The organism is Maridesulfovibrio sp. (assembly GCF_963677005.1).
Taxonomy (GTDB): Bacteria; Desulfobacterota; Desulfovibrionia; order Desulfovibrionales; family Desulfovibrionaceae; genus Maridesulfovibrio.
The window spans coordinates 627501-685171 of sequence record NZ_OY781616.1 but is presented as its reverse complement, the minus strand read 5'-3'; the positions used below and the strand labels follow the sequence as shown (position 1 = coordinate 685171).

At 50.6% G+C, this 57671-nt stretch carries 44 protein-coding genes, 2 rRNA genes and 1 riboswitch (2 of these 47 cut by a window edge); of the genes, 20 read left to right on the top strand and 26 right to left on the bottom strand.

All coding sequences use genetic code 11. From position 1 onward, the window contains the following. A protein-coding gene (locus ACKU4E_RS03105) for an OmpP1/FadL family transporter (protein ID WP_320169626.1) crosses the window boundary here: on the top strand, nucleotides 1-440 show its end. The gene continues 844 nt to the left of window position 1, outside the view; the window shows 440 of its 1284 coding nt (coding positions 845-1284); the start codon falls outside the window, past its left edge; its stop codon occupies nucleotides 438-440. A gap of 136 nt (nucleotides 441-576) precedes the next feature. Here the strand turns inward: ACKU4E_RS03105 and ACKU4E_RS03100 are convergent, their stop codons facing one another. Then, nucleotides 577-2115, bottom strand: coding sequence for a DUF4139 domain-containing protein (locus ACKU4E_RS03100; RefSeq protein WP_320169625.1), 1539 nt, complete (start codon nucleotides 2113-2115; stop codon nucleotides 577-579). Between the two features lie 312 nt (nucleotides 2116-2427). Between ACKU4E_RS03100 and galE the strand changes: the two genes are divergently transcribed. The 9 genes from galE to ACKU4E_RS03055 all read left to right on the top strand — a co-directional run bounded on the left by galE (nucleotide 2428) and on the right by ACKU4E_RS03055 (nucleotide 9380). Continuing rightward, nucleotides 2428-3420, top strand: a complete 993-nt coding sequence (galE, locus tag ACKU4E_RS03095; protein WP_320169624.1) for a UDP-glucose 4-epimerase GalE — start codon at nucleotides 2428-2430, stop codon at nucleotides 3418-3420. Between the two features lie 54 nt (nucleotides 3421-3474). After that, on the top strand, nucleotides 3475-4434 hold the full coding sequence (locus ACKU4E_RS03090) for a hypothetical protein (protein WP_320169623.1): 960 nt from the start codon (nucleotides 3475-3477) through the stop codon (nucleotides 4432-4434). 162 nt (nucleotides 4435-4596) lie between these two features. Continuing rightward, nucleotides 4597-5265 (top strand): phosphate signaling complex protein PhoU, encoded by a 669-nt coding sequence (phoU, locus tag ACKU4E_RS03085; RefSeq protein ID WP_320169622.1) that lies wholly within the window; start codon nucleotides 4597-4599, stop codon nucleotides 5263-5265. 193 nt (nucleotides 5266-5458) lie between these two features. After that, nucleotides 5459-5561: riboswitch (TPP riboswitch) on the top strand. A gap of 65 nt (nucleotides 5562-5626) precedes the next feature. Then, entirely contained in the window at nucleotides 5627-5827 is a 201-nt protein-coding gene (thiS, locus tag ACKU4E_RS03080; protein ID WP_320169621.1) for a sulfur carrier protein ThiS, read from the top strand. A gap of 4 nt (nucleotides 5828-5831) precedes the next feature. Continuing rightward, nucleotides 5832-6608 (top strand): thiazole synthase, encoded by a 777-nt coding sequence (locus ACKU4E_RS03075; RefSeq protein ID WP_320169620.1) that lies wholly within the window; start codon nucleotides 5832-5834, stop codon nucleotides 6606-6608. Nucleotides 6609-6612: 4 nt separating this feature from the next. Continuing rightward, the gene (gene thiH, locus ACKU4E_RS03070) at nucleotides 6613-7731 is read left to right on the top strand and encodes a 2-iminoacetate synthase ThiH (protein WP_320169619.1); all 1119 of its coding nucleotides are present in this window, start codon (nucleotides 6613-6615) and stop codon (nucleotides 7729-7731) included. Beyond that, the gene (thiF, locus tag ACKU4E_RS03065) at nucleotides 7728-8360 is read left to right on the top strand and encodes a sulfur carrier protein ThiS adenylyltransferase ThiF (protein WP_320169618.1); all 633 of its coding nucleotides are present in this window, start codon (nucleotides 7728-7730) and stop codon (nucleotides 8358-8360) included. The genes thiH and thiF overlap by 4 nt, the downstream gene beginning before the upstream one ends. After that, entirely contained in the window at nucleotides 8357-9007 is a 651-nt protein-coding gene (gene thiE, locus ACKU4E_RS03060; protein WP_320169617.1) for a thiamine phosphate synthase, read from the top strand. Before thiF ends, thiE begins: the two co-directional genes overlap by 4 nt. Nucleotides 9008-9047: 40 nt before the next feature. Next, on the top strand, nucleotides 9048-9380 hold the full coding sequence (locus tag ACKU4E_RS03055; RefSeq protein WP_320169616.1) for a hypothetical protein: 333 nt from the start codon (nucleotides 9048-9050) through the stop codon (nucleotides 9378-9380). Nucleotides 9381-9438: 58 nt separating this feature from the next. On the opposite strand, the gene ACKU4E_RS03050 is transcribed toward ACKU4E_RS03055, so the two are convergent. The 5 genes from ACKU4E_RS03050 to ACKU4E_RS03030 form a co-directional block, all read right to left on the bottom strand. Further along, nucleotides 9439-10356, bottom strand: coding sequence for a formate dehydrogenase accessory protein FdhE (locus tag ACKU4E_RS03050; protein WP_320169615.1), 918 nt, complete (start codon nucleotides 10354-10356; stop codon nucleotides 9439-9441). Nucleotides 10357-10505: 149 nt separating this feature from the next. Next, a complete protein-coding gene (locus ACKU4E_RS03045) occupies nucleotides 10506-11240 on the bottom strand; it encodes a 4Fe-4S dicluster domain-containing protein (RefSeq protein ID WP_320169614.1) in 735 nt (244 codons plus the stop codon). 48 nt (nucleotides 11241-11288) lie between these two features. After that, entirely contained in the window at nucleotides 11289-14327 is a 3039-nt protein-coding gene (gene fdnG, locus ACKU4E_RS03040) for a formate dehydrogenase-N subunit alpha (protein ID WP_320169613.1), read from the bottom strand. A 205-nt stretch (nucleotides 14328-14532) separates the two neighbouring features. Further along, nucleotides 14533-14952, bottom strand: coding sequence for a LysR family transcriptional regulator (locus ACKU4E_RS03035; RefSeq protein ID WP_320169612.1), 420 nt, complete (start codon nucleotides 14950-14952; stop codon nucleotides 14533-14535). Between the two features lie 9 nt (nucleotides 14953-14961). Next, on the bottom strand, nucleotides 14962-16650 hold the full coding sequence (locus ACKU4E_RS03030; RefSeq protein ID WP_320169611.1) for an FmdE family protein: 1689 nt from the start codon (nucleotides 16648-16650) through the stop codon (nucleotides 14962-14964). Between the two features lie 325 nt (nucleotides 16651-16975). Between ACKU4E_RS03030 and ACKU4E_RS03025 the strand changes: the two genes are divergently transcribed. Beyond that, nucleotides 16976-18112: a double-cubane-cluster-containing anaerobic reductase gene (locus ACKU4E_RS03025; protein ID WP_320169610.1), complete on the top strand. Its 1137-nt coding sequence runs from the start codon at nucleotides 16976-16978 to the stop codon at nucleotides 18110-18112. An 88-nt stretch (nucleotides 18113-18200) separates the two neighbouring features. On the opposite strand, the gene corA is transcribed toward ACKU4E_RS03025, so the two are convergent. The 4 genes from corA to ACKU4E_RS03005 all read right to left on the bottom strand — a co-directional run bounded on the left by corA (nucleotide 18201) and on the right by ACKU4E_RS03005 (nucleotide 25386). Then, nucleotides 18201-19265 carry a magnesium/cobalt transporter CorA gene (gene corA / locus ACKU4E_RS03020; protein WP_320169609.1) on the bottom strand — a complete coding sequence of 355 codons (1065 nt, stop codon included), beginning with the start codon at nucleotides 19263-19265 and terminating at the stop codon, nucleotides 18201-18203. Nucleotides 19266-19358: 93 nt separating this feature from the next. Next, nucleotides 19359-21665 carry a mechanosensitive ion channel domain-containing protein gene (locus ACKU4E_RS03015; protein WP_320169608.1) on the bottom strand — a complete coding sequence of 769 codons (2307 nt, stop codon included), beginning with the start codon at nucleotides 21663-21665 and terminating at the stop codon, nucleotides 19359-19361. Nucleotides 21666-21839: 174 nt separating this feature from the next. After that, nucleotides 21840-22937, bottom strand: a complete 1098-nt coding sequence (locus ACKU4E_RS03010) for a dual specificity protein phosphatase (protein ID WP_320169607.1) — start codon at nucleotides 22935-22937, stop codon at nucleotides 21840-21842. After that, nucleotides 22903-25386 (bottom strand): PEP/pyruvate-binding domain-containing protein, encoded by a 2484-nt coding sequence (locus ACKU4E_RS03005; RefSeq protein ID WP_320169606.1) that lies wholly within the window; start codon nucleotides 25384-25386, stop codon nucleotides 22903-22905. Before ACKU4E_RS03005 ends, ACKU4E_RS03010 begins: the two co-directional genes overlap by 35 nt. A 146-nt stretch (nucleotides 25387-25532) precedes the next feature. Here ACKU4E_RS03005 and ACKU4E_RS03000 point away from each other — a divergent pair, with 146 nt between their 5' ends. The 3 genes from ACKU4E_RS03000 to ACKU4E_RS02990 all read left to right on the top strand — a co-directional run bounded on the left by ACKU4E_RS03000 (nucleotide 25533) and on the right by ACKU4E_RS02990 (nucleotide 29762). After that, nucleotides 25533-27782: an ATP-binding protein gene (locus ACKU4E_RS03000; protein WP_320169605.1), complete on the top strand. Its 2250-nt coding sequence runs from the start codon at nucleotides 25533-25535 to the stop codon at nucleotides 27780-27782. Between the two features lie 134 nt (nucleotides 27783-27916). Then, on the top strand, nucleotides 27917-28324 hold the full coding sequence (locus ACKU4E_RS02995; protein WP_320169604.1) for a desulfoferrodoxin family protein: 408 nt from the start codon (nucleotides 27917-27919) through the stop codon (nucleotides 28322-28324). A 58-nt stretch (nucleotides 28325-28382) separates the two neighbouring features. Then, nucleotides 28383-29762 (top strand): rhodanese-like domain-containing protein, encoded by a 1380-nt coding sequence (locus ACKU4E_RS02990; protein ID WP_320169603.1) that lies wholly within the window; start codon nucleotides 28383-28385, stop codon nucleotides 29760-29762. A gap of 71 nt (nucleotides 29763-29833) precedes the next feature. Here the strand turns inward: ACKU4E_RS02990 and ACKU4E_RS02985 are convergent, their stop codons facing one another. The 12 genes from ACKU4E_RS02985 to ACKU4E_RS02930 form a co-directional block, all read right to left on the bottom strand. Next, nucleotides 29834-30901 carry an HDOD domain-containing protein gene (locus ACKU4E_RS02985; RefSeq protein WP_320169602.1) on the bottom strand — a complete coding sequence of 356 codons (1068 nt, stop codon included), beginning with the start codon at nucleotides 30899-30901 and terminating at the stop codon, nucleotides 29834-29836. Between the two features lie 188 nt (nucleotides 30902-31089). Then, nucleotides 31090-32154 carry an HDOD domain-containing protein gene (locus tag ACKU4E_RS02980; RefSeq protein WP_320169601.1) on the bottom strand — a complete coding sequence of 355 codons (1065 nt, stop codon included), beginning with the start codon at nucleotides 32152-32154 and terminating at the stop codon, nucleotides 31090-31092. 173 nt (nucleotides 32155-32327) lie between these two features. Beyond that, entirely contained in the window at nucleotides 32328-33293 is a 966-nt protein-coding gene (locus ACKU4E_RS02975) for an NAD-dependent epimerase/dehydratase family protein (RefSeq protein ID WP_320169600.1), read from the bottom strand. A gap of 23 nt (nucleotides 33294-33316) precedes the next feature. Beyond that, entirely contained in the window at nucleotides 33317-34687 is a 1371-nt protein-coding gene (gene pelG / locus ACKU4E_RS02970) for an exopolysaccharide Pel transporter PelG (RefSeq protein WP_320169599.1), read from the bottom strand. Between the two features lie 3 nt (nucleotides 34688-34690). Further along, nucleotides 34691-36208 (bottom strand): GT4 family glycosyltransferase PelF, encoded by a 1518-nt coding sequence (gene pelF / locus ACKU4E_RS02965; RefSeq protein ID WP_320169598.1) that lies wholly within the window; start codon nucleotides 36206-36208, stop codon nucleotides 34691-34693. After that, nucleotides 36205-37320 (bottom strand): HEAT repeat domain-containing protein, encoded by a 1116-nt coding sequence (locus ACKU4E_RS02960; protein WP_320169597.1) that lies wholly within the window; start codon nucleotides 37318-37320, stop codon nucleotides 36205-36207. The genes pelF and ACKU4E_RS02960 overlap by 4 nt, the downstream gene beginning before the upstream one ends. After that, nucleotides 37301-38710, bottom strand: a complete 1410-nt coding sequence (locus tag ACKU4E_RS02955; RefSeq protein WP_320169596.1) for a GAF domain-containing protein — start codon at nucleotides 38708-38710, stop codon at nucleotides 37301-37303. Before ACKU4E_RS02955 ends, ACKU4E_RS02960 begins: the two co-directional genes overlap by 20 nt. Nucleotides 38711-38766: 56 nt before the next feature. Next, on the bottom strand, nucleotides 38767-40644 hold the full coding sequence (locus ACKU4E_RS02950; RefSeq protein WP_320169595.1) for an SPOR domain-containing protein: 1878 nt from the start codon (nucleotides 40642-40644) through the stop codon (nucleotides 38767-38769). A 5-nt stretch (nucleotides 40645-40649) separates the two neighbouring features. Continuing rightward, entirely contained in the window at nucleotides 40650-43475 is a 2826-nt protein-coding gene (locus ACKU4E_RS02945) for a tetratricopeptide repeat protein (protein WP_320169594.1), read from the bottom strand. Beyond that, nucleotides 43472-45559 carry a polysaccharide deacetylase gene (locus ACKU4E_RS02940; protein ID WP_320169593.1) on the bottom strand — a complete coding sequence of 696 codons (2088 nt, stop codon included), beginning with the start codon at nucleotides 45557-45559 and terminating at the stop codon, nucleotides 43472-43474. Before ACKU4E_RS02940 ends, ACKU4E_RS02945 begins: the two co-directional genes overlap by 4 nt. After that, a complete protein-coding gene (locus ACKU4E_RS02935; protein WP_320169592.1) occupies nucleotides 45543-46367 on the bottom strand; it encodes an endo alpha-1,4 polygalactosaminidase in 825 nt (274 codons plus the stop codon). The genes ACKU4E_RS02940 and ACKU4E_RS02935 overlap by 17 nt, the downstream gene beginning before the upstream one ends. A 14-nt stretch (nucleotides 46368-46381) precedes the next feature. After that, nucleotides 46382-46942: a GNA1162 family protein gene (locus ACKU4E_RS02930; protein ID WP_320169591.1), complete on the bottom strand. Its 561-nt coding sequence runs from the start codon at nucleotides 46940-46942 to the stop codon at nucleotides 46382-46384. 284 nt (nucleotides 46943-47226) lie between these two features. Here ACKU4E_RS02930 and ACKU4E_RS02925 point away from each other — a divergent pair, with 284 nt between their 5' ends. Next, nucleotides 47227-48186: an MJ1477/TM1410 family putative glycoside hydrolase gene (locus ACKU4E_RS02925; RefSeq protein WP_320169590.1), complete on the top strand. Its 960-nt coding sequence runs from the start codon at nucleotides 47227-47229 to the stop codon at nucleotides 48184-48186. Between the two features lie 117 nt (nucleotides 48187-48303). On the opposite strand, the gene ACKU4E_RS02920 is transcribed toward ACKU4E_RS02925, so the two are convergent. Beyond that, nucleotides 48304-49662 carry a sulfite exporter TauE/SafE family protein gene (locus tag ACKU4E_RS02920; RefSeq protein WP_320169589.1) on the bottom strand — a complete coding sequence of 453 codons (1359 nt, stop codon included), beginning with the start codon at nucleotides 49660-49662 and terminating at the stop codon, nucleotides 48304-48306. A gap of 238 nt (nucleotides 49663-49900) precedes the next feature. On the opposite strand from ACKU4E_RS02920, the gene ACKU4E_RS02915 reads away from it, so the two are divergent. From ACKU4E_RS02915 to ACKU4E_RS02895, 5 genes are all read left to right on the top strand, one after another. Then, nucleotides 49901-50530, top strand: a complete 630-nt coding sequence (locus tag ACKU4E_RS02915; protein ID WP_320169588.1) for a TetR/AcrR family transcriptional regulator — start codon at nucleotides 49901-49903, stop codon at nucleotides 50528-50530. 37 nt (nucleotides 50531-50567) lie between these two features. Then, on the top strand, nucleotides 50568-51578 hold the full coding sequence (locus ACKU4E_RS02910; protein WP_320169587.1) for a TRAP transporter substrate-binding protein: 1011 nt from the start codon (nucleotides 50568-50570) through the stop codon (nucleotides 51576-51578). Nucleotides 51579-51699: 121 nt separating this feature from the next. Then, nucleotides 51700-52188, top strand: a complete 489-nt coding sequence (locus ACKU4E_RS02905; protein ID WP_320169586.1) for a TRAP transporter small permease — start codon at nucleotides 51700-51702, stop codon at nucleotides 52186-52188. A gap of 1 nt (nucleotide 52189) precedes the next feature. Further along, entirely contained in the window at nucleotides 52190-53503 is a 1314-nt protein-coding gene (locus tag ACKU4E_RS02900) for a TRAP transporter large permease (RefSeq protein ID WP_320169585.1), read from the top strand. A 94-nt stretch (nucleotides 53504-53597) separates the two neighbouring features. Beyond that, complete coding sequence (locus ACKU4E_RS02895) at nucleotides 53598-54035, top strand: PaaI family thioesterase (protein WP_320169584.1); 438 nt, start codon at nucleotides 53598-53600, stop codon at nucleotides 54033-54035. Between the two features lie 213 nt (nucleotides 54036-54248). Here ACKU4E_RS02895 and ACKU4E_RS02890 read toward each other — a convergent pair whose 3' ends face one another. The 3 genes from ACKU4E_RS02890 to ACKU4E_RS02880 form a co-directional block, all read right to left on the bottom strand. Then, on the bottom strand, nucleotides 54249-55190 hold the full coding sequence (locus ACKU4E_RS02890) for a hypothetical protein (protein WP_320169583.1): 942 nt from the start codon (nucleotides 55188-55190) through the stop codon (nucleotides 54249-54251). Nucleotides 55191-55356: 166 nt separating this feature from the next. Then, a 5S ribosomal RNA gene (gene rrf / locus ACKU4E_RS02885) occupies nucleotides 55357-55471 on the bottom strand. A 204-nt stretch (nucleotides 55472-55675) separates the two neighbouring features. Then, nucleotides 55676-57671 (bottom strand): 23S ribosomal RNA (locus tag ACKU4E_RS02880); it runs 938 nt beyond the window's last position.

Sequence of the window (57671 nt, the reverse complement as noted above, 5' to 3'; positions counted from 1 at the left end):
TGGACAACCTCAGTGTAGAATTCGACGCCATCTGGTCCCAGTGGAGTGACTACAGCGACCTTACCTATGAGTTCGACAGCACCAACGCAATCGGTAGAAATACAGTAGTTGTGCAGAAAAACTGGCAGGACGTCTGGAGATTCCAGTTCGGTGTCGAATACAAGCCGATTGAAAGCCTCGCTCTGCAGGCCGGTTACGTTTATGACCAGAGCCCTATCCGCAAAGGGTATGAAGACTATATGCTGCCGACAAATGATCGCCAGATCGTCTCAGGCGGTCTCGGCTGGACCTATGAAAATTTCAGCATTGATGCATCCTACATGTACCTGTGGATGAAAAAACGTACTATAGACGCCAGACCGACATCCGGAGTACTGTACACCACCACTAAGGATTCAATCACCCATATTGTTTCCCTGAGCATGGGTTTCAATTTCTAATAAACTGTCTTTACCATAAAGACCTGCGAAAACAAAAAAGGCTGGAACGTATGTACTTTCAAGTACACTTTGTTCCAGCCTTTCTTATTTCATTATTTCTGATCTCTTCGCGCACTATATGTGCGCTTTATACTGCCTACTGTCCTGAGCCGAGATTCAATTTCATATCGTCAGGGGCCTTCATCTGCACAGAATATTCAATATCGGCCTTGCCTCCGGCGGGAACGTCCACCTGCCATTCAAAATTATTGTCCTCAACCTTGGCAGTGGGGTTGGTGGAAGACTCCAGTTTGATACGCTTGTCGCCGGAAATGGGCGCAGCTTCCTGCACTGTGATTTTAACCGGATTCCTGCGGCTGTTTTCAAGCTGAATAGCGTACTTCCAATTGTATGTCTGTTTTGAGCCGAACAGGCCTTTTTCGCCGGACTGCTTTTCCAGAGTCTTGCGCTCAGCCTTGAGCATGGGATCGGAGCCGAAAAACATCTCTTTTTCTTTTCCGGCAAAGACAAAATGCTGTTTTCCGATCATGGCGCCTTCCATAAAAACAATGGCTTCGCCTTGAGGATAATCCTTGGCTTCTTCAAGAACGGACTTTGCCGAAACAAAGACATCGGGACTGAGCGAAGGGCGGGCCATAAACGAAAATTCGGACTTCCAGGTCTCCGATTCAACAGCAAACTTCCGCGTAGATCCGGCCGGAATTGTTTTCTTGCCAAGTTGCCACAACGAGTATGTAGCCTTTATTTCCCGCACATTCGCTGCCGCTTTGGCCTCAACCATCCTCGGAGCCATTGCCACTGCCATCTGTTCTTCGGCCGCATCAAAGGCAAACCGGGCTTCGGGCTCTTTTCTTGGCGCAATCACCCAGCGGGACAATGAGGGAGGAGAGATGCGTGAACGCTTCTTTACCGTTGCAAGGGCCACTTCGCAATTTTTGAAATCCATGCCACTGCCCTGCCGGATTTCCGCCTCGAATGAAAACCTGACCTCTTTGGGATCAGGAAAAGCATCAATCTTGTACTTGGGAGTCCAACCGCAATTGCCGAGCATATAACCGATCCTGAATTCGGCGCTTTTGACCCCGCCGGCAGCGACAGAAACACGAACCAGCCAGATTTTCCGTCCTGGTCCGCTCATTTCAGCCAGTTTGCGTTCAAGCTCTTTTATCAGTTCTCCGGTCTCCCTGATCTTCACATCAAGACCGGCGGCCTTTTCGTACAAGGAAGTTAGATTCCCGACCACCATACCGGATATTTTTTCCAGTTCGGAAGTCCTGATTTCCTTGCCGGCCCCCTGCTCATTCCAGAATGAAATGCCTCCGTCAACGGCCTTTTTTTCGGCCAGAATAGTGGCCAGCTTGAATTTCAACTGATCGATTTTCCGGCCGGTATCCTGAGCGTCCGGAGAGAGTGAAAGACGGCTTGATGTCCACGAGACATCATTAACGGCAACTCCGTCAGTCCTTGAGGCAACAATAAAGGTATCAGGACTCGCCTGCCCTGTTAAAGTAAACAGAACGTACTCACCGTTCTCATCACTTTTGACCTGAGCTCTGGTCACACAGGAGTACTCAGCCCCGGAAGGATAGAAGACCACTCTCTCAGCAGCAGCAAAAGCTGCATAATTGCCTGCCAGGACAAGCATAACCGTTAATAAAAATATTTTTTTGATCAAAGTATATACCTCATTCAACTAAAGGTTGCGAAACCACGGCCTAACAAAACATTAATAACACACTATGATTACCGGGAATAGAACAGTCTGCCTGAATCCATGACTTTCGATCCAGGAAAACCGGATTCATGATCACGGGTAGCTACAGCGCCAAAACACCGCCACCGACCAGCCAAGCCCGTTCTACGGCCGGCATTCTGTGCCGCCATTCATTTACCGGCACAGGACACACTGCTTTCTCGACAAACAGATCAATTTACGAAATAATTGTCCTGTCCGATATACGCTTATAAAAACATTTCCGGAGAAAATATGTCAACAAACGAAAAACTGTCCCTGCTCGTTTGCGGCGGGGCCGGATATATCGGTTCCCATATGGCCCGAATGATCGCTGAAGCAGGCCATCAGGTAACTGTATTCGACAACCTTTCCACTGGCCACAGCGAAGCCCTCAAGTGGGGCAGATTTATCAAGGGAGACCTGCGGAACCCTGAAGACATCGAACGGGCCTTTGACGGCAGCAGTTACGATGCAGTCTTTCACTTCTCGGCACTGATTGTGGTCAGCGAATCGGTGGAAAAACCTTTCGATTACTATGACAACAACGTGACCGGGACCATGAATCTGCTTCAGGCCATGCGCAGGCACAGTGTAAACAGCTTTGTCTTCTCCTCAACAGCGGCAGTATACGGCGATCCGGTCATGGATATGATATCCGAAGAACATCCTCTGGCCCCGCTCAACCCTTACGGCAGGTCAAAGCTGTTCATAGAACAGATCCTGCAGGATTACGCAACAGCTTACGGATTGAATTCCGTGCGGTTCCGGTACTTCAATGCCGCGGGAGCGCACCCGGACGGAACCATAGGCGAGGCCCACAACCCCGAAACACACCTCATCCCCAACATTCTGCTCAGCAGCATAGATCAGGGCCGCAGGCTGAAAATATTCGGGCAGGACTACCCCACTCCCGATGGGACCTGTGTTCGCGACTATATCCATATTCAGGACCTTTGCAGCGCACATCTTGCCGCTGTCGATTATATGTCCCGCAACAACGGAACGCACTGCTTCAATCTGGGCAACGGTCAAGGCTTCAGCATACTTGAAGTGATAGATGCCGCAAGCGAGGTTATAGGCAGAAAGATTCAATATGACTTCGAACCGGCCAGAGCGGGAGATTCTCCGCGACTGGTGGCGGACAGTTCCAGAGCCTTGAAAGAACTCGGCTGGAAACCGGCCTACGCTGATCTGCGTGAAATAATTGAGACAGCCTACCGCTGGCATAAAAGCCCGGCCTACTGATAACGAGGACTCACGGAGCCCCAACTACACAGACAAACTGACCGGAAACAGCCAATGCCGCTCATCGATGTACTCATAAACGCCTATGGAAAACCGTTTCAGACCGCCCTGTCACTGCTTTCACTCATGAAACACAGCGGGCATCTGATAGACCGTATATGGTTTGTCAACGAACGTTCGGAAGAAACGAAACAGTATGGGCGTCAGTTCATACTGGAACTTATGGACAACATCACGGTCCATGAACCGAAAGACTGGCGCTGGATCAATCATATAGATGAAGCAAGACTGACGGAGGAAGATTATCGTCATTCAATCCGTTACCAGTACGGATGGGAAAAAAGCGATAAGAAGTATGTGCTGATCATTCACAACGATGTGTATTTCAAAGGCGATGCTGCGGGACTGCTTCTCAATGTTATCGGCGATAACATTGCTGCCGGAGAAGTCGGACTGTGCTGCCAGTGCCCGGCTTATCATCACGGGAAATGCTCACCGGAAAAATATCAGGACTTCCGCCCCACACTGAAGGAGTTCATCATGATGGCCGGAGCCCCCAAAGGCTATATTCCGACCGATGTATCAAGCTACATGGTCTGCCCGAGCCTGCGCACCAGACCATGGCCTCTGCCGTCATGCAGGGTGAACGAATGGTGCGCCCTGGTTAATCTGGAAAAAGCGCGCCCTCTGACCGCTCCGCTCGGTCCGGCAAGGCCGTTCGGAGCCCACGTTTTCGAAGGGATTATCCGGGAACCGGAAGAAGGAGAAAAATGGCAGGAATTCAAAACCCATCTGGGCATTGTATATGACACCGGAATGGCCTGGTTCCGCGATGTTCACCATGTCGGCCAGACCTGCGCGCACCGGAATCTGTCGGAAGTTATGGATCACTGGACCGGGCACAAGGCCCTGTTCAACCCGGAACTCTATGCCGCCAACGAAAAACGGGCAATGGAAATCCTGGAACGTGAATTCGGCCTCAATTTTTCCTTTAAAAAGCAACCGGACACATAAAATCGAATCTTATTTCCTTATCACCCCGCCCACGCCATAATCCTGTAACAATAATAACGTATCCGCTACATGAAAGGATCGTGCTTTAAGCAGGCCGATCCGTACAAGGAAACAAACAATTATTGCAACAGGCCGCTTTCTTTCGGCCGCAGGAGTGATTTAATGGATATGCAGCACCCCCTCAAAGTATATGAGGACGAATTATCGGAACTTCAATCCCTTGTTCTTGATCTGGGCAATCTGGCTCTGGACCAGTTGACCGCGGCCATCGCCTCTTTTGAGGAAAATGCCCCGGACAAGGCACAGGCCATAATAGACAGGGATGAAGAGGTGAACAACCTTGAGCATCTGGTCGACCGCACTTCACTTATGATAGTGACCAAGATGGAACCCAAGGCCGGAGACCTTCGTTACATCCTTTCCAGCAGCAAAGTTGCCTCCGATCTGGAACGTATAGCCGACTACGCTAAAAGTATTGCCAAAAGAGGCAAACGGGGATTTGCACAGGAACACACTCCGCACCTTGTCTATGTGCAGCATATGGGCAAGGAACTGACCGCCATGCTCACGAATATCCTTATTGCCTTCAAGGAACAAAGCGTTGAGAAAGCTCTGGATGTCTGGCACAGCGACAGCAATGTCGATGCTCTTTTCAAAGAGGCCGTGCTTGGTTTGAAAGACTGCGTGGAATCGGAAGATCTGGAAGGCAAGGGCTTTATTTCACTCCTTTTTGCTCTGCGCTGTCTGGAACGGGTCGGAGACCACATCACCAACATTGCAGAACATATCTATTTCATAAAATACGCCGAATATTTTTCCGGCAAAAGATAAGCATATCCGGGCCGGTGCCGCCACATGGTTTCCATACAGGGAACTTCTTTGCGCCGCCGGCCCGGAAAAAAATGCGCCGCAGACAAATACTCTTCGCTCCGACCGAATCCAGCCGATTCATTCGGATCAGCTGATCAATATACATTCATTTTCTCTTTTCCGCTTTACACAGCAATTGGATTTGCATAACCTTGCTCGCAGCTAGGGGTGCCTTTACCGGCTGAGATGGCGCAAACGCCTGTCCCTTTGAACCTGATGCGGTTAATCCCGCCGTAGGGAAGCTGAAACAATAGATTTCATACCCGCATCTATTCATTTAGCTCACCCCCTGTGGTGAGCATTTTTTTTATGGAGTTCCAGAATGCTTGTTACTCTCAACGGTAAAGAGACCGAACTCGCCGACGGCATGACCGTTACTGAACTGCTCAAGTCGAAAAAACTCCCACCTGAAACTGTGGTTGTTGAACAGAACATGGAGATCATCCCGACAGACGCTTTCGGCACAACAACAATCAACGACGGGGATCACCTCGAAGTACTGCGCTTTGTAGGCGGAGGTTAAACAGATGAATGAAGATGTACTTGAAATCGGCGGACTGAAATTCAACAGCCGTCTGCTGACCGGAACCGGCAAATATGCCGATGATTCCGTAATCCCGGACGTATGCGATGCTTCCGGATCGCAGATAATCACCGTGGCCCTGCGCCGGGTGGATTTCGAATCAGCGACCGGAAACGTGATGGATTTCATCCCGAAAAACATGCAGCTCCTGCCCAATACTTCCGGCGCACGCACTGCGGACGAAGCAGTACGCATTGCCCGCCTCGCAAAGGCCATGGGCTGCGGGAACTGGATCAAGATCGAAGTTATCTCGGACAACAAATACCTGCTGCCCGACGGATACGAAACGGCAAAAGCCACCGAAATACTCGCCGAAGAAGGCTTCGTGGTACTGCCCTACATCAATGCTGATCTTTATGTCGCACGTTCTCTGGTTGACGCCGGGGCCGCGGCAGTAATGCCCCTTGGCGCCCCCATCGGCACCAACCGAGGCCTCAAGACCCGCGAGATGGTCCGCATCCTGATTGATGAAATCAGCCTGCCGATTATCGTGGATGCCGGCATAGGACGCCCTTCCGAAGCATGCGAAGCCATGGAGATGGGTGCTGACGCATGTCTGGTCAACACCGCCATCGCCACGGCCAGCAATCCCGCTCTCATGGCAAAGGCATTCGGCCGGGCCGTCAAGGCCGGTCGTGAAGCGTATCTCTCCGGCCCCGGAGCAAAACACAGCCACGCCAAGGCATCCTCTCCCCTGACCGGCTTCCTGCACGAAGGATAATGAAATGAGTTTCTACCCTATCTGTGCCGAATACAACGACGCCCCGCTTGCCGAGCAATTCGGCTCTGTAACCGAACATGATGTCAGGCGCGCACTCAACAAGACAACTTTAGGTCCGGAAGACTTTCTTGCCCTGTTAAGCCCCGCAGCCATTCCGCTTCTGGAAGAGATGGCGGAAAAAGCCAGCCGGTTGACCCTGCAGAATTTCGGCAGAACCATTCAGCTGTTCACCCCCATGTATATGGCGAACTTCTGTACGAACAAGTGCGTATACTGCGGCTTCAACACGGTGAACAAGATCCCGCGCAGCCAACTGACCCCGGAGGAACTGGATACCGAGGCCAGAGCCATAGCCGCCACAGGTCTGAAACACCTGCTCATCCTCACCGGTGATGCCAGAGCAAAATCGTCCCCGGAATACATCGAAACGGCTGTTAAGGTTCTGCGCAAACATTTTCCTTCCGTTTCAATCGAAATATACGCCATGACCGAAGAGGAATATGCAAGACTTGTAAAGGTCGGCACGGACGGCATGACCATGTTTCAGGAAACATACAACGAAGAGCTCTACCCGGATCTGCATCCGGCAGGACCTAAACACGATTACAGATTCCGTCTGGATGCTCCGGAAAGGGCCTGCAAGGCCGGAATGCGTGTGGTCAACATCGGAGCCCTGCTCGGCCTGGATCATTGGCGCAACGATGCCCTGAAAACAGGGATCCATGCCGCCTACCTGCAGAACAAATATCCTGAAGTGGATATTGCCGTATCCCTGCCCAGAATCCGCAGCCACGTGGGAGACGCTTTTGTCCCCAGATCAATCGTGAGTGATACTGATCTGGTGCAGAACATGCTGGCCCTGCGCATTTTCCTGCCGAGGTGCGGAATAACAATTTCAACACGCGAGGCCCCGAAATTCCGTGAAAACATCATGCCGCTTGGGGTTACCCGCATGTCCGCAGGAGTTTCCACAGAAGTAGGCGGACACACCAAGAGCGATGAGAAAGTCGGTCAATTCGACATCAGCGATGATCGCAGCGTGGATGAAATGTGCGCAGTGATCAGAAAACACGGTTTCCAGCCGGTCTTCAAGGATTGGGAGCCACTGGAGAAAGCCTCTTGAATCAGGCGGAACTTGGCATGGCCGCATACCTCGGCGAGAAGCGGCTGCGCTATCTGCAGACAATACGCATAGGAATAGCAGGCGCAGGCGGACTTGGTTCCAACTGCGCCATGCATCTGGTGCGCAGCGGATTCAGGCTGTTTACAGTAGCCGATTTCGACCGTGTGGAACCATCCAATCTTAATCGCCAGCAGTTTCGTCTGGCCCAGTTGGGTCAGCCGAAAGTGGCCGCTCTGCATGAAAACATGCGGGCAGTCAATCCGGACATCAGACTTGATGCGCATCTGCTGAAAATTTCATCCTCCAACGTTGATGAAATTTTCGGCGGCTGCGATGTCATAATAGAAGCATTTGACGACGCCGCAGCCAAAAAAACGCTGGTGGAAAGGTTCATGAACTCGGACAAGCTGCTGGTCTGTGCTTCGGGCATGGGCGGAACAGGCAATACGGACAAGATGGTCACCCGCAGGGTCCGCGACAATTTCTACATTGTCGGGGACATGGCAACCGAGTGCAACGCGAAGAACCCGCCCTTTTCTCCAAGGGTGGGAATTGCCGCCGCCAAGCAGGCCGATGTGGTGCTTGATCACTTTCTTCAAAAATACGAATCGCAAGGAGCCTTAACATGAGTTCAAGGAAAATAACCCGCGAAAACATCCTCGATACCGATATCTACTGTCTTACAGCCCTAAAATTCTCCAAGGGCCGTTCCAATATTGAAGTGGTCCGCGAAATGCTGGATAACGGCATCAAGCTGATCCAGTATCGTGAAAAAGAAATAAAATCCGGTCAGAAGTACCGCGAATGCCTTGAAATAAGAAAAATGACCCGTGAAGCTGGTGCCGCATTCATAGTCAATGACGACATTGATCTCGCCATGATGGTGGAAGCGGACGGAGTTCACATAGGGCAGGAAGACTTTCCGGTGCAGGCCGTACGCAGACTAGTCGGTGAAAAAATGGCCATCGGCCTCTCCACCCATACCCCGGAGGAAGCTCTGGGCGCGGTGGAGGCTGGAGCGGATTACATCGGGGTCGGGCCCATATTCCGCACCTTCACCAAGGACGATGTGGTTGATCCTGTAGGCTTCGAGTACCTTGACTGGGTGGTCAAAAACATCAACATCCCCTTTGTCGCCATCGGGGGCATCAAGGAACACAATATCGCCGAAGTCATGGGACGTGGAGCCAGATGCGCAGCACTGGTCACCGAAATTGTCGGTGCCGATGACATCGGCGAAATGATTAAGAAATTGCGGTCTGCAATAAAAGCATAAGCAAAATTAAGCTGGCATTCCAGCAACAGTCAGGTTGATTATGTTCAAGCAGAAAGAATGGCTTTTCAAAGGAGAATCAGGAACTGAGTACCGGTTTGCCATATTCAGTAAAAGCAGCCCCGTTCCCGAATATGCAGGCATATACATCCTTGCCTACACCCACCCTCGCGGACACCGGGCAGGTTTTGAAACGCATCTGCTCACCATCGGGGAAAGCAATAACCTCAATGCGGCTCTGAAAATCCCACCCCACAGGGATTGCCTTAAAGACGCCTGCTGGAACTGCATCTACCTGCTTGAAATAGAAAACCAGGACGACAGAAGAAAAATTCTGCATGACCTGATTAAGAGAAACCAACCTACCTGCCAATAAAAAACCGCCGCATCGTGAACAGGTGCGGCGGTTTTCAATTCTTCGACAGGATTAATCCCTACAGCATATTCCAAGGTGTTTCCGTAATCGGCATAAACTCGTCTTCCTGTGCGCGGATATCAAGATGGACCAACCCGAGAGGCGCCACGCGGGGATCAGGCTCATCCACAAGTTCACGGGTATCGATAGTCACGAAATAGTGTTTGCAGTTATCGCAGATATCCACCCGTTCATTCTTGCTTTCATCTGATTGCAGATACCTGAGCTTGTCGTAATCCTCGCTCTCGCACCATGGGCACATGTTGCGTTTGAACCGCCACTCGTGTCCGCAGCAGGAACAATGCATCCACCGCTGCCCGCCATGAGACTTGAGGTAGGCATTATCTTCGCCGGACCTCTTCAGAAGAGACATGTCCGGAAATGTTCCGCATATCGGGCAGTAGCCCTTGAGCCATTGCATATTGGAAATTTTGTCCGCGGCTTCATGCTCCATCCGGACCATAAAAGGCTTCAGAGAAAAAGAACCGATAAAGGCCAGCAGCTGTCCATCAACCTTCCAGGCATCGGCCAGAGACTCAACAGTATGAGAATCTGCGTCCCAGACAGCCTTTGCGAGCCGGTTGAAATCGTCCGCTTTTTCCACTGCAGACAGAATGGTCTCAATAGATCCGGCAACAGCCGGCATCCCGGCCGAGACCGCTTCGGCCGTCAGCTTGAAAACATCCTTGTAGAGGTCTCCGACTTCGGGACACTCCATGCCATCAAGCAAGGCAACTCCCTGCTCAAACCGGGGAGCATATACTTCCGGAAGAATGAAGCCGCTCCATCCCTCCAGCAATTCATCCGCCTTTTCCTGAGCTACAAGCAACGGGCCGAAGGCATCAAAAATATTTTCAAGAGCGGGTAATCTCTTACGCAGGGCCATAAGCCCGGCCTGTACATCATGTTTTTTCTTTGAAGACTTCGTATCGGTCATGAATATATGCTCCTGAAATAATCAAAATTTCCCTGCCGGGCTGATCCCATCAACCGCAACAGACAGCCGAAAGCAACCCGGTTAATTATCCTGAAACGTAAAACAGCCCCCGGCAGCGATTAAAAACGCTGCCGGGGACCTTGATAATCCTATCCGAATATACGTTTTGCAGGCTTGGCCAATCCGGCCAGGAACTCCTTACGGGTCACGCCGTTGCCGTAATCGGAATTGTCGGCAACAACATACTTGTAATAAAGCTCCGGCTTATCCATGACCAGATAAATGACGTTGACGGAATCTTCGTCGACTATCTGAGCATTGGGATAGCTTTTCTTGACCTTGGCGAGAGTCTCCTCGGCCAGAGCCAGCATTTCCTCACGTTCACCGAAGTTCATTGTTCCGGTGGGACAGGTCTTTACACAGACTGGTACCAGTCCGGCCTGTAACCGGTCGATGCACATATCGCATTTGCTCATCTGACCGGTTCCGTTGTTGCGGCGGGGAATGTTGTAAGGACAGGCGTCTATGACCTCCAGACACTCTTCAGCGCTGAGACGTTTGGTCTGGTCCGTGAATATGACCGCCCCGGTGTTTTCATCCTTTACGATAGCACCGGTAACGTATGTTTCCGCTATTTCCAGACAGGGGGGCTCCTCGCAATGGCGGCACTGGTCGGGGAAGAAATACCACTCGACCTTGCCGTTTATGCGATGCTCGCTGAAGCGGACAAGTTTATAGGTAAAGGGATTGAGATCAGGCGGATTCTGGTGCGAACCGCGCTGCTTGGTTTCTGTCGCGGGAAGATCATGCCATTCCTTGCAGGCAACCTGGCAACCGCGACAAGCCGTACATCTCGAAGTATCGACAAAGAATGCTTTAGGCATTTTTTACTCCTTTCGGACGGACCTTCACAGGTCCGGCTTGATTACGGGTTAATCCAGTTCGGTAAGCTTTCCGGCCTTGCGAACATTTACCAGACATGCCTTGAACTCCGGAATGGTGGTATTGGGATCACCGACTGCAGGCGTCAGCCTGTTGGTGGAGTCACCGGCTCCTCTTGTTGTCCAGCCGAAACAGAAAGGCATACCCACTTCATGGACAATATCGCCTTTTATTTCGAACGGGGTCATGCGCACGGTAACCATGGCAATGGCTTCCACTTTTCCGCGAATGCTTTCAACAATTACCGGATCACCGTTGCTGATTCCCTTCTCCTTGGCCAGCTCAGGACTCATTTCAACGTACAGCTGAGGTTCCGCTTCAAGCAGAGCCGGGGTGTTACGAGTGTCCCCGCCACCGCACCAGTGTTCAGTGAGGCTGTAGGTGGTAAGAACAATGGGGAAACGCTCATCAGCCGGTTTGGCAAGCTTGTCCATATCACTGTGAACGCGTTTGAACACAGGGCTGGAAAGCTGGCTGGAGAACGGATGGCTGGTTATCGGGGTTTCCACCGGTTCGTAATGGTCGGGGAAAGGACCATCCTGGAGACCGGGACCATAAAGCTGTCCGTGACCTTCCTTGCGCATGATAAACGGATAACGGCCCTTGCCGGTGGCGTTCGGCGGCCATCCGCCGTCAGGAACATCACCTACCCACTTGGAGCCGTCCCACTCGATGACCGCCTTCTGCGGAGCCCAGGGCTTGCCGTTGGCGTCAACGGATGCGCGGTTGTAGAGAATACGGCGGTTGACGGGCCAGCACCATGCATAGTTGGGATACAATTTGATCTTGGCCTGCATGGGAGTCTGTTCCCAGCTGCGCCGCTTGGCCTTGTTGCCTTCTTCCTCGGTGTAACTTCCGGTATAAAGCCAGTTCAACGAAGTGGTGGAGCCGTCATCAGCCAGGGCGACAAACGAAGGAACCTGCTGTCCCTTCTTATACTTCCTGCCTTTGACCTCAACGTCCTTGGTAAAACGGCCATTGATACGCTGAGCAACATCTTCCGGGTCATAATAGGCAGGCCAGTCGAGCGAAAGGATAGGTTCGGGGAATTTTCCTTCATCCTTGTTATACAGGCGGCGGACGTGGTTAATGATATCCACGTACATTTCACCCATACTTCTGGATTCACCCATGGGCCGGCAGGCTTCATAATGCCAAAGCAGCCAGCGGCCGCTGTTGGATATGGAACCTGCTTTTTCCGCACGCTGGGCAGACGGCAACAGGAAAACCTCGGTCTTGTTCTGAGCGGGATCGACGCCCGGACGATGCCAGTTTTCCGATGTCTCTGTGTGATGAATTTCGCCCACGACCAACCAGTCGAGGTTATCAAGGGCCTTACGGTTCTTGTTGGAGTTGGGCACACTCTGGGCCGGGTTGGTCCCGAACACAAAACCGCCCTTGATTTCACCCTTGTACATACGGTCAAAGAGGAAGATGTAGGAATAATCCTCACCATCATCTGCCTTGGGCAGCAGACTGTATCCGAAACCGTTTTCAGCCGTTGCATTATCCCCACGCCAGCCTTTGAGCAGTGAGGCCATATACTTGGGTTTATGCTGCCACCAGTTGGCACTCTGCGGATCTTTCGAGACAGGCGTGGTAGCCTTAACGTAATCCGCGTAGGAAGCCATGCTGGCTTTGGGCATGGGCAGGTATCCGGGAAGGATATGCCAGAGTATGCAGTGGTCGGTGGACCCCTGTACGTTGGGCTCACCGCGCAATGCGTTGATGCCGCCCCCGGCCACACCGATATTCCCCAGCAGCAGCTGCAGGATGGCGCTGGAACGGATGTTCTGAACGCCTACGGTATGCTGGGTCCAGCCCAGTGCATACATGATGGTTCCGGACTTGTCCTTTTTACCAGTTGCGGCAAATGTCTTGTATACCTTGACGAGGTTGTCTTTGGACACACCGGTGGTCCTGGAGACATTGGACAGACCGTAGCGGGAATAGTGCTTCTTGAGCAACTGGAATACACAACGGGAATCCTTCAGGGATTCGTCACGTTTCGGCACGCCGTTCTTATCCAGCTCAAAAGCCCATTTGGATTTATCATACTTGCGGGAATTCTTGTCATAGCCGGCAAACAATCCTCTGGAGAATTTGTAATCCTTGCCTACGATGAAAGCCGCGTTGGTGTATTTGGCTACGTATTCCTTGAAATAGAGTTCATTTTCAAGGACATAGTTGATCATACCGCCCATGAAAGCGATATCTGTCCCGGATCTGAGCGGAACGTGAAAATCACATCTCGCGGAAGTTCGGGAGAATTTGGGGTCCACATGCATGACCGTGGCGCCTTTGTCCTTGGCCCGCAGAACCCATTTAAATGAGATAGGATGGTGCTCAGCCGCGTTACTTCCGATAATCAGAATGGAGTCCGCGTTTTCAATATCGCACCAGTGGTTGGTCATCGCACCGCGTCCGAACGACTCTGCCAGAGCCGCAACAGTTGCGCTGTGTCAGATACGTGCCTGGTGATCGAAATGCACCAGGCCGAGGCCGCGCACACCCTGATGGACAAGTGCACACTCCTCGTTATCCATCTGTGATGATCCCAGATGAAAAATTGATTCTACACGGTTGACTTCCTGGCCCTTTGCGTTGAACCGTTTGAAGTCTTCATCACGTGTCTCTTTTACCCTGTGGGCGATGCGATCAAGCACCCAATCCCAGCTTTTTTCTTCCCATTTATTGCTGTATGGCGCGCGATAAAGGGGCTTGTCTATACGATGATGGCTGTTGTGCATGGACAACATCGCCGCACCCTTGGCACAAAGAGCTCCTTCACTTACCGGATAATCAGGGTCACCTTCGGTGCTGACAATCTTTCCATCCTTGACATGGGCGATGAAGTGGCAGCTGACCGCACAGAACGGACAGATGGAAATCACTTCCTTCGCGCCCTTGATCTTCAACCCGGCGGCATAAGCCTTGGCAGGTGAAAGATCCAGTCCCAGCTGGCTCATTCCGAAACTCGCGACTCCTATACCCGCAAGCTTCATGAACCCTCGCCGTGATATGTTCATGGGAACCTCCTCAGTTTAAGTCAGGACCAAACCCCAATCGTTCATATTCCTGACAATTGTTCCGATGATCACACTAAAAACCATAGTAAAAATAAAGTCAATAATTCCAATATGTTAATATTAACACATAACTTGATAAACGACTGCAAAGAAACACTGCAATACTCCGAATAGGACATGAAAGATGCTGATTCAGGGGTACAACTCAATCTTCCCCGAAACTCTTTGACTGCCAGGGGAAAATTTCATCCGCCCGTGCCCTGGCATCCTGCTCAACTTTATTAAACCACTCCATATACTTGTCCCGGACAAGCCGCCCTGCCTCGGTAAGCCGATACCCACGGCGTCTGCTTCCGGCCCGCTCTATCAACTGAAACCCCAGAACCTGTTCAGTCTGCTTGATTTTACCCCAGGCGGCCCGGTAGGACATACCAAGATCCTCAGCTGCCTTTTTCAATGAGCCGCATGACTCGATACGTTCCAGCAGCAACAGTCTTCCGTACCCGAAAAAAACACCTTCGGACCCTTCCAGCCAAAGATGGAGCCTAATTGTCGGGCAGTGTGATTCCATTTCAGCAAGGGCCGCCGTTGAGCCACGTTCCGGAGGGTCGAGATTCTTGTGCATGTCTGCCTCCTATTTCCCGAACGGGCACTTGGGAAAAGTACAGGTTTTACATTCCATGCAGTAACCGCCGTCAGCAAGTGCCGCCAGATCCCTGCGGGTAATATCCACCCCGGCAAGAACACGGGGCAGCACAAGGTCGAGACTGGTGGTTTTGAAAAACAGTGCGCAGGCCGGGACACCGATTATACGGGCATTACCTATCCGCGCCAGCAGAAGCATTGCGCCGGGGAGTACCGGAGCACCGTAAAGGAGGTCGGTAGCTCCGGCATCCACCAGGCCGTGGCGGGTTACGTCATCAGGATCTACAGACATCCCTGCGGTTGTGATGAGCAGGTCACAACCTTCTTTCATGAGGAAAGTCGCAGCTTCCTTTATCTGTTCACGACTGTCAGGCCTTATTACGGAATAAGCCACCTCACTCCCCAAGGACTGCACTTTGGCCGTGATGACGGACTCGAATTTATCATCGATAAGACCGTTGAAAACTTCATCTCCGGTGATGAGAATACCGACCTTCTTTTTTTGCAGCGGGACAATTCTGAACAACGGATCGCCGTCAAGCGACGAAACCGCACGTGAAAAATTTTCGCGGGAAATAAAGAGCGGGACAGCCCTTGTTCCGGCGATTCTGGCCCCCTTGCGGACCAAAGAACCGCTCTTGCGGGCCGCGACCATTACATCCGGGACCAGATTGAACCGAGTCATCATTTCAAGATCCGTGAGCAGCAGGCCGTCGTGAGCGGCGCACAGGGTACTCTTTCCTTCCTTCGGCGGACCGGCGGGCAAAACGCCCTCCCCGGCCATGATCCTGCCGAAAGTCTCTGCGGCCTCGTTTTCATGGACCCACTCCCCTTCGGGAATATCACCGGCATCAACGTAAATATGATTCTTGCCTATGAGTTGAAGTCTGCAGATATCACCGGCCGAAAAATTATGATCCTTGCGGAACTCCGGCCCCTTGCTTTCTCCGGGAACTATACGGGTCATGTCATGCACGGCGGCCCGGCCCTCCGCTTCGCTGATCGGCACAACCCTGAGCCCTTCAGGAACAGGGGCATGAGCGGAACTTATACCGGATTCACGGGAAGAGTACGGGCTCTCCCCCTGACAGCTGCGGCAGATTGCGCCGAAAGCCCCCGGATAAGCGTCACCGCAAATGGGGCATGTAGTAATGCCGCCCTTGCTGCGTTTGACTAACCCTTCCGGCTTTACGTGCACGGACTCGATTGAACAGACCGATGCGCCGGCTTTCCTTATCTCGGCGTGAAGCTTTGCAGAATCCTGCTCATGCTTGGGTTTCTTCTTGAAAAACCAGGACTCCATTTCCGGCCAGTCTGCAAGCTTGCGGGGATCAATCCTGATCCGCACACCTTCTCCGGTATATTTGTCATAAAGGCAGAGAGCGTACACACCCAGATTCTTCACTTTGAGCCAGCCGTTGCCGATGCTGCAAAGGGTCAGCATCTGAACCGCATCCGGCAGGCACCAGGCCGTTTCGGAAATGGCGTCAAACAAAGTGCCTTCTGGAAGATGACGCCGCGCTTCATCAAGCATATATCCGCCAAGAATCAACCCCGGAGCAGGACTGCCGTGAAAACTTCTGGCCGCCTCAATGAACTCATCATAGGTATATGGACCGATGAAATCACTATTGACCGCCGAAACATTTTCCTGACTCAAAGCAGATTCAAGATTCATATTCTCTCCGTTTACTTAAAAACTTTATTATGTATTGTCTGACATGATTAAAGAAAGCCCAACGACAGTTCAATCAAATGCAGATTGCTTATAGTTTGGAACAACACATTCACAACATGCCTTAAAATATAATCTTTTTGCTATTACCCCAAACAATTCATAGCTTTTTCGGATCACATTAATCAGATTTATCTATGATTTGTGACTATATATATTTCTACAACCAATTGGACTCAATGGATTTTCTGTGTCCATATCTGTCCGATATTTTTGGCAGCCTGATAAAAATTTAATTATTATATGTTTTAATTAACAGGATGAAACCATGCCGGATTTAAGACCGTTCACATCTTTTTCTGAATACGCACTTGCAGAATTGGACGAGTGGCATAATCAGGGAAGGCCCATTGCGGGAGTTTACTGTATATATGCCCCCACGGAACTTATCCGCGCTGCCGGGGCTGCCCCCATAAGTCTGTGCGGTAAGAAGCAGGACCCTATCCGCGAAGCCGAAAAGGACCTTCCGGCAGCATTCTGCCCGCTCATAAAATCCAGCTACGGCTACGCAGTAACCGAGACCTGCCCGTTCTTCAGCTTTTCGGACATAATAATCGCGGAAACCACCTGTGACGGCAAAAAGAAGATGTATGAGCTCATGGGAGAGATCAAACCACTGCATCTTATGCACCTGCCGCACACCCAGAGCGGCGAGGCAGCCCTGACCTACTGGCTTAACGGACTCCGCGAACTGGAAAAGTTTCTCTGCGAATATTCGGGAATCACAGTCACGGAAGAAGCCCTGCACGCGGAAATAGTACTTCAGAACAGGATTCGAAAAGAGTTGTACGAACTGATGGTTCTGACCGCGGACAAACGTTCTCCACTCTCGGCAAAAGAAATCCTGGCCGTACAGGAATGCAAGAGCTTCTCCGTACATCCTGAAAACTACCTTGAGAAAATCATAAAACTTAAAGCTGAACTTGAAGAATTTTACAAACAACCTGATCTCAATGAAAAGGAAGGGATAAGGATACTGCTTACGGGGTGCCCGGTGGGCAAAGGATCGGAAAAAGTAATCACCGTTACAGAAGAATTGGGAGCCCATGTTGTCTGCATGGAAAACTGTTCCGGCCTCAAGGGACTTACCCTGCCCATAGCTGAAACAGGTGATCCCTACGAAGCCATAGCCCGCCGCTACCTGCAGGTTCCCTGTTCCTGCATGACTCCCAACCGGGGAAGAACGGATTCAATCAGCGAGCTCAGCAAGACCTTCAATGTTGACGCAGTGATAGACCTGACATGGATAGGCTGTCACACCTACAATGCGGAATCTACAATTATACGGCGTTTTGTGGAAAACGAGCTTGAACTGCCTTTTCTGCATATCGAAACGGATTATTCTGAATCTGACGTAGAACAGTTGCGCACCCGCATCGAAGCGTTCATAGAACTTGCGGAATAGTTTTCTAAGGCATTACACGAGACTGTATGCCCTGCCGGGGCAGATATAGCCGAAGGCATTGCGTGACGAGCCATACAGGATATGCAGACTAAATCCATTTTTTCTTTTTAAAATAGATCAGCATAGCACAGGCGATGACGAACATCAGTCCGAGCAGGGCAAAATATCCGTACCTGAAACGAAGCTCCGGAATGAAATCGAAATTCATCCCGTAAATTCCGGCCAGAAAGGTCAGCGGAATAAAAATTGTGGCAAAGACTGTAAGGAACTTCATTGTTTCATTCAGTCTGGTGCTGATGGCCATATTGTAGGTGCTGTACAAATCTCCCAGCATTTCCTTGTATATTTCAACGGAATCAACAACCTGCTCGGATATGACGGCAAGCTCCTTGAGATATGGAAACGTGCTTTCGGCAAAAAGATCCGACTCCATCCGGTTGAGTCTGGACACAATATCCCTTGCCGGGCGCACTGATTTGCGCATGTAGGCTATTTCCTGACGATAAAAATGTATTTCTTCAAGCAGTTCCGATTCCGGGTTGTCAATCACGTCCTCTTCCATGTCTTCAATCCTGTCGCCGATTTTCTCGATCAGGGACAGATAGTTCTCGAAAAGGCAATCCAGAATGGCGTAGAGAAGATAATCAACACCCTTCTGGCGTATCTTGGCATTCTGGCGGGAAAGCCGCACCCGAACGGCTTCAAAGACATCCCCGGTACGCTCCTGAAAAGTGATCAGGAAATTATCACCGAGGACCGCGCAGACCTGATCGGCCTCAATGGTGCCGTCTTCGGCGTCCTCATAAAAGACTTTCATGTTGATGAAAACACAGTCCTGATATTCGGTCAGCCCCGGCCGCTGGCCCGGGTCCTGCACAACCTCCAGAAGCATGGGAGAAAGGCCGAACAGTTCACCGAGGTCATGCATCAGCGCTGAATCGTGCACGCCGTCAATATTGAGCCATACGGACGTGCCGTCCTGTACGGGAACCTTAAGGTCCCGGATTCCGGACACAGCTTCATCTGTAATCACCTCGGCATCATACGTGACCATTCTGAGCACGGAATTATCAAGCCTGCGCTGACCGGTAAAAACCAGTGATCCGGGAGGAAGACCCGCCTTCATATCAATTTTTCTTAAAAATCTGGACATATAAACCTCAAACAGGTCCAAGTGTTTGATTCCGCCACCAAGGGCTACGACACAGAAAAAAGCCTATACAGAATTAGAATAGCGTAAAGACAGTTAGATAGATGAAACATCACCTTTTCCGGCAGGAAGGTCCTTTACATGGATGTCCATCTGCGGAAAGGCGATTTCTATGTTCATTTCCTTGAAAGCACTATTTATGGCAAACCGGAGTTCCGACATGGTCACCAGCGTGACGTCGATATCATCGATCCAGATCCGCAGGATGAAATCAAGGCTGCTGGCACCGAAATCGCTGAAATGGACATATGGGGCCGGGTTCTTCATCACACGCGGATGTTCCGCTGCCAGCCTGAGCAGAACCTCGCGGACTTTTTCTATATCGGAACCATAGGCCACTCCGACCAGAATATCACGCCTGATAACGGAGTTGTTCTTTGTCCAGTTCGTCACCTGCGAAGCAACCAGATCAGAGTTCGGAATCATGATCACGGCATTTTCAAATGTCTCCACCAAAGTGGTGCGGATATTGATTTTTTTAACCGTACACCAGAGGCCGCTCAGCTCTATGACATCGCCCTGCTGGATTGATCTGCCAAAAAGGAGGATCAGCCCGCCGATGAAATTGTTCACAATATTCTGAAGTCCAAAACCTATACCGACACTTAGACCACCGGCAATTACCGTGATGCTCGTCAGGCTCAATCCTAGAATATGAAAGGATACAAGTGAGAATATAAGCCATACGGCGTATGAAAACAGGGTCTGTATTGACGGGACAGCCCCTCTTTTTCCTCTGGGCCAGGTGCTTCCCACGTATTCGATTGATACTTTGAAAGCGGATACACACTGTCTGGTCATAAAAAAGAATATCGCCAGCCAGACAATATTACCCAGTGAAATGGAATAATCATTCCGGGTAAAAGATATATCCATGACCCCGGAAACAGCGCTTATGCCGAAGAAATCGCACAGCCAGAACGCGGCAAGGCCGAATGCAACCGCCCAGCCGGCCGGAACGGCAAGGCTCCTCACCAACCCCTTTTTGAGTTCAACACTCATCTCCGTGCGGATAAAAAGAATCTGAGCCCAAGCCGATCCGAACCCCTTGATGAAAAGGACAAGCGACCAGATTATAGCCAGAACACAGGCCAGCCTTCCGTAACCGAACAGAGCGAGAAAAAACAACGGAGAAAGCAGACTGTCCCTACGTACGGACAGTGCCAGCCCCTGCAGCCTGCTCCGGGACCAGGCCCGGTAGGAACCGTATCCCCAGAACAAAAGAAGCATCACCAGAAAAATACAGATAACGAGTCTTCCAGGAATCTGCTGCACCAGCAGCAGTCCGCTTACAACAAACAGCAGCCCGGCCCTGATCTCACCGTCAACAAGGCCGACTCTGGCCCTGCAGATCAACTTGGAAAGCCGTAGAACGGCCCAGTAGAAAACTCCGAACGCCATGACGGCAACTGTTTCCATTGTATCCGGAAAAACAACTTTGTCTGCCGCATAAACAGCAAACGATAAACAGGCTGTAAAAAGGTAGCGCAACGACTTCCTGCGCTCAATTTCCGAACGATTCTGGAAATAGTCGCTTTTATCCATCAGGCGTATCAGAAAAGATCCGAAGATGAACAATCCTGCTACAATGAATAAAAATCTTGAATATTCGCTCTTGAATTTTGCGGTTGCAACTTTAAACTCGGAAGTCTTCAACTCCACCCATGACCGTCCGGGAACAAGTTTCCGCCAGAAATCAGTTGTGAAGACAGGGTCCTTACCTTCCACCAGCCAGTCGGACCACAGATCGAAAAGATCGTTCTTTTCCTTCTGCTCAAGCGAATCTATGCGGCTCTGGAGCCTACCTGAAATTTTAAGGAGATAGTCTATTCTCAGCAGCTGCTTTTCGGAATCGGATTTGAGAGACCTTATTTCCTTTATCCCGGACGTAACCATGCTGCTTATATCTTCCGGCATGCCATCCGGAACAGAGGACCAGGCATTGATGTACGACTTCAGAATATCAAGACGTGCGGCGCAATCCGACCGGGCCTGCCCCAGATCATCCAGAATGGCGGAGTTATCCCGGCCCAGACTCCCCAACCGGATTTTGAGCCGTTTGCGCTGTATGGGCGAAGCAAGGGAAGACCTTTCAGAGAGGGCAACATGCTGGAACTTCTGCTGCCAGTTGCTCAACTTGTCATGTGCATCCTTAAGGAAACTCTGCATTTCAGCATAGTTGACAACTTCTTCAGCCTCAAATTCCTTGAAGCTGTTGATACGGCTTGTAACCAGGCTGAAATCCTCCACCTGAGCGAGAACCGGATCGGCGGACGAAAATAATATAAAACACATGAAAAGCAGCAGTGCTGCTGAACCCGGAAAACAATTTCTCTTCCACACGACAGGATATCTCCAAACTAAAACAGTATAAAATTATTGTGGTTAACGCTTTTCAGGATATGTTTATTTCCTTAACTCTAAAACCTTTCGACTTGAGTGGCGACTTTCAATGCAGCCTCTCAAATGCCTTTTGGAGGAATAAAAAGCTGCATGCTCAAGGCTGAAGGACTTATACTATTCATCCTGTAGACCGTGCGCCATCATAAGTTTGAAAAGCTGCTCGAAAAATTTTCCGGAAACAACATCCGGCAAGGAAAAGACCGGCATGGCCGAATCGTGCAGCACTCCGGTATAGGCAAACCATATTTCAAACGAAATACGATCAAGCTGCGGGATGAGAATGTTGTGCCAAAGCTCTCCGTCATTTGAAAGGTCCAGCCCGAACGCACGGCACTGCAATGGCCTGAAATCGAACAGCAGACATTTTCCATCCTCCAGAAGTGGACAAAGCGAGCCGGATTCGGAAAGACAGTATCCGCTGCTGCCGGACGCTTCAAGTTCTCTGGCCGCCCTGCGTTCCGCACGGGATGTTTCAACAGCCCTTTCAATCACGGACTTGCGCTGCTCATGTGTAAGCTCCAGATTTATGCGCTGACTGAGATGCAGGGCCTCGGCAAGCTGGACACGTACCGGAACACGGCAGCACCGGTCATGATCCCGCCCGCAAAGGGTCCTGTTTTCATAACAGGAAGCACGCTGTTCAACCTCTTCAACAAGCTTAAAGTAATCGTTGAAGAAAGGAGACAGATCCACCAATCTTTTGAACTCAAGAGAAGGCTCGCGGGCTGATAGTTTGCCGCTTTTACGACCGTATTTACGGATCGTCCACCACTGGGCAAAATTGGCCGGTTTCGACCTTAATTTGCGCATTTTCTGCCCGGCCAGCCTATGTCCCAGTCCACGCCGCAGCAGATAGGCATTAAGAACCGTCCCGGTCCTTCCTATTCCGTGGCGGCAATGGATTAGCACCTTCTTGCCCAGATAAATGGCCTCGTCCATCCAGGCCAGAGCATTTTCCAGCTCCACAAGTCCCGGAGCCTCTTCATCGTCCAAAGGCAGGTAATGAACTTCAAATCCGGCACTGAGTTCTATCTCGTGCAGATCACAGAACTCTCCGCAGAGGTTAATGATGGCGTCAATTCCCTGCTCGCGGATATAATCAAGCTGGGCATAGCTCATGGGAGCACAGCCCACAGCCAGTTGATCCGTGACCCAGGTCAGACGGTACGGCAGTTCCTTATTCTCCTGAACCATCTGCCACCTCGATTTCATCAATGAACCTGCCGACCTCTGCATCAACATCTTCAACAGAAGTCAAGCGCATGTCCATGAGCCTGGTTACGGCAAGCAGGTATCCGAGAATCTCCAATTGCCGGGAAGTTTCATCCTTCGGCAGCCTGGAGCTGAACCCGTCCAGCATGTCGCCACGCAGTTCCGTATCAAATCCGTAATGGGCCAGCACCCTCTTTATGAATTCAATACGCAGGAGTCTGTTATCCAGCCCGGCCCCACCGCCCTTGAAACGGAAACGGATATAATTCTGGGCAGGTTCATCCGTGCACAGGGAATCCACTTCCGAAAGGTGATACCCGAACCGGATAAGCAGATGCAGGTAGTCTTCGGCAAGTATGCCGTAGCTGGCCAGCAGCTTGGAATCGCGGCTGAAAATTCCCGCCGACATCCGGTCAAATTCTTCCCAGTCCACGTGGGTCATCTCTTCCGGCCATGTAACCCGTTCATCGGAAAGACCGTTCCAGAAATGCAGCATGGGCAGGCAGCGGATGTCCTGCGGCTGCACATTTTTTTTACGGGCGGCGGAAGAATCCAACCCGCCATCCAGATCGAGCAGGTAGACGACAAGCGGCAATCCGGTTTCAAGCCTTTTGGCCGACCCCATGCCCAGACCTCGGCGATCAACAAGCGAGAACATTTCCCGGACCGACATTTCATGGCAGAAGCGGACAAAATCATGCAGGGAACGGCAGCCCTGCGGACTGAATTCCGGGGCCTGCGGGTCCATAAGGCTCAGCCTGACAGTATGGGGGATGATGCCGGTATACAGATCAAGCACCCTCTTTGAAACACCGGCAGTGCTGAATGAGCGGGTCAGAACATCCTCAACACATCCGTCATAAACAGCACCCTCTACTCCATCCACGGTCACAACCTGCCCCGAGGTGAACCTGTCCATGACAAAGCCCACCAGAACGGGAATTCCAAGTTCTCTGGCAACCGAGGCAAAATGACTTGCCCTGCTGCCGGTCTCCGAAAGCACCGCATTTATATTGCCGGAAAAAGTCAGCAACGAAGGTTTAAGTGTGGGGGTTACCAGCACCGCCCCTTCCGGTATTCCCGCAATCTCCGCTCCGGTTCTGGCAAAATAGATTTCCCCGCACCCGGCACCGTATGAGGCCTTTTCCAATCCTTCAATCACGGGAACTACCGGGACCGGACCGCGTTGTCTGACCGCCTCGGAATGTTCACGCTGCAGCGGCCGGGTCTGCAGAATATGAAACTGCCCGTCACCGTCCACGGCCCATTCCACATCCTGCGGACAGCCGAAATGCTCTTCAAGACGCAATGCACAGCGGGCAAGAGCAGTGAGAATCTCCTCCGGCGGCAGGCTTGAACGGTCATAAGCACACTCCCCCACCGGACAAGGATCATCGCCGCGGCTCAGGGACACTTTTGACGGGACAACACTTCCATCCACAAGGGAACTGCCAACGCCACGAACGGCATAAATTCCTATGGAATCCCTGTTCATACAGTCGGGGTCAACTGAATATATGACTCCGGCGCTGACCGCCTCTATCATGGGAATCACCACTACGGCCATTGCTGTATCACTGTCGGTCAACCCGTTGGAAATACGATAGGAAACAGCCCGCGGACAATATTTCCCGGCCAGCACCCGTTTGTATCCGTCCAGAACATCCTCGCGACGAATGTTCAATTCGCTGGCATACTGACCGGCAAAGGAAATTTCACTGTCTTCGGCCAGAGCGCTGGAACGCACCGCGATCAACCCTTCCGGGGGCAGGTGCAGTTTTATGCTCTCCTCCACTTCCGCAGCCACTTCCGGCGGAACTTCACCCGCTAGGATCAATTCCTGAATTTCCAGAGTGAGTTCTGCAAGACGGTCTCTTTTACCTGCTTCCATGCGGGAAAGCAGGACTTCAAGTTTATCCTGTAAGTCATTGAATTCAATATAGTGGTTGAATGCGTTGGCCGTGATCACGAAACCGCACGGAACATTGATGTCCCCAATGGCCAGAACACGCCCCAGATTTGCCCCCTTGCCTCCGGTCAGATGGGGGTATTCCCCGGCCTCGACCAGCGGGACAATATACGGAGGCGTACTGCTCGGCAGAGGCAGGGAAGAAGATTCCGCAACTTTATCGGCCACTCTTGAGAAGGCGGCTTCCAGATCACGGTAACCGGCCGGATTCATCTGCTCAAGCTGTTCGACCATACCATGAACAGCTTCCGCAAGATCACGGCAGGCAACACTTGCGAACTGCCGGTCGGCAAGCTTTTTCCCGTAGAAAACATCTTCCAGCCCGGCAATAATATCCATTGCGGCAGCATCATACTCCAAAAGCTTTTTGAATGATCTGTATTTATCGTTCAGGACTGTCTTCGGGGCAAACAGCCTGCCAAGCCTGTGTTTCCATATTTTTGCGGTCAAAACAAAGTCCTCCAACTTGTGCATATTCATCAATTGTCTTCCTGCCATCTGCGGAACAGGATTTTAATTATTATCGGCTGGTCCCAGCTTAAAAGAGATCATCTTCTTGTACAAAAACAAACATCTGGTATATGTTAATAAAAAATCAATTTTCCAAGCACAGGAAATCATTTGATATGAAATTTTTCAAAGAATGGTGGCTTGCCGGCTGCTTCATAGCAATGACTGTCGTTTCCATGGCAATCATTATTATACCAACGTCGATTACGAGCAGGAACTCACTCTCGACTCTGGCGCGGGACATAATGGTGAACATCACATCCTACACCATTGATAAATCAAAAAGCTACCTTCTTCCGGCAGAAAAGGCCGCAGAGCTTACCAAATTCCTGGCTGACAGCAAAATTGTCAGCAGCGAAACTCCGCTCTCCATGATTAATTATTTCTACCAGCAGATGAACCTCTACCCGCAGTTCACTAGTATATATTATGGCAATATCAAAGGCGAATTCTTCATGGCCTCCCGTTCCAATGCCAGATCTCCAGATGGATTTTATACCAAAATCATCAGAATTGAAAACAACATACGGACCTGCGATCTGACCTGGTCAGACCGGGATCATTTGGCAATAGAATCAAAAGAAGCCCCGGAAGACAGATACGACCCGAGGCAGAGGCCATGGTTCATAGACGCTGTCATGCAAAACGACATAGTCTGGACAGCCCCCTACCTGTTCTTCACCGGCAACAAACCGGGAATAACCACAGCTAGCCCCGTATATGACGAACGAGGAATTCTAAAAGGTGTTGTCGGTGTTGATATCAGCATAGAAGAGTTGTCTATTTTCCTAAGCAAGCTGACCATAGGAAAAGGAGGAAAGGCCTTCATAGTGGACAGCAGCGGAGATGTTGTCGCCTTTCCGGACCTCAAGGAACTGAAACAGATCGGCCAGGACGGACAGAAAATACGTTTGAGCAAAATTACGGAACTTGAGGACAAGGTCAGCCAGCGGGCATTCAGTTCACTGAACCTTCCCCCGGACAAACTGCCCAGACAGGCCGTGTTTACGAGTTTCATCTACGACAACAAGCGCTACAGCGCCATGTTCACCCCTTTCAGCAATTCCAAGTGGCCATGGATAATCGGCATCTACATACCGGAAAACGACTACCTGGGGGGCATAAAGAACACTCAGACCATCAACATCATCATTGCCATCTGTGCGGTTATACTGGCCGGAATCACCGGCTGGGGGGTGGCCCGCAAGCTCGAAATGAGCAGGGAAAACGCAATTCGGGCCAATGAATCAAAAAGCAGCTTCCTGGCAATGATGAGTCATGAAATCCGGACCCCGATGAACGTCATTCTCGGAGCCACCGACCTGTTGATGAATTCCGGTCCGCGCGAGCAGCAGAAATCATACATTAAACTGCTCCGCGATGCAGGAACCGGGCTGCTTGACCTCCTGAACGATATTCTGGACATGTCCAAAGTCGAAGCAGGTCTGCTGGAACTTGAAAATATAGGTTTCAACCCGCGCAAACTGCTCAGGCAGAGCATGGACGTTTTCACTTTTGCCGCTGAAAAGAAAAACATAGCGCTGGAACTGGAAATCGAACCGGAATTTCCGGAAGGAATTCTCGGTGATCCGGTACGGATGAAGCAGGTCCTCATCAACCTCATCGGCAATGCGGTAAAATTCACATCCAGCGGCGGGGTTTATGTGAGAGCGGACGCCGCCCGCTCGGCCAAAAGCAATAAAATCAAACTTATTTTCAAAGTCCATGACACTGGACCGGGAATACCTGCATCCCAGCAAAAGACCATTTTCAAAAGTTTCACACAGGCGGACAGGTCAATCACCCGTGAACATTCCGGTACCGGCCTTGGATTGTCCATCAGCAAAAGCATCAGCAAGCTGATGGAGGGTGATATTGAGGTGAACAGCAGCCCCGGTAACGGAAGTACATTTATCTTTACCGCCACTGTTTCGGAATGCAGAAACCTGCAGAAAGCGGAGACAGAACCGGTTTCCGAAGACGCAGCACCATGCACTCCGCGCAGGGTTCTGCTGGTGGAAGACAACAGAAGCAACCAGATGCTTTTCAGCCACTATCTGCAGGATTCACCGCACGAAATCTCAATAGCCTCCAACGGCGAAGACGGAGTCAAAATGTTCGGCCAGTTGAAACCGGACATTGTTTTCATGGACATTGAGATGCCGATAATGGACGGCTACGAAGCGACCCGTGAACTGCGAAAATGGGAAAAGGATAACAACTCCCCGGAAACACCGGTAGTGGCCCTGTCCGCGCATGCCATCAAAGGAACGGAAGAAGCTGTGCGCGAAGCCGGCTGCACATCCTATATGACCAAGCCGGTAACAAAAACCCAGCTTCTGGAAAAGATTAAGAAACACACTTAAATTAAATGATAATTATTATTGACAAAAGAGAGTGTTTTTTGAATAAACTATACAGAAGTTATCAATCCGGAATATATTCGAACAGATTTTCCGGATGAAAACATAAATCGATCATGAGAAAAGGGAGATATGCTATGACTTCAAGAAGAAAATTCATCTCACTGTCAGTTGCAGCAGCAGCCGCGGCATTGGTTCCGGCAGGAAAGGCTGAAGCAGCCAGTCCGAAGTTCCCGTCCAATGTGGTTTATACGGAAAAAGATCCCGGCGTATGGGCCAAAAAGGCGGCGACTCACCTGCCGCAGGTGGAGCGCAAAGACAACAAAGTAGTTATCAGGACCCTGCACCCGATGACAAAAGAACACTACATTGTCCGCCATACTCTGGTCGATGACAAAGGGAATGTGATCGGGGCAAAAACATTTTCAAATACCGATAAAAAAGCCGTGTCCCGCTTTGAACTGCCTGAAGGGGCAAAAGGCACCTACTACGCAACCAGTTTCTGTAACAAGCATGACTTCTGGGTAAAAAAAATCAAGCTGTAAGGGCCGATCATTTGCCGAACTGAAATCAGGAGAACCAAAAAACAACAAAGAGGAAAAGATGTATTTTAAACAGCTCACAACAGAAGGACTTGGCTGTTATTCATATGTGATCGGATGTCCCGGAGCAGGCGAAATGGTCATTGTCGACCCCAGAAGGGATGTGCAGGAATATCTGGATATTTCCCGGGAAGAAGGCATGAAGATCACCAAAGTGATCAACACCCACGTGCATGCGGACCATGTAGGAGGAGAACAGGAACTGCGGTCCATCACCGGAGCGGAGCTGATGATCCATGAAAATGCCGCCGTGGGTTATGAACATACTCCGATCAAAGAAGGCGACACCCTTGTTGCGGGAAACGCCAAACTGGACTTCATCTATACGCCGGGGCACACACCCAATGCCATATCCATTCTGGTAACGGATCTGGCCCGAGGTGCCGATCCGTGGATGATTCTGACCGGAGACCTGCTGTTTGTCGGCGACATAGGACGCCCGGACCTGCCGGGGGACGAGATACTGGATGAGCAGGTGGAAAACCTCTACAACAGCCTGTACGTCAAACTGGGCAAGCTTCCGGATTACCTTGAAGTATTTCCGGCTCACGGGCAGGGTTCCCTGTGCGGAAAGGGCATGAGCGCCAAACCTAGCAGCACGCTCGGCTATGAACGCCGCTACAATCCCATGCTCCGCTTCGACACCTTCGAAGCCTTCAGGGAAAAGGTCATGGAATCTTTTCCGAGCCGTCCGAAATCTTTCACCCACATAATCAATACCAACTTCAAGGGGGCTCCGCTGCTTGAACGCTGCCCGCTTGACCGGGCCATGAATCCGGAGAAATTCAAGCAGATGATCGAAAACGGCTGCACGGTAATAGACGTGCGTGACGCGGCCGGATTCGGAGGCTTTCATATTCCCGGCAGCATCAATATCGGGCTGGAAAAACAGCTTGCCAACTGGGTCGGCATGGCTGTTGAACCGGATGCGGACCTGCTGCTGGTGGTCAATTCAAAGGAAGACTACGATAAAATGTGCACCCAACTGCACAGAATCGGATATGACAAGATTTTCGGTTACCTGCATGGAGGCATCAGCGCATGGCTCCTGGCCGGTTATCCGGTGGAAAGTCTCGCCCAGAAATCAGCAGCGGAACTTCACGAAGCAATTGCGGAAGGCCGGGAATTCACCCTGCTTGATGTGCGCACACCTGCGGAATGGAACAACGGGCACATACGCGGGGCAATTCACAAACCGTTCGCGCAGGTTCTGGATGAAGGAATCGATGTGGACAAGGACAGCCCCGTTCTGGTCATGTGCGGTTCAGGTTACCGCTCCAATATCGCCGGCAGCGCCCTGCAAAGCAGCGGCTACACTCAGGTCTGTTCGCTGGCCGGCGGGGCAACTGCCTGGGCCAGATCAGGATATGAATTAATCTGATATGTTAAAAGAGCGTCCTGAAACTGCTTTTGCAGTTTCAGGACGCTCACAATAAAAGCTACTCCAGCAGGTTAATCCCGCCCATCCTTCAGGATATCGAAAATAGAATCGATACGAGTCCTGATTCCGGGAAGAAGCTCCAGGAACTCATCTCCGCTCAATCCTGTTTTTTTCCATGAATCATGATCCACAAAACCGAGTATTGTGGAGACTCCCGGAGAATAACCCAACGCCCTTGAAATAAAATCAGCCAGATGTACAACCATGGCGTCATTGTTGTATTTCACCATACCCGGAGCATGGTGTCCTGCGGCGGCGGCAACCAGGTGCTTGGGAAACTTCCATTCATCCAGAATAGTCCCGCTCAGTTGCGCATGGTTGAAACCTAAAAGTTCCTTTTCTGCCCGATAAAGACTTTCGTCCCTGTCTTTTGCAAGTTTAAGTAATTCCAGCCCCAGCCCGTCATCTTTTTCAAAAATAAACAACAAGCCCACATCATGCAGCACCCCGCCGGCAAAATACCGGTCAGGTTCATCAAACCCCAACCTTCGGGCAAGAACTTCCGCAATTACTGCACAGGCAACGGAATGCTTCCAGAACTGTTCTACATTGAGGACCGAATTTCCCGGCCGTTTGAACATACTGATTGCCGAAGCTCCCAGCGCAAGCCCCCCTATCTTTTTGAACCCGAACAGATCAACAGCCTTAGCCACGGTATCTATTTTCTGGTCAGCTTCTCCAAGTCCCTTGTTGGCAAGGCGCAAAACAGCTGCAACAAGCTTCGGATCAAGACTTATTGCCTCCACCAGTTCCGGTTTCCCTGCTTTGGGATCGGAAATAACATCTTGCAATAATTTCTGAATTTGGGGGAAGGAAGGAAGAACAACCTTGCATTTCAAAAATTCATGCGCACCGACAGGCCCTTTGTGCTGCCACATCTTTGCACCTTCAGGCCGAGGATATGGAGCGAAAACCTCAGGATTCTGCACCATCAATCTGCATATGGATTTAAAAGACTCTCCCTTAAGAGCCTGAGTCAGGTCGGAATCCCCTGAGCGACTGAAAAGCCGCTCCACATATGCTTTGGCTGCACGATGCAGAACAGCCCGTGACGTTGAATCCTTTGTACTTTTCTGCATAAACAATATTCCTTTATCAGACAAACAAGCCATGCAAGTACAATCTATCAATCACTCAATGCCGCTTGCAAATATACCAGATTAATAATTGTATCGCGAAAGGGCACATAAATACATACATATTTTTCAAAGAACGTCATTATTCCGGAAAAGCATCAAGGCTATGTAACAACGGTCATTTTTATAGATCAGGCGGGGCTCAGTATCTTAAAAATTTCCTCTATGTTCGCCTGTATATCAGGCATCATTCCCACAATCTGCTCCCCGGATATGCCGATCTGTTTCCATGCTTCAGTAGAAATGAACCCCAGCACAGCAGATACGCCGAGATCATATCCCAATGCTCTGGAGATGAAATCAGCAACGTGTACTACCCCGGCATTGATATCACTGTCAGCCTGTTCCGGATTATGATGCCCTGCGGCAGCAGTAATAAGCTGCTGCGGGAAATTCCAATCCTGAATAATCACACCGCCAAGTGTGGCATGGTCAAATCCCAGTACAGCCTGCTCCGTAGCGTAGAGACTTTTGCCGTTGTTCTGGGCATAATCAAGCAGTTCAACAGCAAGTCCGGAACTGCTCTCGAAAACTACATAAAGACCGATGTCGTGCAGCATCCCTCCCACAAAAAAACGTTCCGGGTCCCCAAGTCCGGCCACACGAGCAAGTTCCTGAGCAATAACCCCGCAGGCAATGGAATGCTTCCAGAACTTCTCGACAGGCAGAACGGCCGATGATTTCGACCGCTTGAAAAGACTCAGCGAGACAGTCCCCAAAGCCAGAGAACCGGCCTGCTTGAAACCAAGAAGAGCAACTGCCCGGGACGGAGTGTCAACTTCGGTCTGAAAACCGTACATGGCACTGTTGGCCAGCCGCAGGATAGCTGCAACAAGCTTCGGGTCTTTGCTTATCACCCTGGCAAGATCGGCAGCGGAACTCTCCGGGTCTTTTATGACCCGCTGAATTTCCAGCAGGACCTGAGGAAGTGACGGAAGCACAACCTTGGATTTCAAAAAATCACGGGGGCCTTCCGGCTTATTGCCATGCCAGGGCTCAATATCTACCGGGCGGGGCTTCGGCTGAAATTCATCAGGTTCAAGAACCATTCTTTTATATACCCTCTTAAATGATTCTTTCATCAGCGCCCGAATCAATTCATTATCTTCCGTCCTGCTGTAGAGCCGTTTGGTATACCGGATAGCAGCATCCTTGATCTGAGGATTCAGCGTTTTAGTGTTTTCAATTTCATTCATCAAATAAACCTTTTGTAGATATGGCTGCGTTCATCAGCTAAACAGCACATAATAAAGGAAAAATTGCGCTGAACAGTGTTTAACAGGTCAGAAATACAGACCGACTGCCAGCCGGAAAAATCGTTGCCGGTCTTGATAGGACAGATGCAGAACGCAAACGGAACCGGCTAAAATCAATCCTTGCCGGACTCATCGGCCGCCCAGCGAACAGTCCGGGCAAGGCCATCTTCAAACGGGACCTCCGCCTTGAACCCCTTGCCCGTAATTCTGGTCACATCAGCGTACGAATGTTTGATATCCCCTGCTCGTTCCGGGCGGAACTCGATTTCCGTAGGAGCGGAAGTCAGCTTTGCCACTATACCGGCCAGACGGAGCACGGAAATACTGCTTCCGGTCCCCACGTTGTAAATTCCGGTCAGTGGGCCGCGGCCCTCGCTGTCCAGACCTGCGGCAATAAGATAAGCGCTGACCACATCGTCCACGTAAATAAAATCTCTGGTCTGTTCTCCGTCCCCGAAAATCACCATATTCTTCCCGGCAAGCCCGAAGTCCACAAACTTTGATATAACACCACTGTACTGGCTGGTCGGGTCCTGCCGTGGACCGAAAATGTTGAAAAACCGCAAGGAGCATCCGAAACCGCTCGCCTCTATCAAAAAAGATGATTTGTACTTGGCAATTCCGTACGGACTCAGTTGGGTTGCCTCATCCGCATACTCTTCCCTGACCGGCAGCCTGTCCTCTTCTCCGTACTCTGCTGCCGATCCGGCGAAAACAAATCCACGCATCCCGAGCTTCCGTGCCGAAGCGTGCATACGCTCATTGGCCTCGAAATTGACCTCCATGGTCAACTCTGGATGTTCAACAGAATACGGAACACTTACGATGGCAGCCAATTGGAAGACCACGTCAAGCTCCGGGTGGTTGTCTTTGAATCTTTCAAGCAGGCCTTTTTCGGTGATCGAGACTTCGTGAAACTCGAATCCGGGGTGATCCCTGAATCCGGCCATATTGTGCTCATAACCGGTAAAAAAATTGTCCACACCCACTACATCATGCCCGGCAGCAAGCAGGGCGGCTGTCAAATGACTCCCGACAAACCCGGCACATCCGGTAACAAGACACGTTTTCTTATCCATTTCTGTCCTCCCCGACAAAAACATCAAGCCAACGGCTGACTGGAAAAAGTTATATATTCCAGATTATCCACACTTTTCGAAACAAGGAAAAAAGCGCACATAAGAGAAATAAGGCAGGAATAGCAATAACCGTAGCCGTAAAAAGTGAAACCAAGCTGGATGGAAAGCCAGCTGAGCCCGGCATTGCTGAACAGAAAAACAAGTGTAACAGCCAGTACTTCCTTGCGAAGGTCAAAGTAGAAAAGGATAATTACGGCAACGGAAAGCAGCACCTGAAGCAGCGATCCGACCAGCGCAACCTGAAGCAGCGGTTTCTGCAATGGGGAAAGCCCCACTGTGGCTATAAACTCCGGAGCCATGAATATGCACAGCCCGGTCAATGCTCCCTGTATAATAAGAATTTCGCGCAGGCTTTCACGCAGCATGGAAATCATAGCCTTTTTCTCTTCCATGATGCTGGAGAAATCTTTTTTGGAAACAATTTTGGCGAAATAATCGTGATAGTGCTCATAAAAATTTGTTTCCACCTTGACCAGAAAAATGGCCAGTGAAGGAACAATGGTCAGATAGGCGAAAAAGATAGGCCCTTCGTACATGTTATGAGTACGCAGGTACGGCACCACCATACGGGAATCCGGAGCAAACCAGAACAGGATCTTATCAATCCATATGGCCATATTGAAAAACAGACCGATAAGTGCAAGCTCCCAGTATTTTATAAAATAGGTAAGCATTGCCGGGTCCCAGACCCTTCCGGCAGGGAATTCGGCCAGCAGTCTGGCCAGCAGCCAGAAGAATATCACGGCCTGCCCCACTGTGTAGCCAAGCAGGTATCCATCCAGCCCCATTATCGGATAAAGAAAAAAAGCTCCCCCCACACTGACACTGGTGCCGATAGCGAAAGCCTGCACAATGGAGCTGAAATCCTTGACAGCGGAAAGAAATATCATGGCCATCCAGATCATGGCCACAATAAGGAAAAGAACCACGGCTATAATCTTATAGGTCATCGGCAACTCGAAAAACCATATTCCGCCGCCACCGATGACGGCACCTATAGCCAGAACAATCAACGATCCGGTCCAGAAAGCCGTCATGGTTGATTTCGTATCGTTGAGGTAAAATCTGTCGGCCAGATATCTGGTTACAACCAGCTGAATGAACCCGACATAAATGAGAGTGAATGCGTATACATACACAATGGTCGTTCTGAAAATATCCTGATCCAGCCGGGAAAACCCGGAATAGGAATAGAGCCCCAGTACAGCCAGGCAAAGCACGCTCATCAGCCACGGACCGGAAGAAACCATTGCCGCATAAAGATAGGCGGACATCTCGGCAAGGTAACTGTCCTTGCGCAGCATCTTTCTGAGTTCAAATCCTATTCCGGCCATATGCTACTCCAGATCATCCATTGCGCCGTAGTCCTTATAAATGCCCAGATACTTCTCATTGAGATCGGATTCCTTATAGAAAGTCTTCACCCTCTCGATGCCGGCCCGCGACATCCGCTGGCGCAGAATGGGGCTGGTCAGTATCCTTAAAATTGCCTCTCCGGTATCTCCCGGATCAGCCACCTTGGTAACAATCCCGGACGGTCCTAACGACTGGTCGGCCACAGTCCGCCCCTCAAGCAGCTCCCTGCAGGAACCCACATCCGAAGCCACGGCCGGAACACCGGCACAATTGGCTTCCATGATAACCAGAGGCTGAGCCTCGCTGATGCTGGTAAGTACAATCAGATCAAGCCTGGGCAGATAATCCGTCACCCGGACCTTGCCAGTGAACTCCACAACATCTTCGAGGTGCAGAAGGCTGGCGAGGTTGACGCATTCCTCGTAGTATTCCTCATCTTCCTCGGTGGGGCCCATTATAAAAACCTTCAATTTGTCAATTTTAGCGCAAACTATTCTGATTGCACGCAAAAATGTCTTCACATCCTTGATCGGGACCACCCTGCCCACAAAGCCGATCGCAAACTCGGTCTGCCCTGCGTAATCGTGATCCACAGGCCTGAGCCCAAGAAAATTCTGCAGATTTATTCCATTGGGAATAATGGTTATTTTGTCCGGGTCCGCCCCTTCCTGAATCTCCAACTGTCTGTTTCCTTCGTACAAAGTGAAAATGGCCGAAGAGTAATCATAACACAGCCTGCCCAACTGCTCGAACATGCGTATCCAGAATGTCTGGAAAGCTCCCAGCTTGCTCTCCACCCGCAGCCGTTCGTCCTCCTTGCGGTAAACCCATTCGGCCTGTGAAATCTCGATTTTGCGTTCTTTAACGTATATTCCATGTTCCGTAAGCAGCAGCGGGCGTCCGGTCATGATCCTGGCCACAACCCCCAGCAGCCCGGCATAACCGGTGGAAATTGTATGGTAGACCCGTGCCTTGGGCAGGTCCAGAGGCAGCATTTTGAAAATGGGAAGATGGGTAAAACGAAAAGTCCAGAAATAGTCGATGAAGGATTCCTGATTTACCTGCGGCTTGTAGCGTTCCACAAGCAAATCCCAAGCCCTCTTGCCATGAAACAGTTCTGATAACGGATACCGGCCATCCCTGAAAGACTTCACAATATCAAGCATCATATCCAGTTCATTACGATCCAGCCGGTAATGAAACTTGCGCAGCTTCTCCATGTCAGCGGCGGAAATACGATTGAAAAAGCTCCTCTTTATCTCAACTTTATCATGCAGGTATATGATCTTAGGATCAGCAAAGTTGTCGGGAACGTCATATCGGTACTCTGCTTTTTCCTTTGAAGAGGCCAGTATGCATACCGCAGTAAATTTCAGTTCTGGCATGCCCTTGATCAGGTTATGAATCCAGGTGGAAACACCACCGGCTACAAAAGGATAAGTTCCCTCCAGCAGCAGGCAGACATCGTAAACCTGATCTTTCTGTTCCCCGGCACTCATAAAACAACTCCATCAGTATCAAAATCATCAGGCAGTTCATCCTGCTCATCTTCTTCTACGTCAAAAAACGAAAGCCAGAAATTATAAGAACCGAGTTTGAAAGGATCAGAGGAAACAGGAGCAGGCTTGCTCCGCATATCAAGAACCTGCCTGTAAAGAGCTATGAAATTACCCTGCTCAAAAAAGACTCTGCAGATACCGAGCAGCGATTCCAGTTCCAGATCAGGAAAATGTACCGTTTCCTTGTAGATATCAAAGGCTTGCGGATATCGTCCGCTTTCACACATGCATTCAGCAAGACGAAGTTTATAGTCCTGATTTTCAGGGTCCTTTTCAACAGCGGTTTCCCAGGAACCGCAGGCAAAATTCATAGCCTGCTCCTGCATATTTCTTTCCGGCAGTCCGCTGCGGGAATAATTGCGATAAGTGGAGCCAAGCTCGGCATAAGCCGAAGCACTCTCATAACGCTGGACCCGGAACCTGGCCTTGTCCATGGACTCGGCATAATCCTCTTCCAGCCTGGTCAGCGCCGTGTGGGCATAAAAACGGACTTCAGAATTTTCATCGGAAAGGCACTTTCGCAACAGTTTTACAGCCTCAGCAGACCCGATTCGCCGCAACAGGTTGACTGCCCCCCGCTTCATGCCGACATCATCTCCGGCCAGAATATCCGCTATGGGATGGACATCAACCTCATCGTACAGAAATTCGGTAATATCCGTGGGAAGGTCCACATCCACAACGCGGCCCTCATACGATTTTTCCCGGTATTCCTCGGCCAGCCCGTGACTCTTCATCCAGACCTTTCCTACGAAAAGGGTCACGGAAATACCGACAAGGCCGAGAACAGGCATAAACAATGTGAACAGAGCCGCCAGTCTGGGATAATAAAAACCTATTCCCGGCAGGGCCCTCGGTTTTGCAGTCGTAAAAAGGACAAAAGAAAAGGCGGAAATTACATGTGCAGCCAGCGCCACGTAAATGAAATATGATCCTTCCCCCCTCAACAGGTAAAGAGCAAGCGCAGCAGCCTCGAAAATGTAGGCGGCGACAAAAGCAAAGGCCAGCTTGATGCGGGCAGCCCTTACAACCTTACTCCGCAAAAAGGACACTTATAACATCCTCCTGTACCGCCTTGACCATTTCCATCGGATCTTCCATACCGGGAAAATAACCGGCCACACCGGCCCGCAGCTCCACAAGGTTCTGGTCGGTCTCAAAAGCCATAACGCTTAAGGCCTTAAAGGAATTGAGAATATTGTTGACTACAACTCTCGCTCCGGACGAAGGGGTCGTCGGCAGAATAAGATAAAATGATCCCGGCTTGTCGCTGATGAAAAGGATATCTATTTCACGTATCTGGCTCTTCAGAATCATGCTGAAAGCCATCAGGACTTCATCCCGCCCTTCATCGGACGCATTGGAAAGCCCTGGAAACTCAAGCATGATAAGTGAAAGGTCAAGCTCATAGCGCCGGGCACGCACAAACTCCTCTTTGAGCCTTCTCTTAAAATATTCATACGTATAGGCGTCAATGGACTCATCGGCGATAAGCTTGTGTTTGGTTGCGGCAAAAACGGTGGCGTTCTCGACGCTGCTGCCGCACCAGTCGGCAACAAGACCGGCTACCCGGACAGAATCACTGGTGAACTTGAGAAAAGGCATTTTCTCTACGTTGACCACCCCCACGACATGCCTCTGGTTATCCGCCAGTATGGGAGCTGAAATTATTATCCCTCCCGGCATGCTATCGGTATCGGCTACATCGCGGATGGAAACGGACCTTTTGCTGCTTGCGGCAAGACTCATCAAGCCTTCCCCGAAAGGAACAACATCGGGCAGATATCCTTTCCCGTGCCTTATGGCAGTATCCATCCTGAATTCATCCCCCTCCAGAAGATAAATTGAACACTCCTCAACATCCATGAAATCCCGCAGGATTTCCAACACCGCCGGATAAATGCTGTCAATGCTCAGGCTTCTCAAACCCTGAGCCGCTTCATACAAGGTTCCCAATGTACTTTCCTGCGACAGGATCCGAGTATCCACTTCCTGCTTGGCCTCACTGAGTACATCGAATTTTACTTTTATCTTTTCAAAAGCATCCTTGTATGTATCGCAGGTTTCGCTCAGTTCTTCGTATTCCTTGATCTGCAACTGGCGCATCTCGCCGATAATAACTCCGACAAGAAAAAAAAGAACCGGTTTTCCCCACATGGCCAAGGACTTGAAGTCGGCAAGATCAAGCTCAGGTATGGAGATGAGTTTGAAACCGAAAAAAATCAATCCGGACACCCCGCCGGCAAAAGCCCCGCCGACGAATCCGTAACGAACAGCCACAAGCAGAACCACCAGCCAGAAAGGATGCGGAGAAACGTTGATGAATCCGGGATCGCTACGCCAGAAAATGATGTTGACCGCAGTAATGGTCACCAGTCCGAGCAAGACCTCAAAATATTTTGAAAGCCCGAATTTTTGATTTAGCGCTTTCTCTTTAAACATGCCTCTCCGCCTTGCCGTAACTACGGTTTCGGAAATAACTGCCGTGAATATTCAGATTAAAAGACAAACTTCAATCCTCCCCTTATCAACTGAGTCTCCCCGCCACCGACCTGACCGGAATCACTGCTGTATTCATAGCCGGTGTTGAATTCAAAACGACCGAGCCGCAGACTCAGGGACGGACCGCCGAAATAACTGAGGCTTGTTTTGAATTCATCCGCACGCACACCTCCGGAAGCCTCTATGACAATCACATCACACAGAGACTTGCTGAAGCTGGTGCTGATGGTGTGGATGGCTTCATTGGGCACGATTTCCACCGGGGTATAGGTACTGTCCTCATATTTGAATTTGGACCGGTAAAAGGAATATGAAACAAAAACATCCGGGTCGGAAAGCAGCCTGCGGGTAAGGATTACGTTGAGAACTCCCCGGTGCCCGTATAAACGGTCCTCGTTCAGGGTGTACTGCCGGTATTGCCCATTGAAAAACAGCCCCCACGTATCATCATAAAACCCGTTATAGGTCAGGGAAAGCTGATTGTACTGCCCTTTGTAATTGGCGGCGGAAGGTTCATCCAGCCACGGGTCGGCATAATCAACCATGAAGGAAAGGGTTCCCGGAGCATGCACCCGCCAGTCAAATCCTGCAGTACCGGATAAGCCGGAGGCAGTTCCGTCATGCGCGCCGATCCCGGCAACAGCGATGAAAGTACGGGTAATCTCTCTCTTGAAAATGAACGCCAACTGATTAACGTCCTTGTCTATTTTATCTATTCCCACTCCGGCCGGTCGATAGATTCCGGTGTTGGAATAATAGACTTCACCACGGGTCAGGTTATCAAGCTGCATGGCGAAATTCCCGCCCATGGTGGTTGTTATGGTGTCATTCGGTTGCAGATAGACACTGGGTGTAAGTTCAAGCTGCGGCCTGCGCTGCATCAGCAACCCGGAAAGAGCCTGCCGGGCATCAGAGTTGTCCGGTTCCCTGTCTATCAATTCGGAAAAGGATTTTATGGCACCGAGCCAGTCCCCGGCATCCTGCCTGCCGTAAGCTTTGGCAGAAATGGAATCGGTATCTCCGGGACGCAGGCGCAGCAGGTAACCGAGGGTATCCTGCTGCTGCTCGTAATCTCCGGTCAGCAGACGCAGCCTTGCTTCAAGCCGCAAAGCCGAGGCTGAGGAAGGATCATCGCGCAGCCAGGCGTTTATCAGCATGGCGGCCTTGTCTACCTCCTGATTATCAAGCAGCACTCCGATATACTCTTCCCGCAGGTCAAAATCTCCGGGATAAATTTTGAGCAGTTTTTCATATATCCGCAGCCCCTGTGAAGTGAACCCGCGCCTGATCATGATCCGGGCCAGCAAAACATCCTGCATCTGCTCGGACATGGCCTGCAGAACATCGCGCTGATTGAGTTCATAAAAAAGGTCTTCCGGCGCGCCCTTTAAATCGGCACCGGCAACAGGTGCAACCGGCCCCCCTCCATTCCCGGCAGCGCCTCCGCCGTCCTGCAGCATCGGATTCTCCGGCAACGGAACGGTTCTGGATGCCGCCCTGCGTTTTTCCAGCAGCTCGGCAGACATGGAGCGGACCACATAATCAAGCCCTGTTTTTTTGCCGAAAACCTTTCCGGCGGCACGGGCCTGTCCTCTGGTCGGGTAATCCCCTATCTGGACCACCCGCCACATTTTCCCGGAGGAATCGAAAAGACGCACCAGAACAGCCTTGAACCCTTCGGTTTCAAGGTAATCCACCAAAGCCCAGGCACTGTCGGCATCCTTGAAAGAAGCTACACGGACAGTCCAGATCAATTCATTTTTTTGAGCGGCCGCAACGGTATCTTCCACAGCAGAGGCAAATGGAACGGAGTAAAACAGTCGCGACACTGCAACCGTCAGCAGAAAAATGATTATGATCGTACTTTTTCTCAATTGAACTACCTGTCAAGCAACTTGACTTTTCTAGCAAAAATATTCTTTTCCGCTTTTCTTGAAATCAACCTCTCCGCCAGCCGATACTGTCTGTCCGCCTCGGCTTCGCGCCCCAGAAGACGATAAATTTCTGCAAGCTGATAGCGGGCCTCGGCATCATCGGGAACAAGTTTCAGATAATGCCGGAATTTGGATACAGCCCTTTTATACTGCTGCCTGTCAGCAAGTATTATTCCCAACCCCTTAAGAGCAGTGCGGTCCTGCGGATCGATCTTGAGCGCGGAATTGAAAAGATCGTAAGCCTCAGTTGGCGCGTTGTTGAAAAGGGCCTCCGCTCCAAGGCGGGACAGAAAGACACTGTCCGTTCCATATTCCTTTCCAAGCCTTTCATATATGGCCGAAGCCTCTGCTTTCCGACCGGCCTGCTGTAGAGCCGAAGCCAGCAGAAACCCTTCAAAACGGGGCAACCGCTTGAGATTTGCGTACGGTTCCAGAATTTTCAAGGCCGAGTCCGGTTCCTTGGCATCCAGATATGCCCTTGCAAGCTCAACCCTGCCGTTCTCAGGCAAAAGACCTTCACGCCAGAGTTCCGTGTAAAGCTTAATACGTTCGGCATTCATGTTGGCGAAACCGTAAGTCTCAGCCAGCTTGAGCCGCAAAGCGTTGTCACCCGGCTTCAGGGCCAGCGCCCTCTGATAATAGGTCACAGCACGGGCGTATTCTCCGGCATCGGAATAAGCGCCACCCGCCTGTACGGCCAGATCGAAATTGCTCGGGGCTTCATCCGCAATCTCTCCGTAAAGTCGGGCTGCTACTTTCGGACGGTTGGTCCAGCCGGCCAGTCTGGCCAACTCCTTGCGAACCTTCTTTTTCCTGTATCCGGCAGTGTAAAGCCGGTCATAAATGCGATAGGCCTCTTCGTTCAGCCCGGCGCCATCCGCAAATTCAGCCCATTTGAGCAGCATGTCGAGCTGTTCGTCCTTCCTGCTGGAAAATTTGGATAAAAGCTTTGCTGCCCGGTCATTATCTCCGGCTGCGGATAAGACAGACGCCGCGAGCATAGCCACCTGTTCATCATCCGGACGCAGCCGGATTGCCGTCAAGGCCGCATCCCTGAAAATTTTACTGTCTCCGGTATATGAAGCCACCTGCACCAGCTTCATTACGAATTCACGGCTGCCTCCGGTAAGTATCGCTGCCTTGCGGTAGAAGGGATAAGCATCCTTGGGCGAATTCAGCCAAAGCATTATTTCGCCTGCCTGGGCTATGACCTTCACATTCTTCGGATACAAATGCAGCGCATATTTCGCGGCTTCTCTGGCCAGCTTCAGATTATTGGTGTCAGACGCGGTCAGAAGCATATTTATGACGTCTTCCTCCAGCCCGGCCTTTTGCACCACCTTACGGTAAAGCTCATATCCCTTTACAGGGTCTCCGGCCTCACGCCATGCCTCAGCCCCCCTGCGCATCAGATCAATATTGCCGGGACTGAATTCAAGTGCTGCGTCAATCGTGTCTGCGATGAGTCTGCTGTCTTTGGTCGCCATGGCCGCATCGACCATACGCTCGTAATCGGCCACGCCGACATCAGGTCGCTGAATCAACCGCTTCAAAACATCATAGGCATCGTAGGGTCTGTTCAAGGTCAGCAATGCATCGGCTCTGGTCCGCATATATTCTGAATCGTCAATATCCAGATCTTCGGTCTCGGCCACTACCTGAGCCATGAGTTTCGGGTCCGAACTGTACAGGGCCGCCCTTAACATATCATGGGCGTACTTGAACCAGTTGTTCAGCTTCTCAGCCATCTTTCTGAACAAATCAACAGCCTTGTCGTAGCGCCCGGACTCCATATAGACGCGGCCGAGTTCTTCCTGATGTCTGCTGTTGCCGGGCTCGATGCTGACCAGTTTCTCCAGAACGGTTTCAGCCACATCCAACCTTCCGGCACTTCGGGATATCCATACCATCTCCGTCAGCAGCGCAGTGTTGTCCGGGTTTTCCTTAAAGAGCCTTTGGGCAATCTCCAACCCCTGCTCAAACTCTCCGGCCCAACCCAGCACCCTGACAAGTTGCAGCCGATTATTGGTCCCGCCCATCTTTTGGTCCATTTGCCGGGCGAAATTGTACCCTTCCTCCACCCTGTCCATGGAGACGAAATATTCCATCACATAAATCATGTACTGGAGCGAATTGATCACTGTCCCGGAATCAGCAGCGGCACGAAACTGCTCCCCGACCACAAAGATACCCCGGATGAGATAATCAAGGTATGGATCTTCGCTCTTTGAAGTCTTTTCGGCTCCCAGCCTGAAAATTTCCCGATTCAACTGCTCTGTGAAAAAATCAATCCCGGGCTTTTCGACCAAAAGGGTGTTCAGATGCAGAATCGCGTCAATCTCCTGCGGAAGCATATCAAAATAGCGGTAGTACATGATCAGTTTCCTGAAAGCCTCCTCATCCTGTTTCAGTATCGCAGCCAGCCTTTCCCACGTGTGCATGGCCTCCCGCGGCATGACACTCCATTCGTAAAATAAAGCCAGCTTTGCCAGAATTTCCTTGTTATCCAGCTTTTTTGCAAGCACCCGGTTAAGGCAGGTAATAGCCTTGTCCGGCATGCCTCGGTAAATATAGACATCTGCGGCAACCGAAAGCAGACCGGGATCGTCAGGGTCTTCCTCAAGCAGACGGTCCAGCAGTTCGGATGCCTTGGAAATCTCCCCCCCGGCAAGGTACAGTTCCACCATATCCCTTGGGAAGGGATAGATCAGCAAGGTGCTCCCGACAATGATGAGCACGAAAAGGAGTACCCGCCAGAGCTTGATATTCAAAGTCCGACAATCTCCACCGGGCCGGAAGAAATATCTCTGACAGAAACTTCCCCGCCTTCGCTGCTTTTCAGTTCAAGAGGGGGGCCGTCCTTCCTGATGACCCTGTACTTTGCCCCCGGCACAAGACCGGAAAGAGTCACCCGGCCCTTACTGAAACAATCCAGAACAAACCGCGCTCCGGAAGGAATCCTCTGAAAATCACGCACCCATCCGGAACTGGATTTAATGAACAGGAAACCGTCATTAACGCGCATGTTGTCGCTCAAAACCAGTTCCGCTCTTTTCGTGCCGGGACGCAAGTGCACGAATGTCCCCTCCGGAAGAACATCATACCCCAGAATATTGGAACAATTGCGCAGGTCCGGCACTCTGCCCTTTCCGTCCAGCCGCACACTCAGACAATCGCGATAGTCCGAAAACACAAAACGGTCCGGAGCGACCTTTTCCATCTTTCCGCTCAGAAATCCGTTTACCATCCTGATGTACGATGAGGCATAGACCCTTGCACTGTCCTGAGACAGGGCCCACTCGTAAACATCCTCAAGCGCCTTGAGCGAGGCAAATTTTTCGCCGCTGTAAAAATGATAATAGATGTCGATGGGCATTACCCGGCGCGGTGAGCCCGTGCGCTTCATGGTTTCGACAATGTTTCGGAATCCGAAATACGGCCCCGACCAGAGATCGGTGAGGATGTTCTCGTTGGCCTGGCCCGTATAAATCTGGCTGTAATCCCCCAGAGCGCGATAAAGAGGAGAAACCCCGAAATAGGAATCACGATGCGCATCCATAACCGTGTCCCCGCCGTTCAGGTTGAGTATTCCGGCCTTTGCGGCGATTTCGGCCTGATTGGATAGTGGATCGCACATGCCCGACCAGAGCAGCACCCGGCACGGTTTTTCCGGCGGAGCGAGATTGTCCGAGATATAGCGGCACGAATCCACAATCTCATAACGGGCATTGAACTTGTATCCCGACACTTCGTACTGGCCGACAACGAACTCGGCAGCATATTCCTTGGAATCGCGAAGCCGGGGGTCCCATGCGAAAGGATGGGTATAGGAATGCGAGGCAGGCTCAACGTTCTTCAGTTCAAAAAGAGTCCGGGCCAGTTCAATATTATTCAAACTGCCCTTTACGGCAGGGTCGATCTCCCCGGCTATGACCGATGCAGAGTTGGGAAAATCATAGCGGGAGAAAATCCGCTCCATCACTATTTCAACGCAGCATTTGTTCTCGTCAACTTCCGTGTATCCGGCGAAACCGTCACCATCAATATGGGCAAACGCAACCCGCAATCCGTTGAGCGTAGTCGGCGTAAAGGCCGGAACGCCTTCCAGCCCCAGAGAAAGGCGCAGAAATTCGAAGGGATTCATATACCATTTCTTGCGAAAATCACCGGGGTCCTGCCAGCGCATGAATCCGTCCAGAGCGAAACCTCCTCCGGGACCTATGCCGACAACAGTGCCGGGTTCTCCAGGACGATTGGCATCATCCACAGTAACCCACGACCGGGACTTCTTTGAAGACGGGACGAGCAGGATGTCTTCTCTGGGAAACAGCGGCAGCCTGCGCTCGAAATTCATATTTTCGGGATCAACATATCCGAATTTCAACTTTATTTTCTCGGCTGCAACCTCACCCTTGTAGCTGAACCCCATGTTTGAATAAACTTTGCTGATCAGCTCCTTATCGGCCGATTCCCCGTCCTCTCCGCTATAGGCCCCGAGATTACCGGCAATAACAACCTTTCTGCCCTCGGCCTGCTGACGGACCAGCCACTTCAGATACTCATTCGGTCCGGCCATGGAATCATCAGCAAATGTTGTAAAGACGGCTCCGAACTGCTCCATCTCCCCTTTGCCGGGCAAAGGACGCTTTGCCACATCACGGATTTCGTAAAGCAGTCCGAGATAATTCAAAGGCATGGCAAAACCTTCGACAAAAAGGTTCTCCTGCGCAGTTCTTTCATCGGAACTGTCGTAAAGGACAAGGACCTTGCGCTTGACCGGATCAGGTCCGGCTGAGGCAGGAAGAGCGGCACAGATCACAGCCAGCAGAATAAGCAGACTAAAAACATTGCGCATGGACAAAAACCTCATCAAGGGCCGGAGTGCTTACATACGGCACAAACCCCTGTTTTCTGGAAAATTCACAGGCGCTGCCGATATTAAATGAGTCGTCCGCCGGGGCGTAATCCAGGCTGAGGACAACAAGTTTCGGATTCGCTTTTACCGCCTCTGCGGTTTTGGCGAGCAGAAAATCGCGGTCTGCATGGGGAACTGCCGAGGCTTCCTTCGAGTCCGGGGCCATGGAACAGGTCAGCCCCTCGATAAGCAGGTAATCAAGATACGGGGCAGTACGCCGTATTATCTCGAAGCCGCGATTCTGGCAGAGAATGAGATCTGGGAATTTTTCGCGAATGGCCCTGACCAGTTCCACACAGGCCCGCTCGGTGCCTTTGTAGGCATCCGGATCACGGCGCTGCATGTCTATCGGAGAATCAAGCGTATCAAAAAAAAGCCCGTCATATCCGCGGGCAAGCGCATTCGGAATCAATTTGTCGAAAAGCAGTTTCCGCCATTCCGGACGGCGCACATCCACAACCCATGAATCCCAATTCTCATTATAACGGGATAACAACCCCTGCTTTTTAGCCTCTTCAAGATACTGACTGTTCCCGTGCAATTCTCCGAGACTGATGTAAGCAAGCGCCTTACGCCCTTGAGAACGCAGCGGTGCCGGGTCCTGCCCGGTTTCCGAAAGCACGCAGAGATCGAACTTCAAGAGGTCTGAAGTTCGGTCGGCACTGCCGTAATAACAGGCCCAGGAAGAAATCCGGGCCGGATTTTTCCCGAATGCGATCCTGTATCCGAAAAGGCTGAACCCAACCACGATCAGGACCGCAATTATTGAGCAGGTGTATCGGACATGGTCTGAACCATTTCCGCCAGGGTATCCTGAGCCACGCTGTTGAGGGAATCCGTACATCCGAAAAAGCACCCTCCGGAATTAGAAGAGGACGAAGCCCATAAAACCTTGCCGGAAGGAACATCAATCATTTTCAGATTGATTCCGACCGTGGGGCTCTGGTTCACACCGCGCTTGTACTGATACTCGGAAACGGAACCGTAAACCACGGTATCAACTCCGAGTTTGCTGCCTATTTTCTGCGCGACCACATCTTCCATTACAAACTCAAGGTCATCACTGTCACCTTTGACCCGTTTGAGCATCTCGGTGGACTCCATGAGCTTGAATCTGGTGGACGCATAAAGCTCGGTGGAAAGCAGGTCGCTGACAATCCTTCCGGCGTTGGGAGTGGTGGTCAGATTGACCAGAGGCAGAACTGCCACCAGCCTTGCGTCACTGGCAATTCCCTGCGGCTGTACATAATCCTTCATGTAGGAACCGGAACAACCTGCAAGGGCCAATATAAAAAACAAAATACATACAAAAAAACGTTTCACTAAATCCTCCTGACTTACAGAAAGTCAACTAGCGGGCAACAAACGCGATGTTCCCGCGTCCAGCGCCCCGCCCGACAAAATAATCTTACCGTTTAAATGGTTGGATTACCTTCTCCAACTTTCAACCAATGCAATATAAACAGAAAACAATGACCTGAAAAGTATAACATTTAACTTTTAAGTATTTTTCGTAAGATTTTCCAGACTTGTCCATTTCATTGCTTTAAACGTCCTGTCCGTGCTAAGGAAGCAGGAATAAACTGTAACATAACGGACTGAAAAAAATGAAATTTAAATTTAGCCTGTCAATTATTCTGCTGTTTCTCATTATGTCCTGTTCACCGCAAAAGCCTGTCCCGGACAGAACAGAATACGGCTCTGAGTCAATTAACGGCATACGGGTAACTCCGAAACGGCCGGAGATTTCAAGCTGGGCCTGCGTGCTGCAGAATCCTTCCACAGCTGCAATTGCCGAATCTCCCTACCAGCTGATTGTGACCGACTACTCCAAGGACGGTACGGACAACAGAAAATTCACCGCCGAAGAAGTAGCGATCATGCACAGGTATAAAAAAACCGTACTCTGCTATTTTTCCATAGGTGAAGCGGAAAATTACCGTTTCTACTGGGATAAGGGATGGGATGAAAATCATCCGACTTTTCTGGGGCCGGAAAACAAGGACTGGCCGGGGAACTTCAAAGTCCGCTACTGGAGCGAGGACTGGTGGGAAAAAGCACTGAAGCCGTACATGGACCGCATCTTGGAAGCCGGTTTTGACGGTGTATATCTGGACATAGTGGACGCATACTGGTTCTGGCACGAACAGGGCGAAGACGTGAAGGATACTGCCGACAGAATGATCAAACTGATCGTACGCATAGCGGACTACTGCCGCAAACGGGCCGGAAGCAATTTCATAATCTGCCCCCAGAACGGAATGGGTGTATTTGAATCCTGCTCGCCGGAATACAGGGAAGCCTACTTCAAAACAATCGACATGGTCGGTCTTGAAAGCCTGCTTTTCAACTGCTTCAGCACTGATGATCGTGACTACCGGCTGAGACTGGCCGGAGAGGTGGCCAAAAACGGAAAAACAGTTCTGGATATGGAATACATAGGCCCAAAAGAGTATCATGATTACCTTAAACAGGTCCGGGCACTGCCCTTTAAGCTGATACCCTACGCATCCACACCGGACGCAGCCCTGACGCGGCTGACCGATTTTTATTACAGTCTGAAATAATTTTATTCACTTACAGTTCAGCAACTGCTTTCTTCTGGCCGGACAGACCGTCATTTTTTGTCCCATAGATGAAAATGAACCATAGCAGTCATTCCGGAGTATCTACCGGAATGCCTGCTATGGATAAAATCTGATAATTCCCCCGGCGTGCAGGGCATTAAAAATTATGACCAGACCGGCGAGCATTACCAGTCCCGCACTCGCCACCGGAAGATTTTCCAGCCATCTGCGAGACCCCGAAAACCTTTCGGTCAACCCGGACGCCTTGACTGTCAGTATGCCGATAATGATCAGCACTGCCGCCAGCCCAAGACTGAAGGCCGAGATGAGCAGCAATCCGAAAACAATACGCCCGAAGGCAACCGAGGCCAGCAGGACGACCAGAGCCGTGGGACACGGAACCATTCCGCCCGCAAGCCCGAGACTCAGCATGGACCACCATGAAACGGCTCCTCCATCCGGAGCATGATGGTGATGGTCGTGGTGGTGATGGTGATGAAGCGCTCTTTTAGCCAGCATCAGATAACCGACCAGAAAAACAAGGGCACCGGAAAAAGCCCCCAGCCACGGGTACAGATCGCCGGGAAGAAAATAATGAGACATGAGCAGCGCGGCAATACCGAGCACCAGAACACTTGCTACATGGGTCACTGTAACGATCAGCCCCAGAATGAAGGCATCCCGCACACGCCCGCTTCGTCCGATAAGATAGGCGGCCACCATGGCCTTTCCGTGTCCGGGACTGAGCGCATGGCCCATGCCCAGAAAAAATGCCAGTCCCAGAGCCAGAAGAACTGTCGCGGTACCGAGATTTTCCTTTGAAAGATATTCCTTCAGCGCGGCCTGACTGGGATCCTCACGCGGTTCAGGCTTGAGCAGATCTGCCGCGGAATTTTCCTTTCCACCAACGCCCCCATCAGCCGAAGCTTCGGAACTTCTCATAAAAAACCGGAAATCAAGCTCCCGTGAATCTGGTGAAGTCCTGACCACATTAAAAACAGGATCGGCCCGCACCAGCCACTTGAGCCATTTAAGCTCACCTGCCCGAAAATTATTATCCGAAAACCGCAGAAAATGTTTTGAAGAACCTTCACCTTTCAAGGGGATTGAATAAACAAGATTGGACCGCAGGCCGTTGTTGTAGCCGCCATTAGCCGGAGCAACCGAGTCGTAATATAGTTCCGGCACCACAGTGCCGCCATCCAGCGATATGGACAGATTTGGCAGCAGGATTTCATTTATCCTCTTTGCGAGACGGGCTTCTTCTTTTGCGGAAACTTCCCCGTCATGATCAAAGTCCGGAACCAGAGATGCTGTAATGGAAGGACCGATGGAAGTGTTATACAGAATCAGCAGCCGTCCGCCCTCGTTCATGACCGTAGTTTCCTGTACGACCTCGCCGAGAGGATGCGCCTGCACCGGAACACAGGTCAGGACGAAGAAAATCAGACTGCACAGAATATATAAATTCCTCACTAGACCTGCTCCTGTAAATTGCCGCTAAAAATCTTTCGCTGTTCGGCCGGCATAATCACAAAGATTGAATGATCTGCCAAGGATTATACCGTAATCACCCAGACCATGCACAGAATATAGCGCCCGCTCAGAACCGGTTTTGCTGTTGACAGCTTTTCGCATCATAGCTATACACTCCAAAAATGACCAACGGTCACTTTTTGACCAATGGTCACAACATCCAAAAACAAAAACTTAAATGGCCAGAAAACAGCAGGAAAAGTCACAGCAGACCAAAGAAGAACTGATGAGTGCTGCCAATGAACTCTTTGGAAGAAAAGGGTTCACGGAAACTACTGTGGCAGAAATAACAAGACACGCCGGTTATGCCAAAGGCAGTTTCTACAGACACTGGGTCAGTAAGGATAAGCTTTTTCTGGAAATAATCGAAGACAAGCTGATCCAGTACCGAAACGCCAGAGACGAAAGACTCAGCCGAGCCGGTTCCCTTGAAGAAGTGATGCACATTATCTGGGATTTCCTGGAAAACATGGTGCAGGACCGTAACTGGGCAAAAGTTTTTCTGGAGTTCACCATTTATGCTTCACGAATTCCCGAATTGCGCGAAGATCTGGGACTGAGCCAGTACAGGCTGTCCGAAACAGTCTTCGCCGAGTTGGTGAAAGATTTCATTGAAACGGACTATCCCCCGGAAAAACTCGGAGCACTCAATACGGTTCTTTTTGAGGGATATATGGTCAGGAATGCCCTTGAAACAGGATTCATGATTCAGAATTCAGGCGAGCACGGTTTAATAGAACTCAAGGAAATACGCGAGGCAGCCGTGGCCCTGGCCATAAGCAAGGGACTCAAAAAAAAGCCGGAATAAACCGGAATTACATATTTTCATAAAAATCGGAGGAAACATGAAAAGACTTTTACTCACTGTACTGGCCGCGGCCGTCTGCATGTGTGCAATGCCGCTTTCCGCAGGTGCCGAAAACGTGAACCTGACCTATTCCAACTTTTTCCCCCCCACGCACATCCAGTCCAAACTGGCCCAACAGTGGTGCGATGAAGTTGCAAAACGCACCGATGGCCGCGTGACTATTTCCTATTTTCCCGGCAACACGCTGACCAAGGCCAAACAGTGCTATGACGGAGTTGTGGAAGGACTTTCGGACATAGGCATGTCCGCCCTTGCCTACTCGCGCGGACGTTTTCCTACAATGGCCGCGGTAGATCTGCCCCTGGGCTACAAATCCGGCGTGGCAGCCACCAAGGTGGCAAACGCTGTTTATGAAAAATTTCAGCCCAAGGAACTCCGTCAGGTAAAAGTTATCTTTTTCCATGCTCATGGTCCGGGACTGCTCTTCACAGCCAAAAAACCGGTCAGAACCCTTGAAGACATCAAAGGCATGAAACTGCGTGGTACAGGGAACTCCGCTCAGTTGCTCAAGGCTCTGGGAGCATCTCCGGTAGCCATGTCCATGCCGGATTCATATCAGGCCATCCGCAAGGGCGTTGTAGACGGCGGCGTATACCCCATGGAAACCAACAAAGGCTGGAAGATGGGCGAAGTAGTCGACTACTGCACTCTGGACTATCCGGTGGGATACACCACTACATTCTTCGTAGTTATGAACAAGGACAAGTGGGCCGCCATTTCCGAAGAAGATCAGAAAACGATCATGGCCCTTGGTCAGGAATATGCCCTCAAGCACGCCAAGGCCTGGGACGAAAGCGACAAGGTCGGACGCGAATTTCTGACTGAAAAAGGCGGACAGTTTATCGAACTCAGCGAAGCCGAAGGTAAACGCTGGAAAGACAAAGCCGCTCCCATGATGGATGAATACGTAAAAATGGCCAACAGCAAAAAGCTCGATGGTAAAGCGATTCTGGACTTTACCGTTGAGACGCTCAACAGCGCGCAGTAAAGCTCTCACACAATAAGCACCGAAAGTTCAAGGCCGCGGCAGAATTCGCAGCCTTGAACTTTTTGCCGCTTTATGAGTACCGCACCGCGACTCGTGTGCATAAATTAACGGAGAATTACAAGTGAACAATCTCAAACTTTCAGCTCTGGCAGACGGGCTGGAAACACTGCTGAAAAATATTGCCGCAATCTGCCTGATCAGCATGGCTCTCCTGACCGGTGCGGACATAATTTCCCGAGGATTATTCGGTGCCCCCATTTTCGGTGTGGAAGAAATAGTCGCCATTCTGGCTGTCATGACCACCGGACTGGCTCTGGGGTACGCCCATTCCCAGAAAAGCAATATCGGAGTTGAATTTCTGTACAGCAAGCTCAGCAGACGGGCTCGCCGCAGAATGAACATTTTCAGCAACACGCTCAGCGCGGCTCTTTTCGCCACCGTTACATGGCGCCTGTATCTCTACGGCGTAAGCATGGGAAAATCCGGCGAAGTCTCCATGACCCTTGAGCTGCCAACAGACATGGTAATTTATGCCCTGACCTTCGGATTCGGCTGCTTCACGCTTGTAATCATAAAAGAGCTGCTCATGCTCTTCACCGGGGAGGAATAAAATGGAACCGACCACCATAGGAATCCTTGGGGTCCTCATAATGCTGGCCCTGTTCCTGACCCGCATGCCGGTGGCTTATGTCATGACACTGGTCGGGGTCAGCGGCTTTTCCATGCTGATATCAATGAAAGGCGGGCTCAACCTGCTTTCGCGCAGTTTTTACGATACGTTCTCGTCCTACAGCCTTTCCACCATCCCGTTGTTTATCCTGATGGGGCAGTTGGCCTTCAACAGCGGGATAAGCCGTAAACTGTACTCCACCGCATACCATTTTCTGGGGCATATACGAGGCGGTCTGGCCATGGCCACGGTTGCCGCCTGCACGGCTTTCGGTTCCGTCTGCGGATCAAGCCCGGCTACAGCCGCAACAATGGCCACAGTAGGCATCCCGGAAATGAAGCGCTACGGATATTCCAATTCCCTAGCGGCCGGGTCGGTTGCATCTGGCGGCGGACTGGGCATGATTATGCCCCCCAGTGTTGTTCTCATCGTCTATGGAATCCTGACGGAACAGTCCATCGGAGCTCTTTTTGTCGCCGGGATCATACCCTCGATAGTGCTGACCATCCTCTTTATCGCGGCAATCGGAATCATATGCAGCCGCAACCCGGAACTCGGACCGAAAGGGGACACCTTCACCTTTGCGGAAAAAATGAAATCGCTTGCAGGGCTGATGGATACGATCCTGGTATTCGCTCTGGTCATCGGCGGTATGTTTTTCGGATTTTTCACTCCCAATGAATCTGCTGCTGTAGGGGTCCTCGGAATCCTTGTGCTCGGCATAATCAAACGGCAGTTGAGCTGGCAGGCTTTTCTGAATTCACTTTACGAAACCCTGCGCACTTCCTGCATGGTGCTTTTCCTTGTTGCCGGGGCGGTTATTTTCGGGAAATTTCTGGCAGTAACCCGCATCCCGTTCAATGTTGCTGAATGGACGGCCTCGTTCGACTTGCACCCGCTGATCATCATGACCATGATTCTGGTGATTTATTTCATAGGCGGCTGCTTTATGGACGCGCTGGCCCTGATCATGCTGACTATCCCTGTCTTTTACCCAGTGGTAACATCGCTCGGCTTCGACCCCATATGGTTCGGTGTAATCATCGTGCTCGTAACCCAGATAGGTGTAATCACTCCTCCGGTAGGCATAAACGTCTATGTGGTCTACGGTATGGCCCGGAAATTCTCCCCGGACATAACGCTGGAAGAAATTTTTAAAGGCACCATGCCGTTTTTACTGGCAATTATGGTCGGAATTATACTTTTTGCCATATTTCCGCAGTTGATTCTATTTCTGCCGGAAGCTATGTATTAACTAAAGTGCACGTCCAAAAACACTTCTGAAGTTGATATTAAGTTCATACCCGGAAAAATTCCGGTTAGTGGCAAAAAGCAATTGGAGAATCGTCGTGTGTAATGATCAGGAAGTTTCCGATATAAAAAACGTTATCGAAGAAAAAATCCCTTTTGATAATTTTCTGGGCCTCAAGGTTGAATGTGCAGGCAAGAATTACGCAAGGCTACGGCTTCCATTTCGTCAGGAATTCATTGGGGACCCGCGCCGACCTGCCCTGCACGGAGGGGTTATCTCCATGCTGATTGATACCTGCGGAGGTACGGCGGTCTGGGCTTCCGGTGAAATAAACGATCGTGTGGCGACCATTGACCTCCGGGTAGACTACCTTCGCCCGGCTCCGCCGGAAGACATCATTGCTGAGGCAAGGGTAAAATTACTCGGAAACAGGGTAGGAAACACTCAAATAATTGTTTTTGCAGCATCTGAGCCCGAAGTCATCATTGCTGAGGGGCGCGCTGTTTACAATGTTCGGAAGGCTTCCGAAGACTAACAGCCAAGCAGACTAGTACATAAAAAATCCGTAGAATGTAAAAACGTTCTGCGGATTTTTTTTAATCTTTCATAAAAATTATAAAATATCAGCCAGCCACAATTAGGCAGCAACAGAAACTCTAAGCTTTCCACTAAATATGACAAAATAGACTGCAGACAGGACAGATTAAAACTTATTTTCTGATAATATAACCTGCATCGGCACAGGATATTATCCAATACCAGCAAACTCACAATATTCGGGAAATCTTTTTCTGAGCCTATGCAATGCCTTCTGTTCGGCTAAGACGTAGGCTTCGGCAGAATCAAGCTTAACACTACCCCGCTTGTCATGAATCATGTCCTTGTTCACATCATAATGTTTAAAGGTATGTCCCAGATGCAGCATATCCCTAAACCATTGCACGGCCACGTCCAGACATACGGGGCGATCCCAGTTCTCACCAATGCACGCGCCTGATGGCATTCTTGCTCCAAAGGGAACGGCGCTCCCAAAAGGCATCGTATCCTTGCGAGCCTTGTCCATATCAATAAGAGCACACCATTCATTCAGTCTGCACTCCGGCAAAGGCCAGGCATTTTCCTTATACTGGTCGGAAAGGCCGAGATTGTAAGCCCTCCGCTGAGTATAATCCATATCCTTATTATAGATCCTCATCAGATACTGGTACGAAGGCTTGAATTCCGTGTACCGTTCTGAATCGCAAAGACCGTTCTGCCCGGCAGGACACCACCAGCACTGGCCGATTTCACCGATACCGGTATGTCCATCCAGTTCATTGTAAAGGTTATCGACAATATCAGCAGTGACCTCAATATCGTTGTGAACGGTAAGCAGATAGCGCTCCCTGCATTTTTCCCAACCGGACTGGTAGCGTATAGACAAACGATAATCTTCTGAAGAAGCCGCCAAAGCCATATCATTAGGGTCGATACCATTCCAATATTTCGGTATAAAATATTCAACAGTATCGCCTAAATACTCGATAATTTTATCTTGATTTCTGAATTCATACTCGGCGGTGCACGCTTCTTCCTGAAAATAAATTCTGTTTATGTGTTCCCCGCTATGCTCAAGCAATGAAAGCAGCGAAAGTGCTGTCTGATGAACTTTACCGAAAACATTTATGACGACATCAACTTTAGGAGTCATGCTTAGCACCTTATTAATTAATATGAATAATTATTAAGATACTATTAATACAAGTTAATTACAATGGTTGGAAATCTGATCATTCGGGCTTGCGGACAGACCATGCTCCAAACGCCGAAAAGCCCGCACAACTTTCGTAGTGCGGGCTTTTGCAGAAACAAAAAAGTCCTTGCGACGACCTACTTTCCCACCAGCTACCTGGCAGTATCATCGGCGAAGGAGGGCTTAACTTCCGAGTTCGGAATGGGGTCGGGTGTGGCCCCTCCTCAATGGTCGCAAGGACAAATATGTTGATCCGTAAGGATCGAAATATATGTCGAATAGAGAACCTACTTCCTTAATTTTGCGTAGTGTGCGTCAGATGTGGATTTTTCGATTCGAGACCGGATGCGAAGTGTATCCTTAATACACGAGCAGTCGATCTTGAATTTAAAAATTCGCAGATGGCGTGCAATACGCGAAATTAAAGTTATAGGGAAGAGAAGAAAGATAAGTCGCACGATTTATTAGTACCGGTCAGCTGAATGTGTCACCACACTTACACTTCCGGCCTATCAACCAGGTGGTCTACCTGGAATCTTCAGATGCTAAAGCATAGGGAGAACTAATCTCAAGGCAGGCTTCCCGCTTAGATGCTTTCAGCGGTTATCCCTTCCGAACTTAGCTACCCTGCAATGCCGCTGGCGCGACAACAGGAACACCATAGGTTCGTCCACCCCGGTCCTCTCGTACTAGGGACAGACCCTTTTCAATTCTCCTACGCCCACGGTAGATAGGGACCAAACTGTCTCACGACGTTTTAAACCCAGCTCGCGTACCACTTTAATCGGCGAACAGCCGAACCCTTGGGACCTGCTTCAGCCCCAGGATGTGATGAGCCGACATCGAGGTGCCAAACCGCATCGTCGATGTGAACTCTTGGATGCGATCAGCCTGTTATCCCCGGCGTACCTTTTATCCTATGAGCGATGGCCCTTCCATGCGGGACCACCGGATCACTAAGACCAACTTTCGTTCCTGCTCGACATGTCTGTCTTACAGTCAAGCTCCCTTATGCCTTTGCACTCGACGGCTGGTTTCCAATCAGCCTGAGGGAACCTTTGCAAGCCTCCGTTACTCTTTGGGAGGCGACCGCCCCAGTCAAACTACCCACCAGACACTGTCTCCAAGCCGGATAACGGCGTTGGATTAGAATTCAAGAATATCAAGGGTGGTATTTCAAGGATGGCTCCACAGACACTGGCGTGCCCGCTTCAAAGCCTCCCACCTATCCTACACATGATAGCCCTAAACCCAATGTCAAGCTATAGTAAAGGTGCACAGGGTCTTTCCGTCTTACCGCGGGTAACCGGCATTTTCACCGGTAATTCAATTTCACTGAGTCTCTGGTTGAGACAGTGGGGAGATCGTTACGCCATTCGTGCAGGTCGGAACTTACCCGACAAGGAATTTCGCTACCTTAGGACCGTTATAGTTACGGCCGCCGTTTACTGGGGCTTCGATTCGGAGCTTCGAACAAGTCTAACACCTCCTCTTAACCTTCCAGCACCGGGCAGGCGTCAGTCCCTATACATCGTCTTACGACTTAGCAGAGACCTATGTTTTTAGTAAACAGTCGCCCCCCCCGATTCTCTGCGGCTCTCGAAAGCTTAGAAAGTAAATCTCGTCACTCTCAAGAGCATCCCTTCTCGCTAACTTACGGGATCATTTTGCCGAATTCCTTAACCAGAGTTCTCTCAAGCGCCTTGGTCTACTCGACCCGACTACCTGTGTTGGTTTGCGGTACGGTCTGCAAATGCTAAACTTAGAAGATTTTCTAGGCAGTCTGGAATTACTCACTTCAAACGTGAAGTTACGGCATCACATCTCGGGATAGAGGATCACGGATTTGCCTATGATCCATCCCTACATGCTTACACCGGGACATCCAACACCCGGCTGAGCTATCCTTCTGCGTCCCTCCGTCGCACACAATTGCAGGTACGGGAATATTAACCCGTTTTCCATCGACTACGCCTTTCGGCCTCGCCTTAGGGACCGACTAACCCTGGGAAGATTAACTTTACCCAGGAAACCTTAGTCTTACGGCGAACGAGTTTCTCACTCGTTTTATCGTTACTCATGCCAGCATAATCACTTCTCATTAGTCCAGCGAACCTTCCGATTCACCTTCATCCCATCTGAGAACGCTCTCCTACCGATGCGTCAAAGACGCATCCCGTAGCTTCGGTACCATGCTTAGCCCCGTTACATTTTCGGCGCAGAATCGTTAGACCAGTGAGCTATTACGCTTTCTTTAAAGGATGGCTGCTTCTAAGCCAACCTCCTGGCTGTCTATACAACTCCACCACCTTATCCACTGAGCATGGATTTAGGGACCTTAGCTGACGGTCTGGGCTGTTTCCCTTTCGACTACGGACCTTCGCACCCGCAGTCTGACTCCCAGGATATAACTTACGGCATTCGGAGTTTGATAAGGTT

Coding starts and splice junctions, on each gene's coding strand:
- galE (WP_320169624.1), top strand. CDS start 2,428: ATGTCAACAAACGAAAAACTGTCCCTGCTCGTTTGCGGCGGGGCCGGA.
- ACKU4E_RS03090 (WP_320169623.1), top strand. CDS start 3,475: ATGCCGCTCATCGATGTACTCATAAACGCCTATGGAAAACCGTTTCAG.
- phoU (WP_320169622.1), top strand. CDS start 4,597: ATGGATATGCAGCACCCCCTCAAAGTATATGAGGACGAATTATCGGAA.
- thiS (WP_320169621.1), top strand. CDS start 5,627: ATGCTTGTTACTCTCAACGGTAAAGAGACCGAACTCGCCGACGGCATG.
- ACKU4E_RS03075 (WP_320169620.1), top strand. CDS start 5,832: ATGAATGAAGATGTACTTGAAATCGGCGGACTGAAATTCAACAGCCGT.
- thiH (WP_320169619.1), top strand. CDS start 6,613: ATGAGTTTCTACCCTATCTGTGCCGAATACAACGACGCCCCGCTTGCC.
- thiE (WP_320169617.1), top strand. CDS start 8,357: ATGAGTTCAAGGAAAATAACCCGCGAAAACATCCTCGATACCGATATC.
- ACKU4E_RS03055 (WP_320169616.1), top strand. CDS start 9,048: ATGTTCAAGCAGAAAGAATGGCTTTTCAAAGGAGAATCAGGAACTGAG.
- ACKU4E_RS03050 (WP_320169615.1), bottom strand. CDS start 10,356: ATGACCGATACGAAGTCTTCAAAGAAAAAACATGATGTACAGGCCGGG.
- ACKU4E_RS03045 (WP_320169614.1), bottom strand. CDS start 11,240: ATGCCTAAAGCATTCTTTGTCGATACTTCGAGATGTACGGCTTGTCGC.
- ACKU4E_RS03035 (WP_320169612.1), bottom strand. CDS start 14,952: ATGCACAAGAATCTCGACCCTCCGGAACGTGGCTCAACGGCGGCCCTT.
- ACKU4E_RS03030 (WP_320169611.1), bottom strand. CDS start 16,650: ATGAATCTTGAATCTGCTTTGAGTCAGGAAAATGTTTCGGCGGTCAAT.
- ACKU4E_RS03025 (WP_320169610.1), top strand. CDS start 16,976: ATGCCGGATTTAAGACCGTTCACATCTTTTTCTGAATACGCACTTGCA.
- corA (WP_320169609.1), bottom strand. CDS start 19,265: ATGTCCAGATTTTTAAGAAAAATTGATATGAAGGCGGGTCTTCCTCCC.
- ACKU4E_RS03010 (WP_320169607.1), bottom strand. CDS start 22,937: ATGAAATCGAGGTGGCAGATGGTTCAGGAGAATAAGGAACTGCCGTAC.
- ACKU4E_RS03005 (WP_320169606.1), bottom strand. CDS start 25,386: ATGAATATGCACAAGTTGGAGGACTTTGTTTTGACCGCAAAAATATGG.
- ACKU4E_RS03000 (WP_320169605.1), top strand. CDS start 25,533: ATGAAATTTTTCAAAGAATGGTGGCTTGCCGGCTGCTTCATAGCAATG.
- ACKU4E_RS02995 (WP_320169604.1), top strand. CDS start 27,917: ATGACTTCAAGAAGAAAATTCATCTCACTGTCAGTTGCAGCAGCAGCC.
- ACKU4E_RS02990 (WP_320169603.1), top strand. CDS start 28,383: ATGTATTTTAAACAGCTCACAACAGAAGGACTTGGCTGTTATTCATAT.
- ACKU4E_RS02985 (WP_320169602.1), bottom strand. CDS start 30,901: ATGCAGAAAAGTACAAAGGATTCAACGTCACGGGCTGTTCTGCATCGT.
- ACKU4E_RS02980 (WP_320169601.1), bottom strand. CDS start 32,154: ATGAATGAAATTGAAAACACTAAAACGCTGAATCCTCAGATCAAGGAT.
- ACKU4E_RS02975 (WP_320169600.1), bottom strand. CDS start 33,293: ATGGATAAGAAAACGTGTCTTGTTACCGGATGTGCCGGGTTTGTCGGG.
- pelG (WP_320169599.1), bottom strand. CDS start 34,687: ATGGCCGGAATAGGATTTGAACTCAGAAAGATGCTGCGCAAGGACAGT.
- pelF (WP_320169598.1), bottom strand. CDS start 36,208: ATGAGTGCCGGGGAACAGAAAGATCAGGTTTACGATGTCTGCCTGCTG.
- ACKU4E_RS02955 (WP_320169596.1), bottom strand. CDS start 38,710: ATGTTTAAAGAGAAAGCGCTAAATCAAAAATTCGGGCTTTCAAAATAT.
- ACKU4E_RS02940 (WP_320169593.1), bottom strand. CDS start 45,559: ATGCGCAATGTTTTTAGTCTGCTTATTCTGCTGGCTGTGATCTGTGCC.
- ACKU4E_RS02925 (WP_320169590.1), top strand. CDS start 47,227: ATGAAATTTAAATTTAGCCTGTCAATTATTCTGCTGTTTCTCATTATG.
- ACKU4E_RS02915 (WP_320169588.1), top strand. CDS start 49,901: ATGGCCAGAAAACAGCAGGAAAAGTCACAGCAGACCAAAGAAGAACTG.
- ACKU4E_RS02910 (WP_320169587.1), top strand. CDS start 50,568: ATGAAAAGACTTTTACTCACTGTACTGGCCGCGGCCGTCTGCATGTGT.
- ACKU4E_RS02900 (WP_320169585.1), top strand. CDS start 52,190: ATGGAACCGACCACCATAGGAATCCTTGGGGTCCTCATAATGCTGGCC.
- ACKU4E_RS02890 (WP_320169583.1), bottom strand. CDS start 55,190: ATGACTCCTAAAGTTGATGTCGTCATAAATGTTTTCGGTAAAGTTCAT.